Source organism: Nocardiopsis sp. NPDC055551, from assembly GCF_053619415.1.
The window spans coordinates 344,773-397,551 of record NZ_JBSHJJ010000005.1 but is presented as its reverse complement, the minus strand read 5'-3'; the positions used below and the strand labels follow the sequence as shown (position 1 = coordinate 397,551).

54 protein-coding genes (1 of these 54 only partly in view) are annotated in these 52,779 nt (G+C 69.2%); 18 read left to right on the top strand and 36 right to left on the bottom strand.

Annotated elements, in window-relative coordinates:
- Nucleotides 1–410 precede the first annotated feature (410 nt).
- The 6 genes from rdgB to ACWGSK_RS12170 all read right to left on the bottom strand — a co-directional run bounded on the left by rdgB (nucleotide 411) and on the right by ACWGSK_RS12170 (nucleotide 4,598).
- Nucleotides 411–1,016, bottom strand: a complete 606-nt coding sequence (rdgB, locus tag ACWGSK_RS12195; RefSeq protein ID WP_358515675.1) for an RdgB/HAM1 family non-canonical purine NTP pyrophosphatase — start codon at nucleotides 1,014–1,016, stop codon at nucleotides 411–413.
- Nucleotides 1,017–1,033: 17 nt separating this feature from the next.
- Nucleotides 1,034–1,759 (bottom strand): ribonuclease PH, encoded by a 726-nt coding sequence (gene rph, locus ACWGSK_RS12190; RefSeq protein WP_358515673.1) that lies wholly within the window; start codon nucleotides 1,757–1,759, stop codon nucleotides 1,034–1,036.
- A gap of 64 nt (nucleotides 1,760–1,823) precedes the next feature.
- The gene (locus tag ACWGSK_RS12185; RefSeq protein ID WP_358515670.1) at nucleotides 1,824–2,576 is read right to left on the bottom strand and encodes an MBL fold metallo-hydrolase; all 753 of its coding nucleotides are present in this window, start codon (nucleotides 2,574–2,576) and stop codon (nucleotides 1,824–1,826) included.
- Nucleotides 2,577–2,846: 270 nt separating this feature from the next.
- Nucleotides 2,847–3,794, bottom strand: coding sequence for a PLP-dependent cysteine synthase family protein (locus ACWGSK_RS12180; protein WP_358515667.1), 948 nt, complete (start codon nucleotides 3,792–3,794; stop codon nucleotides 2,847–2,849).
- 8 nt (nucleotides 3,795–3,802) lie between these two features.
- Complete coding sequence (locus ACWGSK_RS12175; protein WP_067608473.1) at nucleotides 3,803–4,081, bottom strand: MoaD/ThiS family protein; 279 nt, start codon at nucleotides 4,079–4,081, stop codon at nucleotides 3,803–3,805.
- Nucleotides 4,082–4,175: 94 nt separating this feature from the next.
- Nucleotides 4,176–4,598, bottom strand: coding sequence for a M67 family metallopeptidase (locus ACWGSK_RS12170; protein WP_358515664.1), 423 nt, complete (start codon nucleotides 4,596–4,598; stop codon nucleotides 4,176–4,178).
- Between the two features lie 107 nt (nucleotides 4,599–4,705).
- Here ACWGSK_RS12170 and ACWGSK_RS12165 point away from each other — a divergent pair, with 107 nt between their 5' ends.
- Both ACWGSK_RS12165 and ACWGSK_RS12160 read left to right on the top strand, forming a co-directional pair.
- A complete protein-coding gene (locus tag ACWGSK_RS12165; protein ID WP_358515661.1) occupies nucleotides 4,706–6,007 on the top strand; it encodes a nicotinate phosphoribosyltransferase in 1,302 nt (433 codons plus the stop codon).
- Between the two features lie 41 nt (nucleotides 6,008–6,048).
- Entirely contained in the window at nucleotides 6,049–6,621 is a 573-nt protein-coding gene (locus tag ACWGSK_RS12160; protein WP_358515658.1) for a nicotinamidase, read from the top strand.
- A gap of 75 nt (nucleotides 6,622–6,696) precedes the next feature.
- On the opposite strand, the gene ACWGSK_RS12155 is transcribed toward ACWGSK_RS12160, so the two are convergent.
- Complete coding sequence (locus ACWGSK_RS12155; protein ID WP_452455829.1) at nucleotides 6,697–7,704, bottom strand: tryptophan--tRNA ligase; 1,008 nt, start codon at nucleotides 7,702–7,704, stop codon at nucleotides 6,697–6,699.
- 80 nt (nucleotides 7,705–7,784) lie between these two features.
- Here ACWGSK_RS12155 and ACWGSK_RS12150 point away from each other — a divergent pair, with 80 nt between their 5' ends.
- Together ACWGSK_RS12150 and ACWGSK_RS12145 are read left to right on the top strand one after the other, a co-directional pair.
- Nucleotides 7,785–8,051 (top strand): hypothetical protein, encoded by a 267-nt coding sequence (locus tag ACWGSK_RS12150; RefSeq protein ID WP_358515652.1) that lies wholly within the window; start codon nucleotides 7,785–7,787, stop codon nucleotides 8,049–8,051.
- Nucleotides 8,048–8,380 (top strand): type II toxin-antitoxin system PemK/MazF family toxin, encoded by a 333-nt coding sequence (locus tag ACWGSK_RS12145; RefSeq protein WP_452455828.1) that lies wholly within the window; start codon nucleotides 8,048–8,050, stop codon nucleotides 8,378–8,380. The genes ACWGSK_RS12150 and ACWGSK_RS12145 overlap by 4 nt, the downstream gene beginning before the upstream one ends.
- 47 nt (nucleotides 8,381–8,427) lie before the next feature.
- Here ACWGSK_RS12145 and ACWGSK_RS12140 read toward each other — a convergent pair whose 3' ends face one another.
- From ACWGSK_RS12140 to ACWGSK_RS12110, 7 genes are all read right to left on the bottom strand, one after another.
- The gene (locus ACWGSK_RS12140; RefSeq protein ID WP_452455827.1) at nucleotides 8,428–9,453 is read right to left on the bottom strand and encodes a zinc metalloprotease; all 1,026 of its coding nucleotides are present in this window, start codon (nucleotides 9,451–9,453) and stop codon (nucleotides 8,428–8,430) included.
- Nucleotides 9,454–9,540: 87 nt separating this feature from the next.
- Nucleotides 9,541–11,265: a DEAD/DEAH box helicase gene (locus ACWGSK_RS12135; RefSeq protein ID WP_358515643.1), complete on the bottom strand. Its 1,725-nt coding sequence runs from the start codon at nucleotides 11,263–11,265 to the stop codon at nucleotides 9,541–9,543.
- A 189-nt stretch (nucleotides 11,266–11,454) separates the two neighbouring features.
- Nucleotides 11,455–11,730: a hypothetical protein gene (locus ACWGSK_RS12130; RefSeq protein ID WP_358515640.1), complete on the bottom strand. Its 276-nt coding sequence runs from the start codon at nucleotides 11,728–11,730 to the stop codon at nucleotides 11,455–11,457.
- Between the two features lie 13 nt (nucleotides 11,731–11,743).
- Nucleotides 11,744–12,538 (bottom strand): class E sortase, encoded by a 795-nt coding sequence (locus ACWGSK_RS12125; RefSeq protein WP_358515637.1) that lies wholly within the window; start codon nucleotides 12,536–12,538, stop codon nucleotides 11,744–11,746.
- A gap of 6 nt (nucleotides 12,539–12,544) precedes the next feature.
- Nucleotides 12,545–13,459: a heme ABC transporter ATP-binding protein gene (locus tag ACWGSK_RS12120; protein WP_452455826.1), complete on the bottom strand. Its 915-nt coding sequence runs from the start codon at nucleotides 13,457–13,459 to the stop codon at nucleotides 12,545–12,547.
- On the bottom strand, nucleotides 13,456–14,571 hold the full coding sequence (locus tag ACWGSK_RS12115; protein ID WP_452455825.1) for a FecCD family ABC transporter permease: 1,116 nt from the start codon (nucleotides 14,569–14,571) through the stop codon (nucleotides 13,456–13,458). Before ACWGSK_RS12115 ends, ACWGSK_RS12120 begins: the two co-directional genes overlap by 4 nt.
- Complete coding sequence (locus ACWGSK_RS12110) at nucleotides 14,568–15,671, bottom strand: heme/hemin ABC transporter substrate-binding protein (protein ID WP_452455835.1); 1,104 nt, start codon at nucleotides 15,669–15,671, stop codon at nucleotides 14,568–14,570. The genes ACWGSK_RS12115 and ACWGSK_RS12110 overlap by 4 nt, the downstream gene beginning before the upstream one ends.
- A 243-nt stretch (nucleotides 15,672–15,914) precedes the next feature.
- Here ACWGSK_RS12110 and ACWGSK_RS12105 point away from each other — a divergent pair, with 243 nt between their 5' ends.
- The gene (locus ACWGSK_RS12105) at nucleotides 15,915–17,312 is read left to right on the top strand and encodes a cell wall protein (protein ID WP_452455824.1); all 1,398 of its coding nucleotides are present in this window, start codon (nucleotides 15,915–15,917) and stop codon (nucleotides 17,310–17,312) included.
- A 224-nt stretch (nucleotides 17,313–17,536) separates the two neighbouring features.
- Nucleotides 17,537–19,462, top strand: coding sequence for an HtaA domain-containing protein (locus ACWGSK_RS12100; protein WP_452455823.1), 1,926 nt, complete (start codon nucleotides 17,537–17,539; stop codon nucleotides 19,460–19,462).
- Nucleotides 19,463–19,549: 87 nt separating this feature from the next.
- Here the strand turns inward: ACWGSK_RS12100 and ACWGSK_RS12095 are convergent, their stop codons facing one another.
- The 7 genes from ACWGSK_RS12095 to ACWGSK_RS12065 all read right to left on the bottom strand — a co-directional run bounded on the left by ACWGSK_RS12095 (nucleotide 19,550) and on the right by ACWGSK_RS12065 (nucleotide 26,573).
- On the bottom strand, nucleotides 19,550–19,792 hold the full coding sequence (locus tag ACWGSK_RS12095) for a DUF3039 domain-containing protein (RefSeq protein ID WP_358512140.1): 243 nt from the start codon (nucleotides 19,790–19,792) through the stop codon (nucleotides 19,550–19,552).
- A gap of 82 nt (nucleotides 19,793–19,874) precedes the next feature.
- Entirely contained in the window at nucleotides 19,875–20,456 is a 582-nt protein-coding gene (locus ACWGSK_RS12090; RefSeq protein WP_358512143.1) for a YqgE/AlgH family protein, read from the bottom strand.
- Between the two features lie 63 nt (nucleotides 20,457–20,519).
- Nucleotides 20,520–21,923: an NAD-dependent malic enzyme gene (locus tag ACWGSK_RS12085; RefSeq protein WP_358512146.1), complete on the bottom strand. Its 1,404-nt coding sequence runs from the start codon at nucleotides 21,921–21,923 to the stop codon at nucleotides 20,520–20,522.
- Between the two features lie 342 nt (nucleotides 21,924–22,265).
- Nucleotides 22,266–22,988 carry a cytidylate kinase-like family protein gene (locus ACWGSK_RS12080; protein WP_358512149.1) on the bottom strand — a complete coding sequence of 241 codons (723 nt, stop codon included), beginning with the start codon at nucleotides 22,986–22,988 and terminating at the stop codon, nucleotides 22,266–22,268.
- A 204-nt stretch (nucleotides 22,989–23,192) separates the two neighbouring features.
- Nucleotides 23,193–24,140, bottom strand: a complete 948-nt coding sequence (locus tag ACWGSK_RS12075) for a tetratricopeptide repeat protein (RefSeq protein WP_358512152.1) — start codon at nucleotides 24,138–24,140, stop codon at nucleotides 23,193–23,195.
- 109 nt (nucleotides 24,141–24,249) lie between these two features.
- Complete coding sequence (locus tag ACWGSK_RS12070) at nucleotides 24,250–25,980, bottom strand: acyl-CoA mutase large subunit family protein (RefSeq protein WP_358512155.1); 1,731 nt, start codon at nucleotides 25,978–25,980, stop codon at nucleotides 24,250–24,252.
- Between the two features lie 71 nt (nucleotides 25,981–26,051).
- The gene (locus ACWGSK_RS12065) at nucleotides 26,052–26,573 is read right to left on the bottom strand and encodes a MarR family transcriptional regulator (RefSeq protein ID WP_358512280.1); all 522 of its coding nucleotides are present in this window, start codon (nucleotides 26,571–26,573) and stop codon (nucleotides 26,052–26,054) included.
- A 252-nt stretch (nucleotides 26,574–26,825) separates the two neighbouring features.
- Between ACWGSK_RS12065 and ACWGSK_RS12060 the strand changes: the two genes are divergently transcribed.
- Together ACWGSK_RS12060 and ACWGSK_RS12055 are read left to right on the top strand one after the other, a co-directional pair.
- Nucleotides 26,826–28,496: a glycosyl hydrolase family 18 protein gene (locus ACWGSK_RS12060; protein WP_358512158.1), complete on the top strand. Its 1,671-nt coding sequence runs from the start codon at nucleotides 26,826–26,828 to the stop codon at nucleotides 28,494–28,496.
- Between the two features lie 237 nt (nucleotides 28,497–28,733).
- Nucleotides 28,734–29,573 (top strand): alpha/beta fold hydrolase, encoded by an 840-nt coding sequence (locus ACWGSK_RS12055; protein WP_358512161.1) that lies wholly within the window; start codon nucleotides 28,734–28,736, stop codon nucleotides 29,571–29,573.
- On the opposite strand, the gene meaB is transcribed toward ACWGSK_RS12055, so the two are convergent.
- Nucleotides 29,542–30,501: a methylmalonyl Co-A mutase-associated GTPase MeaB gene (meaB, locus tag ACWGSK_RS12050; protein WP_358512164.1), complete on the bottom strand. Its 960-nt coding sequence runs from the start codon at nucleotides 30,499–30,501 to the stop codon at nucleotides 29,542–29,544. The genes ACWGSK_RS12055 and meaB overlap by 32 nt on opposite strands.
- A 128-nt stretch (nucleotides 30,502–30,629) precedes the next feature.
- Nucleotides 30,630–31,817, bottom strand: coding sequence for an acetyl-CoA C-acetyltransferase (locus tag ACWGSK_RS12045; RefSeq protein WP_358512167.1), 1,188 nt, complete (start codon nucleotides 31,815–31,817; stop codon nucleotides 30,630–30,632).
- 85 nt (nucleotides 31,818–31,902) lie between these two features.
- Between ACWGSK_RS12045 and mce the strand changes: the two genes are divergently transcribed.
- Both mce and ACWGSK_RS12035 read left to right on the top strand, forming a co-directional pair.
- Nucleotides 31,903–32,361: a methylmalonyl-CoA epimerase gene (mce, locus tag ACWGSK_RS12040; RefSeq protein WP_358512170.1), complete on the top strand. Its 459-nt coding sequence runs from the start codon at nucleotides 31,903–31,905 to the stop codon at nucleotides 32,359–32,361.
- Between the two features lie 413 nt (nucleotides 32,362–32,774).
- Nucleotides 32,775–34,061, top strand: a complete 1,287-nt coding sequence (locus ACWGSK_RS12035; RefSeq protein ID WP_358512173.1) for a DivIVA domain-containing protein — start codon at nucleotides 32,775–32,777, stop codon at nucleotides 34,059–34,061.
- 94 nt (nucleotides 34,062–34,155) lie between these two features.
- Here ACWGSK_RS12035 and ACWGSK_RS12030 read toward each other — a convergent pair whose 3' ends face one another.
- The 4 genes from ACWGSK_RS12030 to ACWGSK_RS12015 form a co-directional block, all read right to left on the bottom strand.
- On the bottom strand, nucleotides 34,156–34,887 hold the full coding sequence (locus ACWGSK_RS12030; protein ID WP_358512176.1) for an alpha/beta hydrolase: 732 nt from the start codon (nucleotides 34,885–34,887) through the stop codon (nucleotides 34,156–34,158).
- 26 nt (nucleotides 34,888–34,913) lie between these two features.
- Nucleotides 34,914–35,237, bottom strand: a complete 324-nt coding sequence (locus tag ACWGSK_RS12025; protein WP_358512179.1) for an ATP/GTP-binding protein — start codon at nucleotides 35,235–35,237, stop codon at nucleotides 34,914–34,916.
- 94 nt (nucleotides 35,238–35,331) lie between these two features.
- Nucleotides 35,332–36,540, bottom strand: coding sequence for a 3-hydroxyacyl-CoA dehydrogenase (locus ACWGSK_RS12020; RefSeq protein ID WP_358512182.1), 1,209 nt, complete (start codon nucleotides 36,538–36,540; stop codon nucleotides 35,332–35,334).
- A 56-nt stretch (nucleotides 36,541–36,596) separates the two neighbouring features.
- Nucleotides 36,597–37,808 carry an MFS transporter gene (locus ACWGSK_RS12015; protein ID WP_358512184.1) on the bottom strand — a complete coding sequence of 404 codons (1,212 nt, stop codon included), beginning with the start codon at nucleotides 37,806–37,808 and terminating at the stop codon, nucleotides 36,597–36,599.
- Between the two features lie 94 nt (nucleotides 37,809–37,902).
- Between ACWGSK_RS12015 and nucS the strand changes: the two genes are divergently transcribed.
- From nucS to ACWGSK_RS11975, 8 genes are all read left to right on the top strand, one after another.
- Nucleotides 37,903–38,580: an endonuclease NucS gene (gene nucS, locus ACWGSK_RS12010; protein WP_358512187.1), complete on the top strand. Its 678-nt coding sequence runs from the start codon at nucleotides 37,903–37,905 to the stop codon at nucleotides 38,578–38,580.
- 117 nt (nucleotides 38,581–38,697) lie between these two features.
- Nucleotides 38,698–39,564, top strand: a complete 867-nt coding sequence (locus ACWGSK_RS12005) for an ABC transporter ATP-binding protein (protein ID WP_358512190.1) — start codon at nucleotides 38,698–38,700, stop codon at nucleotides 39,562–39,564.
- Nucleotides 39,561–40,427, top strand: a complete 867-nt coding sequence (locus ACWGSK_RS12000) for an ABC transporter permease (RefSeq protein WP_358512193.1) — start codon at nucleotides 39,561–39,563, stop codon at nucleotides 40,425–40,427. Before ACWGSK_RS12005 ends, ACWGSK_RS12000 begins: the two co-directional genes overlap by 4 nt.
- A 5-nt stretch (nucleotides 40,428–40,432) precedes the next feature.
- On the top strand, nucleotides 40,433–41,698 hold the full coding sequence (locus tag ACWGSK_RS11995; protein WP_358512283.1) for a sensor histidine kinase: 1,266 nt from the start codon (nucleotides 40,433–40,435) through the stop codon (nucleotides 41,696–41,698).
- A gap of 27 nt (nucleotides 41,699–41,725) precedes the next feature.
- A complete protein-coding gene (locus tag ACWGSK_RS11990; protein ID WP_358512285.1) occupies nucleotides 41,726–42,364 on the top strand; it encodes a response regulator transcription factor in 639 nt (212 codons plus the stop codon).
- A 66-nt stretch (nucleotides 42,365–42,430) separates the two neighbouring features.
- Nucleotides 42,431–43,099 carry a DUF1707 SHOCT-like domain-containing protein gene (locus tag ACWGSK_RS11985; RefSeq protein ID WP_067604713.1) on the top strand — a complete coding sequence of 223 codons (669 nt, stop codon included), beginning with the start codon at nucleotides 42,431–42,433 and terminating at the stop codon, nucleotides 43,097–43,099.
- 231 nt (nucleotides 43,100–43,330) lie between these two features.
- Nucleotides 43,331–44,845, top strand: coding sequence for a M20/M25/M40 family metallo-hydrolase (locus ACWGSK_RS11980; RefSeq protein WP_452455822.1), 1,515 nt, complete (start codon nucleotides 43,331–43,333; stop codon nucleotides 44,843–44,845).
- A gap of 312 nt (nucleotides 44,846–45,157) precedes the next feature.
- A complete protein-coding gene (locus tag ACWGSK_RS11975; RefSeq protein ID WP_358512201.1) occupies nucleotides 45,158–45,754 on the top strand; it encodes a cob(I)yrinic acid a,c-diamide adenosyltransferase in 597 nt (198 codons plus the stop codon).
- Here ACWGSK_RS11975 and ACWGSK_RS11970 read toward each other — a convergent pair.
- The 9 genes from ACWGSK_RS11970 to atpE form a co-directional block, all read right to left on the bottom strand.
- Nucleotides 45,751–46,050: an MTH1187 family thiamine-binding protein gene (locus ACWGSK_RS11970; protein ID WP_358512204.1), complete on the bottom strand. Its 300-nt coding sequence runs from the start codon at nucleotides 46,048–46,050 to the stop codon at nucleotides 45,751–45,753. The two genes, ACWGSK_RS11975 and ACWGSK_RS11970, sit on opposite strands and share 4 nt — an antisense overlap.
- Before the next feature lie 65 nt (nucleotides 46,051–46,115).
- Nucleotides 46,116–46,628 (bottom strand): DUF2550 domain-containing protein, encoded by a 513-nt coding sequence (locus ACWGSK_RS11965; protein ID WP_358512206.1) that lies wholly within the window; start codon nucleotides 46,626–46,628, stop codon nucleotides 46,116–46,118.
- A 22-nt stretch (nucleotides 46,629–46,650) separates the two neighbouring features.
- Nucleotides 46,651–47,040: a F0F1 ATP synthase subunit epsilon gene (locus ACWGSK_RS11960; RefSeq protein WP_358512208.1), complete on the bottom strand. Its 390-nt coding sequence runs from the start codon at nucleotides 47,038–47,040 to the stop codon at nucleotides 46,651–46,653.
- Nucleotides 47,041–47,164: 124 nt separating this feature from the next.
- Nucleotides 47,165–48,610, bottom strand: coding sequence for a F0F1 ATP synthase subunit beta (atpD, locus tag ACWGSK_RS11955; protein WP_452455821.1), 1,446 nt, complete (start codon nucleotides 48,608–48,610; stop codon nucleotides 47,165–47,167).
- A gap of 5 nt (nucleotides 48,611–48,615) precedes the next feature.
- Complete coding sequence (locus ACWGSK_RS11950; RefSeq protein WP_452455820.1) at nucleotides 48,616–49,539, bottom strand: F0F1 ATP synthase subunit gamma; 924 nt, start codon at nucleotides 49,537–49,539, stop codon at nucleotides 48,616–48,618.
- A gap of 3 nt (nucleotides 49,540–49,542) precedes the next feature.
- Complete coding sequence (gene atpA / locus ACWGSK_RS11945) at nucleotides 49,543–51,183, bottom strand: F0F1 ATP synthase subunit alpha (RefSeq protein ID WP_452455819.1); 1,641 nt, start codon at nucleotides 51,181–51,183, stop codon at nucleotides 49,543–49,545.
- A 74-nt stretch (nucleotides 51,184–51,257) separates the two neighbouring features.
- Nucleotides 51,258–52,079 (bottom strand): F0F1 ATP synthase subunit delta, encoded by an 822-nt coding sequence (locus ACWGSK_RS11940; protein WP_358512218.1) that lies wholly within the window; start codon nucleotides 52,077–52,079, stop codon nucleotides 51,258–51,260.
- A complete protein-coding gene (gene atpF, locus ACWGSK_RS11935; protein WP_358512288.1) occupies nucleotides 52,079–52,624 on the bottom strand; it encodes a F0F1 ATP synthase subunit B in 546 nt (181 codons plus the stop codon). Before atpF ends, ACWGSK_RS11940 begins: the two co-directional genes overlap by 1 nt.
- A gap of 55 nt (nucleotides 52,625–52,679) precedes the next feature.
- Nucleotides 52,680–52,779, bottom strand: the 3' end of a protein-coding gene (gene atpE, locus ACWGSK_RS11930; RefSeq protein WP_211714590.1) for an ATP synthase F0 subunit C. 128 nt of this gene lie beyond the right edge of the window; 100 of the gene's 228 nt are visible here — the last part of the coding sequence; its start codon lies beyond the right edge, outside the window; the stop codon is at nucleotides 52,680–52,682.

Sequence of the window (52,779 nt, the reverse complement as noted above, 5' to 3'; positions counted from 1 at the left end):
TCGAGTTTACATGCTCCGAGCACCGCTCGAACCAGGCTGCTTTGAAGAGGATGTCTGTGATCGCGGTCCGGTGCCGAGCGCGAACCAGAAGGTTCTGCGCTCTCCGTCCCGCAGCGACTCGCTGAGTCTAGGTAACTGTCTCGGTGACGTCAAATCGGCCCGGTCCGGTGGGGAGATCCCCGATGTGTCCGGGCCTTCCGACCTTGATGACGCTGTCGGCCCTGATGACGCCGTCGATCCTGGTGACACCGTACGTCGACGTCGGGTCCGGGGTCTTGGATCGGCTTGCTTGTCAGGCATGAACCATCCTGCCCCTGGTCCCGGACCGGCAAACCCCGGTGTCAAGATTTTTCCGTGCCCTGGGTTTGATCCGGGGTGGGACGGACCGAAACCGACCCGTCCCACCCCGGTCACACCAGTGCGGCCAGTTCTTCGGCCAAGGCGCGGAAGGCGATGCCCCGGTGGCTGATCGCGTTCTTCTCCTCGGCGGTCAGCTCCGCCGTGGTCCGATCGTGGCCCTCGGGGACGAAGACCGGGTCATAGCCGAACCCGTTCTCTCCTCGGGGTTCCCCGACCAGGTGTCCACTCAGAACACCTTCGGCCGACCGCTCGGTCCCGTCGGGCATCACCAGCACGGCCGCGCACACGAACCGGGCGCCTCGGCGCTCCCGCGGGGTATCGGCGAGCTGGTCCAGGACCAGTTCCAGGTTGGCCCGGTCCTGGTTCCGCGCACCGAAACGGCCGGACCATCGGGCGGAGAGGACACCCGGCATCCCCCGCAGTTCGTCCACGCTCAACCCGGAGTCGTCGGCCACCGCGGGCAGACCGGTGTGCGCCGCGATCGCCCTCGCCTTCAGTCGGGCGTTTCCGACGAAGGTCGCCTCGGTCTCGGGTACCTCGGGTGCGTCGGGGAACGCGTCCAGGGCGAGGACCTCGGCCTTCACGCCCGCCTCGGCGAGGATGGCGCGCATCTCCGGCACCTTCTTCGCGTTGCGCGTGGCCAACACGATCTTCACGGTCAACTCCTCCGGACCTACTCGGACAGGCTCTTCTTCTGGATCGCGGACAGCTCCCCGCAACCGTTGGTGGCGAGGTCGAGCAGCTTGTCGAGGAGTTCGCGGTCGAACGCCGCACCCTGTCCCTCCGCGGTGCCCTGCACCTCGATGAACTTGCCGTCACCGGTGATCACGACGTTCATGTCGGTGTCGGCGACGGAGTCCTCCAGGTAGTTCAGGTCCAGCCTGGGCTGCCCCTGCACCACGCCGACGCTCACCGCTGAGAGCGAGCCGATGAGCGGGTTGGTCTTGAGCTTGCGCTTCTTGCGCAGGTACTTCATCGCGTCGGCGAGGGCCACGTAGGCACCGGTGATCGCCGCGGTGCGGGTTCCACCGTCGGCTTGGAGCACGTCGCAGTCCAGGGTGATGGTGTGTTCGCCCATCGCCTTGAAGTCGACGACGGCGCGCAGGGAGCGGCCGATCAATCGCGAGATCTCGTGGGTACGTCCGCCGATCTTGCCGCGCACGGACTCCCGGGCACCACGGGTGTCGGTGGCGCGCGGAAGCATGGCGTACTCGGCGGTGACCCACCCCTCGCCGGTCCCCCTCCGCCAGCGGGGCACACCGTCCTCGACGGTGGCCGCGCAGAGCACACGGGTGTCTCCGAACTCGATGAGCGCGGAACCTTCCGCTTGGCGGAGCCAGTTGCGGGTGATGGTCACAGGGCGAAGTTGGGTCGGAACGCGTCCGTCAGGTCGAGCCATGGTCATGAGCGTATCTCCGGTCGGACCACCTCGTGGCTCGGCCGCCGCTCAGTCGCTCAGCCGCTCAGTCGCCGATCCGGTGGACCTGTCCGCCTCGGGCGAGTTCGATGTCGCCGGCGAAGGTGGAACGGGCCTCGGACATGGTGACGTCGTCGTCGTTCCAGGGCACCAGGTGGGTGAGCAGGAGTTTGCGGACCCCGGCCCGGTCGGCGTGGTCGCCGGCCTCGCTACCGGTCAAGTGCATGTCCTTGGGGTGTTCGAGGTGGTCGTGGAAGGCGGCCTCACAGAGGAAGAGGTCGACTCCGCGGGCCAGGTCGATCAGGGAATCGCACGAGCCGGTGTCCCCGGAGTAGGCGAGGGAGGCGCCCTCGTGTTCGAGCCGGATGCCGAAGGCGTCGACGGGGTGGTTGACCCTGTCCACGCGGGCGGTCATCGGGCCGATGCGGAACTCGCCGGGGGTCAGTTCGTGGAAGTCGAAGACCTCGGTCATGCCGGGGTCGGGGTCCAGCCCGTAGATCTGGGCGAGGCGGTCGGAGACCCCGACGGGTCCGTAGACGGGGATGCGCGGCTTGGCTCCGTCGGGCGAGTACATGCGGGCGACCCAGTAGGCGCACATGTCGGCGCAGTGGTCGGTGTGCAGGTGACTGAGGTACACGGCGTCGATGGAGTAGAGGTCCGTGTAGCGCTGGAGGGCGCCCAGGGCGCCGTTGCCAAGGTCCAGAAGCAGGCGGTATCCACCGGCCTCGACCAGGTAACAGGAGGCCGGGCTGTCCGGCCCGGGGAAACTCCCGGAGGACCCGATAATCGTGAGTCGCACGTCGTCGTCGCCTTCTCGGTCGGCCGCTCTGTCTCCGTGGCCCCTGAGTGGCTGTGCGCGGGGAGTGCGGGTGGCGGCTGGTTCTGCGGATGTGCCCTTGTTACGGGTGTACCCCAATGACCGCCCTGGTGGTACAAAATGTGTCCCGCATCTCAGGCGACCTCGGTCACGTGTGAATTTTTCACACCAATTGATCAGAGATGACCGTTTTGCCCGAATAAGACAGGAGACCGGCCGCAGCAGCGACCGGTCTCCGTCACGAAGCTCGGATCAGGCCCAGAGCTGGCCGTCCAGGCGCTCCTCCGCCTCTTCGAGGGTCCCCTCGTAGGCGCCGGTGGACAGATACTTCCATCCGGCGTCGGCGATGACGAACGCGATGTCGGCGGACCGCCCCTCCCTTTCGGCCTTGCGGGCCATCCCCAGGGCGGCGTGCAGGGCGCCGCCCGTGGAGACCCCCGCGAAGATGCCCTCCTTGGCCAGGAGTTCCCTGGTCCGCTTGAGCGCGGCATCGGAGGGGACGGAGAAACGGGTGGTGAGCACCGACTCGTCATAGAGCTCGGGGACGAACCCCTCGTCGATGTTGCGCAGCCCGTAGACGAGTTCGCCGTACCGGGGTTCGGCGGCGACGATCTGAATGTCGGGCTTGTGCTCGCGCAGGTAGCGCCCCACCCCCATGAGGGTTCCGGTCGTACCGAGCCCCGCCACGAAGTGGGTGATCTCCGGCAGGTCGGCCAGCAGTTCGGGCCCGGTCGTCTCGTAGTGGGCGCGAGCGTTGGCCGGGTTGCCGTACTGGTACAGCATCACCCAGTCGGGGTTGGCCGCGGCCATCTCCTTGGCGACGCGGACGGCCTCATTGGACCCGCCCGCGGCCTCGGAGAAGTGGACCTCGGCGCCCCACATGGCGAGCAACTGCTTGCGCTCGGCGGAGGTGTTCTCCGGCATGACGCAGACCATGCGGTAGCCGCGCAGTTTGGCGACCATGGCCAGCGAGATGCCGGTGTTCCCCGACGTCGGCTCCAGGATCGTGCACCCCGGGGAGAGCAACCCGTCCTTCTCGGCCTGCTCGATCATGAAGAACGCCGCGCGATCCTTGATCGAACCGGTGGGGTTGCGGTCCTCCAGCTTCGCCCACAGCCGCACCCTCGGCGAGGGCGAGAGTCGGGGCAGGCCGACGAGCGGCGTGCCGCCGAGGGAGTCGAGTAGGGAGTCGTAGCGCATGGCCGTCCTTAGCGGCTTCCGCCGGCGACGGCGGGCAGGACGGTCACGTTGTCGCCGTCGGAGAGCTTCGCTTCGAGCCCACCGACGAATCGGACGTCCTCGTCGTTGAGGTAGACGTTGATGAAGCGGCGCAGCTTGCCGTTCTCCACCAGACGCTCGGCGATGCCGGGGTGACGGCTGTCCAGGTCGGTGAACAGCTCGCCGAGGGTGGCGCCGGACCCCTCGACGACCTTGGCGTCGTCGGTCAGGTTGCGCAGGATGGTGGGGATGCGGACCTCGATGGCCATGAAGGTGACTCCGTTAGCGGTCGTAGTTGTGCGTTCATGTCCAACAGGAGACACTCCGCCCTCATTCCGGACGGAGCCCTGCCGGTGGCGGAGCCTACTGGCGGCCGTCGCCCTCGGTGATCTCCACCGGTTCCTCGGTGACCTCGCCGTCGACGATCCGGTAGGAGCGGAACTCGACGGTGTCGGGCTCACGGGTGGAGACGAGGACGTAGTGGGCCCCCGGCTCGGAGGCGTAGGCGATGTCGGTGCGCGAGGGGTAGGCCTCGGTCGCGGTGTGGGAGTGGTAGATCACGACGGGTTCCTCGTCGCGGTCGTCCATCCCACGCCAGACCTTGAGCTGCTCGATCGAGTCGAAACGGTAGAAGGTCGGTGACCGTTCGGCGTTGAGCATCTCGATGAACCGCTCCGGGCGGTCGGAGCCCTCGGGGCCGGCGACGACACCACACGCCTCGTCGGGGTGGTCGCGGCGGGCGTGTGCGACGATCTGGTCGTAGATCGAGCGGTCAATCCTCAGCATGGCTCCAGGGTACCCACCCATTCTTCTCTACCAACCGAGTGGGTATTGTTGCCCCGGCTGGTGGGGCGGCTGCGAAGCTCCAACCCTCAACGAATAGGCTCGCTCCTATGAGAGAGGACGGCAGCAGTGCGCTGCTCACCGACCACTATGAACTGACGATGCTCCAGGGCGCCCTGCACAGCGGCGCCGCCGCACGCAGGTCGGTGTTCGAGATGTTCGCCAGGCGCCTACCCGAAGGCCGTCGTTACGGCGTCGTGGCGGGCACCGGGCGCTTCCTGGACCTACTGGAACGCTTCCGCTTCGGCCGTGCGGAACTGGACTTCCTGTCCGACCACGGTGTCGTGGACGAGCCCACCCTGGAGTGGCTCGCCGACTACCGCTTCTCGGGCAACGTCTGGGGCTACGGCGAGGGAGAGGCCTACTTCCCCGGCTCCCCCATTCTCGTGGTGGAGTCCACGTTCGCCGAGGCCGTGATCCTGGAGACCCTCGCCCTGTCGGTCTACAACCACGACAGCGCGATCGCCTCGGCGGCCAGCCGCATGTCGGTCGCGGCCGGCGACCGCCCGCTCATCGAGATGGGGTCCCGCCGCACCCACGAACGCTCCGCCGTGGCCGCGGCCCGCGCCGCCTACGTGGCCGGGTTCGCGACCTCTTCCAACCTGGAGGCGGGACGCTCGTTCGGGGTACCGACCGGCGGCACCGCGGCGCACGCCTTCACCCTGCTGCACGACAGCGAACAGCACGCGTTCAAGGCCCAGCTGGAATCCATGGGCATGGGCACCACCCTGTTGGTGGACACCTATGACGTCGAACGCGCGGTGCGTCACGCCGTGGAGTTGGCCGGCAAGGAGCTCGGAGCCGTCCGGATCGACTCCGGTGACCTGGGCGCGACCGCGTCCCGGGTGCGCGCCCAACTCGACGGGCTCGGCGCCACCGACACCGAGATCGTGGTCACCGGCGACCTCGACGAGCACTCCATCCAGGCTCTGGCCGTGGCCCCGGTGGACGGCTATGGCGTGGGAACGTCCCTGGTCACGGGTTCCGGCGCCCCGACCGTCTCGCTGGTGTACAAACTGGTGGCACGGGCGCGCGGCCTGGCGGACGACGCCCCGCTGGAACCGGTCGCCAAGCGTTCGGTGGGCAAACCGAGCCGGGGCGGCCGCAAGTGGTCGGTGCGCCGATTGGACGACAAGGGCGTCGCGGTGTCCGAGGAGGTGTACCCGCACGACCCGGGCGAGGTCGTCGGTACCCGTCCGTTGTTGCGGCCGCTGGTCGTCGACGGGGAGATCGTGGGCCGGGAGACGGTCCACCAGGCCCGTGAACGCCACCGGGCGACCGTGGCGGAACTGCCGGAGCAGGCGCTGCGGATGTCCCGCGGCGACGCCTCGCTGCCGACGATCTTCCACTGAAGTCCCAGACCCGACCCGATCCTGGAAGAGAGGTGCCGGACATGACGAGGGCACTCATCGTGGTGGACGTACAGAACGACTTCTGTGAGGGCGGCAGCCTCGGTGTGAAGGGCGGAGCGCGTACCGCGGCCGCCGTCACCGAGCACTCCCGCGCCGGTGGCTACGACCACGTGGTGGCCACCCGTGACCACCACATCGACCCGGGGGCGCACTTCTCCGACACCCCCGACTTCGTGGACACCTGGCCGCCGCACTGCGTGGTCGGTACCCCCGGCGCGGAGTTCCACGCCGACTTCGACGCCTCGGTGGCGGAGGAGATCTTCGGCAAGGGCCAGTACACGGCGGCCTACAGCGGTTTCGAGGGGACCGCGCGAGATGGTGAGACGACCCTGGTCGCGTGGTTGCGCGAACGGAACGTGGACGAGGTGGACGTGGTGGGCATCGCCACCGACCACTGTGTGCGGGCCACCGCGCTGGACGCCCGGGAAGAGGGGTTCCGGACGCGGGTGCTGCTCGGTCTGACCGCGGGCGTGGCCGCGCCCACGGTCGAGTCGGCGCTGGAGCGGTTGCGCGCCGCCGGCGTGGAGCTGGAGGGCGAGCCGCTGGTCGGTTGAGCCCCTGCCCTGACGACGAAGCGGCCGTGACCGGAGAGGTCACGGCCGCTTCTTGACTCCGGCGCGGCGCTCGACCTAGGCGATGCCGATGGCGGAGCGGACGTCCTTCAGGACCCGGCGGGCGCGCTCACGGGCGCGGTCCAGGCCGGAGGCGAGGATGTCGTCGAGCTCGGTCTCGGAGGCCATGAGCTCCTCGTAGCGGTCGCGCTTGGGGCCGAGTTCGGTGTCGACCGCCTCGAACAGTTCCTTCTTGAGGTCGCCCCAGCCCATGCCGCCCGCTTCCAGACGCTTGCGCACGTCGGCGACCTTGTCGGCGTCGGCGAAGTGTGTGAGCAGCTGGAACGGGATCGAGGAATCCGGGTCCTTGGGGTCCTCCACCGGGGTGGAGTCGGTGGGGATCCGGTTGATGGCCTTGCGGAACTTCTTCTGCGACAGGAACAGCGGGATGTGGTTGTCGTAGGACTTGCTCATCTTGCGGCCGTCTGTGCCGGGCAGGATGCTCGCTTCGCTGTCGTCGATGACGCCCTTGGGGATCGGGAAGCTGTAGGAGTCCCCGAAGCGGTGGTTGAAGTACCCGGCGATGTCGGCGGTGTACTCGATGTGCTGCGATTGGTCGCGGCCGACGGGGACCTGGGTGCCCTCCATGACGAGGATGTCCGCGGCCATGAGGATGGGGTAGTTGTACAGCCCCATGTTGACGCCCGAGTCGAGGTCGGTGACGCCGGCCTCGGTGTTGCGGTCCCGAACGGCCTTGTAGGCGTGCGCGCGGTTCATGAGCCCCTTGGGGGTGAGGGTGCTCAGGATGGTGGTGAGCTCGAAGGTCTCGGGGATGGAGGACTGGCGGTAGAAGACCGTGCGCTCGGGGTCGAGCCCACAGGCCAGCCAGGTGGCAGCGCCCGACCGGATGCTGTGACGAAGCTCGTCCGCGTCCTTGATGATGTTGAGCGCGTGATAGTCGGCGATGAAGTAGAAGGTGTCGTAGCGCTCGGCGGCCGCGAGGGCGGGCTTGATCGCGCCGATGTAGTTGCCCAGGTGGAAGTCGCCGGTGGGCTTGATCCCGGTCAGGTACGTGTTGGCTGCCATGTCTCAAGCCTAGCGGCGCGCACCACCCGCTCCCCGCCCGACTTATGGCCAAGCCCCCATCCCTGAGGCATACTTTCAGTATGACTTCCATGGATACCACGATCAAGGTCCCACGATCCCTGAGAGAGCGCATCAGCAAGAGGGCGAGACACCGCCGGGTCACCATGGCTCGCGCGATCGAAGAGGCACTGGACGAGGCCGAGGAGTTGGAGTTCTGGTCCGACGTGCGCATGTACAACGAGAGCCTCACCAAGGAGGACCGGCGTGCCCGCCTCGATGACCGGACACTCCAGGACGACCTCTCAGACCCGGGGGACGACGAACTGACCGCAGAGGAAGCCTGGTGAAGCGAGGCGAGATCCACATGGCCGACCTGGGAGACCCGGTCGGCCACGAACAAGGGATGCGCCGTCCGGTTCTCCTGGTCAACGCTCAACTCTGGCTGGAGTCCCACCCACCCGTGGTCATGGCTGTCCCGTTGACCCGAACCCACCGGGGAAGTCGGACCCATGTGGAGATCGAGCCGGGTTCCTCGGGACTGAAAGCGATCAGCTACGCCAAGTGCGAGGACCTGCGCTCGATCTCTCCCGAACGGCTCGGACGACGGTTCGGTCGTGTCGACGATCTCGTCCTGTTCGAGGTGGAAACGGTCCTGCGCAGACTACTCGCCCTTTGAGGTGGCGATTCGTGGCGCCACGGGTGGTGTGACGCCACGAACCCGGGTCAGGCCTGTGGCGCGCCCTCGCGGAAGGCGGCCCAGTGCTCGGCCATGCGATCCGCCTGCCCCTTGGTGAAGTGGGTCATGCAGGCGTCGTCGCTGTAGTTCATGAAGTTGGTGACCGGGTCCTCGCCCTCGCGTTCGGGGCAGGTGTCCCGGCCCTCGGGGCAACCGGAGGCGGCCTCGCGTTCGTAGGGGGTGTCGTCGACGTAGTCGCCCGGGCTCTCGCAACCGTTCTGGAAGGTGTGGAACAACCCCAGCCAGTGACCGACCTCGTGGGTTCCGGTGTGCCCCTCGTTGAACTTCTCGCGGTCACCGCCGGGCAGGGTGTCGTGCGCGATCGCGACCCCGTCCTGGTCGGGGTTGTCGGCGTAGTCCTGCGGGAACGTGGAGAAGCCCAGCAGTCCGCTGCCCAGGTCCGCGGTGTAGATGTTCAGGGTCTCGGGGCCGCCCTGGCGCAGTTCGGCGCGGATCTCGTCGCGCTGCTCTCCGAAGTCGCGGAACCAGGTGTCGTTCTCGGTCCGCGTGACGTCGGCGAGCTCGAAGCGGAATCCGGTGTCGGTGCCCTCCGAGCCCTTCGCGTACTCGCCCTGGTACGCCCGGTTGAGCACGTCCACCTGGTCGTCGACGCGTTCGTCGGAGATCTCGCCGCTGCCGTCGCTCGCGGAGATCACGTGCATGACCACGGGCACGGTGTAGGGCGCGGCGGCCTCATGGTCGCGGATCCGTTCCATCGCCCGGCGGAGGCCTTCCTCGTACTCGGCGGCCTGTTCCGGGGTGACCTCCACACCGTCGGAGGGGCCGGCGTGCGGGTCGGCGACCCTGCGTTCGGCCTCCGCGACCGGTTCCGTGCCGGGTGGGCAATACGGTTCGTTCGCCACCGTGGCCGCCGAGACGTTCTCCGGAGCCGCCACCCCCTGGGTGGTCGGCTCCGGAGAAGTACTCGCCACCAGGCCGGTCAACGTGACCGCGCAAAGGGACAGTCCGGACCAGAGCGCGGCTGTGCCACCGCGAGAGCTTCGTCGAATCATCTCACGCACAGTAGCGACACAATCGCCCACAGTTTGCCTGCCTTGCGCGGCGTTGCGAAGTATTTGCCCGATTCGACTGGTCAGTGACTATTTCTGCCCGACGGCCCAGGCGCGCAGCTTGGCGATGCGTTCCTGGATCTGATCCGGGGTGGCCTGCGCGACGGGCGGCCCACCACAGGCGCGCCGCAGCTCGTTGTGGATGGCACCGTGCGGTTTTCCGGTCCGATGGTGCCAGGCCCCCACCAACCCACTGAGTTCGCGACGCAGGTCGGCCAGGATCTGGTGGGTGGGCCCCTTGGGCTCCTCCGGTTCCTGCCTGCCCTTGGCCTTGAGCTCACTCGCCTTCAGGTCCGCCTTGCGCTTGCGCAACAACTGGGAGACCTGGTCGGGGTCGAGCAGCCCGGGCAGCCCGAGGAAGTCCTCCTCCTCACTGGACCCCGCGGCGCCGCCCCCGTACTCCAGGCCGTCGTACAGCGCCCGGTCGAACTCGGCGGCGGACTCCATCGTCTCGAACGGGAGCTCCTCCCCCGCGTCCGGCGAGTCCTTCTTCTTGTTCGCCTCCCGGAGCAGGTCCTCCTCCGGGTACTCGTCGTCACCTGGTGTCTTGTCCAGGACGTGGTCGCGCTCGCGCTCCATCTCGCCCGCGTACTCCAACAGCGTGGGCACCGACGGCAGGAACACCGACGCCACCTCGCCACGCTTGCGGACCCGCACGAAACGCCCGATGGCCTGCGCGAAGAACAGCGGGGTGCTGGTGGAGGTGGCGTACACGCCCACCATCAGACGGGGCACGTCCACACCTTCGGAGACCATGCGCACCGCGACCATCCAACGATCGTCGCCGGCGGCGAACCGGGAGATCTTCTTGGAGGCCGTGGGGTCGTCGGAGAGCACCACGGTGGCGCCCTTGCCGGTGATCTGCCGCAGGATCCGTGAATAGGCGCGGGCGTTCTCGTGGTCGCTGGCGATGACCAGCGCGCCGGCGTCCGGGTGTGTCTTGCGCACCTCTGTCAGGCGCCGGTCGGCGGCCTGCAGGACCTTCTTGATCCAGTCGCCCTTGGGGTCGAGCGCGGCCCGCCAGGCCTGGGAGAGCGCGTCCTGGGTGAGCGGTTCGCCCAGGCGTGCGGCGAGTTCGTCACCGGCCTTGGTCCGCCAGCGCATCTCACCGGAGTAGGCCATGAAGATGACCGGGCGCACCACGCCGTCCTCCAGCGCGGGCGCGTACCCGTAGCTGTAGTCCCACGAGCAACGTCTGACCCCGGCACCGTCCTGGACGTAGTCCACGAACGGGATGGGGTTGATGTCGGAGCGGAACGGGGTGCCGGTCAGTGAGAGCCTTCGGGTGGCCGGGTCGAAGGCCTCCCGTGCCGCCTCGCCCCAGGACAGGGCGTCGCCGGCGTGGTGGACCTCGTCGAAGATCACCAGGGTCTTGCGCGCCTCGGTGCGGTTGCGGTGCAACATCGGGTGCGCGGCCACCTGCGCGTAGGTGACGGCCGCACCGAGGTACTGACGCCCCAGTGCGCCCTGCCCGTTCTTGAACTCGGGGTCGATGGGGATCCCGAACCGCGCCGCGGCCTCCGCCCACTGCTTCTTGAGGTGCTCGGTGGGGCAGACGATGGTGATCGAACGCACTGCGTGCCGTTGGAGGAGCTCACTGGCCAGGGTGAGGGCGAAGGTGGTCTTGCCCGCGCCGGGGGTGGCCACCGCGAGGAAGTCGCGCGGCTGCCTGCGGAAGTACTCCTCGAAGGCCTCCCTCTGCCAGGCCCGAAGGCCGCTCAGGCGATCCTCTTGCGAGGTCTGCGTCACCGTCATTCGTCTCGTCCCCCGTTGCTCACCTGCTAGAGGTTAGTGGTTGCCCGGTCCGGAAGATGGAGCCCCGGCAGTGGTGCCGCGCACAGCGGCCCACCATTCCACCACCTCACGACGGGCGGCACGGTGCCCGTGCACCGCGCCGCCCTGTTGTTCCTCTTCAGCGTCGAAACCGCTGTCTTTCCTCGTGTCCTAAACGCCGCCCTCTTCGGCTTCCGGGTCGGCCCCGGGATCGCCTCCCAGCTCATCACCGGTGGATTCGGCGTCCTCACCGGGCACGCCGGCGGGGGCCTCCTCACCTCCGATGTTCGACGTGTCCACCGCACCGTCGTTGAACGGCATGTGGGGGGAGATCGCCGGGAAGGCGAAGAACCACAGCAGCGCGGCGGCACCCGCGAGCAGGCCGACCATCATGATGAACTTCGACGCCCATGGTCCCGGCAGGACGCGCCAGATCAGGCCGTACATTCGTGAACCCTCCCTAGGCTTCCGGCGCCATGTGCGCGATGGACTCCGGCATGCCCTCGGACTTGGGCGTGGTCTCGGCCAGTTCCGCCCAGACGATGAGCCGGTGCGTGTTGTTGAGCTTGGGCGCGCAGGTGGTGAGGGTGAGCAGCGCACGTCCGGGTTCCTCTTCCGAGGCGTCCTCGAAGGGGTCGGGGGTGACCACCCAGAAGTCCTCGGGCAACACGGTCTCCTCTCGGAAGACCTCGTAGGTATAGAAGTTCTCGCCGTCCTCCAGGACCATGACGTCGCCCTCGTCGAGCAGGTCGAGGTCCCAGAACAGGCCGGGGGTGCGGTGGGCGGCCACGCCGTAGTTGCCCATCTCACCGGGTGCGCTGTCGAACTGGGTGTAGCGACCGGGACTGTAGCGGATGTCGTCGGGCTCGGTGCCGTTGACGACGACCCAGTCCAGGTCCAGGCTCGGAACGTACAGGCGGCTGTCGGCGCTGCCGGGCAGCGGCTCCGAGTCGGGCCCCTGCACGGTCTCCTCCGTGGCGGCCCAGGCCTCGTCGAGCCCGTCCGCCAGCCCCTGCTGTTCGCGGTCGGTCTCCCACTGGGAGCCGTACACCTCGTAACCGGCGTAGAACAGCATCAGCAGACCCGCGGTCAGCAGGATCTCGCCGAAGAACCGTACGAAACCGCGGACGACGTCACCGGGGGTGGTCTTCGGTTTGCGGGCGCGCCGCCTCCCGCCCCTGGAGGAGCGGGGGCGGTGCTCCTCGTTCTCGGGGTGGGGCTCATCGCGCGACTGCCGTTCAGTTGTGGACACCAATACGACCTACTCCTGTGGACGCTTTCGTGTGCACCCGGGTGACCGGAGTGGGACGACGAGCGGGACCCCCGTACGCGGATGCGGCAGTACTTCGACCTCGTGTCGGTACACGGCGCTGAGCAACGACGCGGTGAAGACGTCGGCGGGGGTGCCCTGCGCTGCGACCCGTCCTCCGGAGAGTACCGCCACACGATGGGCGTACGCGGCCGCAAGCCCCAAATCGTGCAGGACCACGATAACCGCCCCACCGTGGGACGCCAGTGTACGCGCGATCCCCAGAACGAGTTCCTGGTGGCGGATGTCGAGCGCCGCGGTGGGTTCGTCCAGCAGGAGCAGGGAGGTGTCCTGGGCCAATACGCGGGCGAGCATCACCCGGGCTCGTTCGCCGCCGGAGAGCGTGGGGAAACGTCGGTCGGCGAGCTGTTCGACACCGACCCGCGCCATGGCCTCGCGCACGAGTGCGGCGTCCTGATCGGGGGTGCTCAGCCCGGCCCAGGGCGCCCGCCCCATGGTGACGAGCTCGTGCACGGAGAACGGGAAGCCGACCGTGGCCTCCTGGGGCAGGACGGCGCGGCGCAGCGCGAGTTCGGGCGGGGTCCACTCCTCCAGCGGGCGGTCGAACAGGCGCACCGTGCCCGAGTCCCGCTCCCCCTTACCGGGTGCTCCGGTGACGTCCCCGGAAACGGCGCGCAACAGCGTGGACTTGCCGGCGCCGTTGGGGCCGACCAGCGCCAGCAGCTCCCCGGAACGGACGGTGACATCGACCCCGTCGAGCAGGACCCGCCCACCCCTGCGGACGGTGACGTCCCGCGCTCGGACCACGGGGGCGCCGGGTTCGAGGGGTTCGGGCCGATCGGGTGCCCGGGTGAGTCGGGCGACGGCTGACGCGAACCGGCGGCGCAGCGGGGACCCCGTGGTCATGACCAGCCTCCTTGCTTGGCGCGGGTGCGGTGCAGCAGGTAGAAGAAGAACGGTCCGCCCAGGGCCGCGGTGACCACGCCGAGTGGGATCTCGGCGGGGGCGGCCGCGGTTCGGGCGAGCAGGTCGGCGGCGAGCAGGAGCAGCCCGCCGCCCAGCGCAGAGGCGGGCAGCAGCACCCGGTGTCCGGGACCGGTGACCATCCGGATGATGTGGGGTACGACCAGTCCGACGAACGCGACGATCCCCGCGAAGGCGACCGCGGCGGAGGTCAGCAACGCCATCGCGGTGATGATCACCAAACGCATGCGTTCGACGTCCACGCCCAGATGACGGGCGGGCCCCTCGCCGAGGGACAACAGGTCGAGCTTGCGCGCGTAGAACGGGATGACGGACAGGCCCAGCAACAGGCACGGCGCGATCGCGGCGACCTTGGACCAGGTGGCGGTGGAGACGCTGCCCAGCTGCCAGAAGGTGATGGTCTGGATCTCGGCGTCCTGGGAGAAGTTGGTCATCAGCCCGATGGCCGCGCCGGCGATGGCGTTGACCGCGATACCGGTGAGCAGCAGGGTGACGACCTCGGTACGGCCGCCGGAGCGCGCGAACACGTACACGAACAACGTGGTGAGCAGGCCGAAGACGAACGCCGACGCGATGATCGTCCAGTGACCGAGCACGGTCAGCCCGGTGAAGATGACCACGATCGCGCCGACGGCCGCGCCGGAGGAGACGCCGATGACGCCGGGTTCGGCGAGGGGGTTGCCGAAGATGCCCTGCATCATGGCGCCGGCGCTGCCCAGGGCCGCACCGACCATGACGGCCAGGACCACGCGGGGCAGGCGCACGTCCCACAGGACGGTCTCGGCGATCTGGTCGGGCAGGCCGCCGACCCGCAGGCCCACCGCGTCCAGGAGGGAGGCCGCGACCTGGCCGGCGGGGATCGGGTAGGCGCCCACACCGGCGGCGATCACGGAGACGACGACGAGTCCGACGGACAGGCCCGTGATCAGCAGGGTGGCGCGCAGGCGTCGGCCGAGGGTCCCGGGGGTGGCCCCGCCGTCGTCCGCGGGGGCGTCGTCGGATCCGGTGGTGGGGCGTGGGGACAGGGCGGTCACTCGTCGCCCTCCGCACCCGAGGCGTCGCCGGTCTCGCCGGTGACCGCGGCGAGTTCCTCGGCCATGGTGGTGATGACCTGCGGGGTGCGGGGACCGAAGTTGAGCAGGACGCCGTCCTCGAAGTCGATGACGGCCTGGTTCCGTCCGGCCGGGGTCTGCGCGACGCCGGGAATCTCGGAAAGTCCGGCGACGCCGCCGACCGATTCCAGTCCCTTGGTCATGACCAGCAGGACGTCGGGGCGTGCCTCGATGAGCGCTTCGGTGGTGATGGGGGTGAAGGCCGTGGTCAGGCCCATCTCGACACCGGCGTCGCGGGCTCCGATCTCTTCGAGCAGGGCGTCGGCGCCCGAGCCGGGGCCGCCGAGCAGGTACACGCCGGCGGTGCCGCGCAGATAGAGGAAGGCGACGAGGGGATCGCCGCTGGTCTCCAGGGAACTCTCGCGCACCTGCGCCATCTGCTCCTGGGTGCGTTCGGCCAGGAGGGTGCCGGAGTCGGGGACGCCGAGGGCCCGTGCCACACGTTCGAAGCGGGGATACATCTCGTCGATGGACCAGGCCTCTTCGACGATGACGACGGGGATGCCGGAGTTCTGGACCTGTTCGATCACCTCGGGCGGGCCGGTCTGGGTGTCGGCGAGGATCACGGTGGGTCGGAGGGCCAGGACCGTCTCGGCCGAGACCTCGTGGCCCTCACTGATGACGGGCAGGTCGGCGGCCTCGTCGAAGGTGGCGGCCACGTCGCGGCCGACCACGTTGTCGCCCAGACCGAGCGTGAAGACGATCTCGGCGAGGCTTCCGGTGAGCGGGAGGATGCGTTCGGCGTCGGTCACCTCGACGTCCTCGTACTCCAGGGGGTCGGAGGAGGAGCGGTAGGGGTCGAGGACCACGGATTCGACGGTGACGGGGAGTTCGGGGGCCGCGACCTCGTCCAGGATCTGGAGGCGGTTCTCGGCCAGGTCCGGGATGCCGCCCGCGTCCCCTGACGCGTCCACGGGGGCGTCGGGGCCCGTGCAGGCGGTCAGGGCCAGGGTGCAGGCGATGGCGAGGGCGAGCGGGCCGAGACCACCGCGCGGGAGGGTTCGGGGGACGGCGTGGGGCATGGCGATCGCTTTCGGTTGAGCCGGGATGCCGGGCGGGGCCGCGGAGCGGGTCACGACAAGACCTTTTATATGACAGGTCGTCAGATCCTTGACAACCTCGTCGCTTCAGTGGTCAACTATTGCGGCGCCGGATCGAGTTAGGCAAGGCTCACTTCACCTAGGTAAGCATAACCTAAAATCGTTTCCCCCACCTCACGCGGAGGTCGGCCCCTCGTCCGACCCGCCCGACAACTAAGGCCCCTGATGCGAGCAGCGGTTCCCCTCCATGGGCTTGTCCCACCCCTGGCCACCGTCGCCGCGGCGACGCTTCTGGTCGCCGGCGCACCCTCGACGGTGCTCGCCGAACCCATCGACGAACCAGTCCACCCCCGAACCACCACCGTGAACCGAACCCAGGGACTCGACCCCGAGGGCGACAGCGTCACGGTCGCCGGCATCGGGCACACCCCCGGTTCCCGGATCGAGATCACCACGCGCGCCGTCCCCGCCGAGGCACGGGGCACCGACGAGGTCGACGAGACCGCCGTACTCGACGACGACAACACCGTCACCACCGACGTGGACGAGCGCGGCCTGTTCGGCGTCACCCTCGACACCGGTGTCGACTTCGCCGCCGAGGCGGGCCTGGACACCGAGGAGGATCCCTTCGAGATCGTCGTTCTCGACGCCGAGCCGTCCGAGCGGACGGACGAGGTGGATGGGACGGGTGAGTCGGTCGAGCCCACCGATGACGGTGTGGTCTCCGACCCCGGCGCGGGAATGAGCGCCCCGGTGCTTGCACCCGTCTCCCCCGCCGTACCAGCGGTCGTGGCCGCGGTTCCGGTCGTCTTCGCCGTGCCCGCCGCCGTTCCCGAGAACCGGCCGCAGAGCGCTTCCCGGAGCGCGCCGCAGGCGGCCCCGCACAACGCTCCCCAAGCCCTGCCCCGGACCCCGGGCGATCTGTCGCTCAGCGTCTCCAAGACCAGCGGGATCGACCCCGACGGGGAGACCGTGACCGTCACCGGCTCCGGCTACGACACCGCCAAGGGCATCTACGTGGCCCTGTGCGACACCGCCAACGCCGGTTCGAGCGTCGCGCCCGGGCCGTGCATCGGTGGGGTGGACATGGAAGGCGAGGGCGGTTCGTCCGCCTGGATCTCCAGCAACCCGCCGCCCTACGGAGAGGGCCTGGCCACCCCCTACACGGGTGGCGGGACCGACGGCGGCTTCACCGTGGAACTGGCCGTCAAGGCCAAGGACGACAACACCGACTGCACCGCGGCAGGCACCGAGTGCGCCGTGGTGACCCGAAACGACCACACCCGCTCCAGCGACCGCGGTCAGGACGAGTTCGTCCCGGTGACCTTCGCGGGGCAGGCGGGCGACGGCGGTGGCGGGTCCGGCGATGGTTCCGGCTCCGACGAGGGCGCGGGTTCCGGTTCTGGCGGGGGTGGCGCGAGCGGCGGCTCCGGTGCGGGCGGCGCGAGCGGCTCCGGATCCGGCTCCGGTTCCGGCGGCTCCGGTGGCGACGGGCCCCTGGCCCTGACCGGCGCCCCGTTGGCGGGGTTGCTGCTGACCGCCGTGGTGGCCTCTCTGGCCGGTGTCACCGCGCTGGTGGCGACCCGACGCCGGGCGGGTGGGACCGACCCGACCACCGCGTGATCTCGGGGGACGGTGGGGCTCTCACAACCGGGAGGCGGAGGCACCACCCCCACCTCGAACGCTGTGGACGACCGCCCCTCCTCCCTCCTCATGACCCGCTCTCCCTCGGCGGGTACCGCCGCGCCCGCTCAGCGCGCACCCGCCGCCCCCGCACCATCCCCGGTCCCGACGCGCGATCGAGACCGAATCACCTCTCCCTCGACACGATGGGAACCACCGATCACATGAGCACCAACACGAACCATGAGGGCGACGGCAGGGCCCGCCGGGCGCTGCGCTCCCTCACCGCCTACGTGGGCGCGGCCGCCCTCGGGGCCTCCCTCACCGTGGCGGCGGCCCCGGCCGCGATGGCCGACGAGGCGCCCGTCTCCCTGGACGGCGGTTCCGCCACCTGGGGTGTCAAGCAGTCCTTCCGCAACTACATCGGCAGCCCCATCGCCGATGGTGAGATCACCGCGTCCGACGGCGCGAGTGTCAACGACGACGGGACCTTCGACTTCCCGACCGTGGACGGCTCCGTCTCCAAGGAGGACGCCTCCGGTGAGGTGAGCTTCGGCGGCCGGGTGGTCTTCGCGGGCCACGACTACGGTCAGGGCGCGGTCCTGGAGGTCCATGTCGCCGACCCCCGCGTGGAGTTCGACGGCGACGGCTCCGCCACCGTGTACGCCGAGGTCACCAGCCGCGAATTCAACGGTGCGAACCCGAACCTGCCGCCCGGCGACCTGGTCGATTTCGGCGAGGTCCCCGTGACCGAGCTGACCGGCGCCGAACTGATCGTGGACGGCGACTCCCTCGCCCTCACCTCCGAGGCGGGCACCCTGCACGCCGACGCGGTCGAGGCCTTCGCCGGCTTCTATGGTGCGGGTGATCCGATGGACCCGCTGTCCTTCACCACCACCGCCGTGGAGGGCGGCGAGCCCGGTGAACCGGGTGAGCCCACCCACGACCCGAGGGTCACCGTCTCCAAGACCGAGGAACTGAACCCCGAGGGCGAGACCGTCACCGTCGACGGCACCGGTTTCCGTCCCGGCCAGGGCGTGTACGTCGCCCTGACCGCCGCCGAGCGGTCGGCGGACTCCTTCCCGGAGCACCACATCGGCGCGGTGTGGCTGCGTGGTGCCGACGCCCCCGGTGACGAGGGCACCTTCTCCACCGAGGTCGAGGTGTCCGGCGCCTACGACGCCGAGGAGACGACCTACGACTGCGTCGAGACCCGGTGCTACGTCGCGGTCTTCAACGACCACACCGACATCGGCAACCGCGACCAGGACGTGTGGACCCCGATCTCCTTCGCCACCGAGGACGATGGTGAGGGCGGCGACGACGGCGATGGTGACGGCGACGGCGGGAACGGCGAGGGCGAACTCCCCGAGGGCGACCTGACCGTTTTCAACGGCCGCGCCGACTGGGGCGTCAAGGAGTCCTTCCGCAACTACATCGAGGGCGACATCGCCGCCGGTGAGATCACCACGTCCGAAGGCGCCACCCGTGGCGAGGACGGGACCTTCTCGTTCACCGACGCCACCGGCCGGGCGAACCTGGACGACGTCACCGCCGAGATCGACCTCACCGGCACCGTGCTCTTCGAGGGCCACGTCTACGGTGACGCCGACCCGCTGCTGTACATGTCCGTCACCGACCCGCGCGTGGAGATCGACGGCGAGGCGGGCACCCTGTACGCCGACGTGGTCAGCAAGTCCCTGACCGACGCCGAACTCGTCACCTACGACGACGTCGCCCTGGCCGACCTGGACCTGTCCGGTGTCGACGCCGAGGTCGACGAGGGTGTGTTGAGCTGGGGCCCGATCCCGACCGCCCTCACCGCCGAAGGCGTCCCCGCGTTCGCCGACTTCTACGTCGAGGGTGAGCGACTGGACCCGATCTCGCTGGCCGTGAGCGTGGACGAGGACGTTCAGGTCCCCGGCGGCGGCGACGGCGACAACGGTGGTGGCGACGGCGGGCCGACCCCCGGCCCCGGTGACGGTGACGGTGAGGGCGGTGGCAAGCCCGGGCTCCCCAACACCGGTACCGCCCTGGCCGATCTGCTGACCGCGGCCGCGGCCGCGGTGGCGGCGGGCGGCGTGGCGATCGCGGTCTCGCGCCGACGCAACGGCGCGGACGGCGCCGGCACCGAGGACGGCGAACTCTAGCCCCCCGGTCCGTCTCGAACACGACGAAGGCCTTGGCTCACCCGCGGGGGTGGGTCAAGGCCTTACGGGTGCGACCGGAAGGGCCGTCTACTTCATCATGTCCTCGTACGCCTGCTTGCACTCCGGGCACACGGGGAACTTCTTCGGGTCGCGGTTGGGTACCCACACCTTGCCGCACAGGGCGATCACCGGGTCACCGGTCACCGCGCTCTGGGTGATCTTCTCCTTCTGCACGTAGTGCGCGAACCGCTCGCGATCACCATCGTCGTGCGAGATGTCCGGCCTGGTCTCGCTGTCCGGAAGAACCTTGTTCAGGACGTCCATCGACATCGTCCTCACACCTTTCAACGTCTGGACCCCACGGTATAGGGTGCCGCGGCCCGTCTCAGTCTCACCGGGGACAAGCTTGCGCTCAGTTCATGGTGGGGTCGTCCGGGTAGGTCGACAAAAGGGCCATCTCTCCGCCCTGCCGGCGCAGGACCCGTGACCACAACCCCTCGGGGGTGGCACCGAAAAGGTCGTCGGCGAACGCGTCGACCACGAACCAGGCGCCCTCCTCGATCTCCCCTTGGAGCTGCCCCGAACCCCAACCGGAGTAACCGGCGAAGACGCGCAGAGCCGCCAGGGAGGAGCCGAGCATCTCGGGCGGCCCGTCCAGGTCCACGACTCCCACGCCGTCCAGTCCCGTTCCGGGGGGTGGACCCACCAACGGGGACCAACCCGGGGGCTCGTCCTCGGGGACTGCGCTGCCCAGGGCGATACCCGAGTCGGTGCCCACCGGCCCGCCCGAGAACATCACCGCCGGGGAACTGGCGTAGGCGCCCCACGAGTTCACGACCTCGCCCACCGGAAGTTCCAGCGGACGGTTGAGGATCACCCCGAGGGTGCCGTCGGCGGCGTCGTCTACGACGAACACCACCGAACGGCGGAAGGAGTCCTCTTGAAGCAAGGGGGCGGCCACCAGTAGGCGCCCGGTCAGAGTCGACTGGTCCATGGTCCACCTTTACCCGAAAGGCGACCGGTCGGGCGCCCTATCAGGAGGGTTCGGCGAGACTGTTCAGGCCTTGGTCTCCTGGCCGCGCTGAGCGACCTCGCGGACCGCGTTGGCCACGTGGGTGGACAGCTCCGGGTGGAAGACGCTCGGGATGATGTAGTTCGGGCCCAGTTCGTCCTCGGTGACGACGTCGGCGAGGGCTTCGGCGGCGGCGACCATCATGTCCGAGGTGACGTTGTGGCTCTGGGCGTCCAGCAGACCGCGGAAGAAGCCGGGGAAGACCAGCACGTTGTTGATCTGGTTCGGGTAGTCGCTGCGTCCGGTGGCCACGACCGAGGCGTGCAGGTGCGCGATGTCGGGGTCGACCTCCGGGTCGGGGTTGGCCAGCGCGAAGATGATCGAGTCCTCGTTCATCTCGGCGATGTCCTCGCCGTCGAGCAGGTTCGGGGCGGAGACGCCGATGAACACGTCGGCTCCGGCGACGGCGCCCTTGAGGTCGCCGCTGTAGCCGCCCTGGTTGGTGTGTTCGGCGATCCAGCCCAGGTTCTGGTCCAGGTCCTCGCGTCCGGAGTGGACGGAGCCGTGCACGTCGTTGACGATGATGTCGCGCGCTCCGGCGTGCATGAGCAGCTTGAGGATGGCGGTACCGGCCGCGCCCGCGCCGGACATAACGACGCGGACCTCGGACAGCTTCTTGCCGACCACGCGCAGGGCGTTGCGCAGGGCGGCCAGGACGACGATGGCGGTGCCGTGCTGGTCATCGTGGAAGACGGGGATGTCCAGGAGTTCGCGCAGGCGGGCCTCGACCTCGAAGCAGCGAGGGGCGGAGATGTCCTCCAGGTTGATGCCGCCGAACCCGGGGGCGAGCAGCTGGACGGTTCGGACGATCTCGTCGACGTCCTGGGTGTCCAGGGCGATGGGCCATGCGTCGATGTCGGAGAAGCGTTTGAACAGGGCGGCCTTGCCCTCCATGACGGGCATGGCGGCCTCGGGGCCGATGTTGCCCAGGCCCAGGACGGCGGATCCGTCGGTGACCACGGCGACGCTGTTGCGCTTGATGGTCAGGCGACGGGCGTCTTCCTTGTTGGCGGCGATGGCCTGGGAGACGCGGGCGACTCCGGGGGTGTAGGCCATGGAGAGTTCGTCGCGGTTGCGCAGCGGCACCTTCGACTTCATCTCGATCTTGCCGCCGAGGTGCATGAGGAAGGTGCGGTCGCTGACCTTGTGGACGACGACCCCGTCGACGGCGCCGAGGGCGTCGACGATCGCCTGGGCGTGCTCGGTGTCGCGAGCGGCGCAGGTGACGTCGATGCGGATGCGCTCGTGCCCAGCGGCCGCCACGTCGAGGGCGGTGATCATGCCGCCGACCTGCTCCACCGCGTTGGTGAGGCTGCCGACCGCGCTACCTCCGGCGTCCAGTTCCAGTCGGACGGTGATGGAGTACGAAACGCTGGGAAGGGTGGCCACGTGTTGCTCCTTGGCTTTGGCTGGTGTCATCCGTCCGCGGGGCGCACCGGCGGCCCCTCCCGTGGACGTACGTACCGACCCCGGAACGGCTGTGGCCCTGCACGCCATGGATCCGCCCCGGTGGCTCTGGTCGGCTCTCGCGCGCCGATAACACGGGGGTTCGTTCTCCGTGCCGGCGACGCTTCCCGCCGTGGCATCCGTAGAGGGGTGCCTTCGAAAGCGGGGGCTCGGTTGACGGCCGGGGGCTGGCTGGAAACCCACAACCGAGTCGCTTCACCCTACCTGAGTCAAGGGGGGAACGTCAGCACAAGAGGACAATTAACGCTTGCGGAAAAAATCGCATTAATTCCTATCTCCGGCGCGGTCTTCGGCCGCCCGAACCACCATGTCCGCACAGGCGTCGGTGGAGAGCACGGCGGAATCGACCACCAAGTGGTAGTGGCCCGGATCGGCCGGATCGACCCGGTAGAACCGGCGCACGTAGGCGGCGCGAGCGCGGTCGTTGTCGCTCAGCAGTTTCGCGGTGGGCGGGGTGGGGCCCCACCCCTTGCCACCGAACTCCTCCCGGTTCCCGAGTTCCCACAGACGGCGGGCTCGGCGCAGGCGGGCCTCACGGCTTCCGTCCAGCCGTACGTGCAGGGCGCCCGGGTGGTCGGCCAGGATCACCGCGGCGGCACGACCGAGGACGACCCCGCCGGCGCGGGCCACGTCCTTGATGACCCGTTCGGTCTGTTCGACGAACTCGTGGTCGTAGAGGAGACGACCCTCGTCGTCCATGGTGCCGAAATAGGCGGTTTCGACGCTGCCGAGGGTGACGGTGGGCAGCCGGGCCGCGCTGGCGAGGAGTCGCTCGAAGCCGCCCGGAGCACGGTCGTCGCGTTGGAGGGCCTCGTCGAGCGAGCAGCCGATCTGTTCGGCGACGGCGCTGGGGACCGCGCGGTCGAGGAAGGGGACGCCCAGCCGGGCGGCGATGGCCGGGCCGATGACGCTGCCGCCGGCGCCGAAGGTGGCCGAGATCGTCACGACGGGGGCTCCGCCGGGATGCGGGGTGCGGTCGGTCGTCATGGTCCACCTGCCCGGTCGTGCTGTGGACCGTGTCTCCGCGGCCCGCCGTGTAGTTCTTTTACCCGGCGAGGGGGCGACCATCCCACCCGTCTTCGCTACGGCAAATACCGCATGATTTGCCACGATCGGGCACGAACGGGTGGAGTTCTCCGGCCGGTGACCGTCCCAAGAAATCTCGGAGAACGGGCACCGGCCGGTATCCGATCAGAACAGGGCGGAGGTGAGCTTGCGGCGGGCCGCGCCCACGCGCGGGTCCCCGGCCGGCAGTAGGTCGAACAGGGACAGCAGGTGTTCGCGGGCCTTGTTCCGGTCCTCATCGGCGGTGCGCTTGATCGTGTCGATGAGGCGGTCGAAGGCGTCGTCGAACTTGCCGCCGTACATGAAGACGTCGGACACGACGATCTGGGCGTCGACGTCGTTCGGGCGGTCGACCGCGGCCTGCAGCGCGGCCTCGGGGTCCACGTCCTGGAGTCGGCCGATCAGGCGCACCTGCGCCAGCTTGGCCTTGACCTCGGCGTTCTTGGGGTCGGCGGCCAGCGCCTTCTCGAAGACCGCGGCGGCCGCGTCGAAGTCACCGCGTTCCAGGGCGGCCTGCGCCTCGACGTCGACCGGGTCGGCCTCGGGTTCGGGGGCGCCCTGGTCCTCGGGCATCGCGGAGGGGTCGCCGTCCACCGTGCCGGGGTGCCCCGGCGGGAGCATGCCCTGCTGGGCCAGGGCGCCGAAGACCTGGGTGAGCCCCTCACGGAGCTGCTCCTCGGTCGCCGGGCCCTGCATCAGGGGCATGACCTGACCCTGGACGGCGATGATGATGCTCGGCGCGCCCTGCACGCGCAACGCCTGCACCAGCTGAGGACTGGCCTCGCTGTCGATCTTGCCCAGGATCCAGTTGCCGCCGGAGCCCCTGGAGAGGTTGTCCAGGGCGTCCTCGACCTGCTTGGACTGCTCGGACCAGCCCGCGAGGACCGCGAGGACGACCGGCGCCGACAGAGAGCTCTCCAGCACCTGCTGGAAGGTGGCCTCATCGACGTTGACGGCGAAGGGGTTGGTACGACCGGCCGACTCGTCGGCGCGCTGCTTGGCCTCACGTTCCAAGGCCGCCTTGCGCGCCCCGAGGTCGACCGCACTGTTCGGTGAAAAGTCCGAAGGCTGCATACTCCCTATCCTGCCCCATCCCGAGGCGGTACGAGGACTCCGTACCGCCTCGGGCCCCAGAACGGTCAGGGGTTCGCGGACGGGAAGCGGCGGCGCTCGCCGACGCCGCTCAGAACTGCGGGTCCTCGGTGTAGGTACCGAACTCCTCGCCCATGGTCGCGCAGATCTCGCCGAGGGTCGCCTCGGACCGGGCCGCGTCCATGATGAGCGGGATGAGGTTGCCCTCGTCGGCCCGCACACCCTCCAGGAGTCGGGCCAGGGCACGGTCGACGACGGCCTGGTCGCGCGCGCCCTTGCGGTCGGTGAGGACGCGCTTTTGCTCGTGCTCCACCTCGTGGCTGATCTTGAGGATGTCGAGTTCCCCGGAGACCGTGTTGGTGTGGCAGTTGACGCCGACGATGCGCTTGTCGCCCTTCTCCAGGGCCTGCTGGTACTGGTAGGCGGACTCGGCGATCTCGGCGCCGAAGTAACCGTTGTCGATCCCGGCGAGGATGCCGGAGGTCATCGGGCCGATGGCGTGTTCGACGTCGTCACCGCCGCCCATGTGGCGGATGTGCGCGAAGATGCGCTCGGCCTCGGCCTCGATCTCGTCGGTGAGGGCCTCCACGTACCAGGAGCCGCCGAGCGGGTCGGCGACGTTGACCACGCCGGTCTCCTCCATGAGGACCTGTTGGGTGCGCAGGGCGATCTCGGCGGACTGTTCGGTGGGCAGGGCCAGCGTCTCGTCGAGCGCGTTGGTGTGCAGCGAGTTGGTTCCGCCCAGGACCGCCGAAAGGGCCTCCACGGCGGTGCGCACCACGTTGTTGTAGGGCTGCTGCGCGGTGAGGGACACCCCGGCGGTCTGGGTGTGGAACCGCAACCACTGGGCCTTCTCGCTCTTGGCGCCGTAGACGTCGCGGATCCAGCGGGCCCAGATGCGGCGGGCGGCGCGGAACTTGGCGATCTCCTCGAAGAAGTCGATGTGGGCGTCGAAGAAGAACGACAGGCCGGGGGCGAACCGATCGATGTCCAGCCCGCGGGAGAGACCGAGTTCGACGTAGCCGAAGCCGTCCGCGAGCGTGTAGGCGAGCTCTTGGGCGGCCGTGGCGCCGGCCTCACGGATGTGGTAGCCCGAGACCGACAGCGGTTTGAAGGCGGGGATGTGCTCCGCGCAGTACTCCATCAGGTCGCCGATGAGGCGCAGGTGGGGTTCGGGCGGGTACAGCCACTCCTTCTGGGCGATGTACTCCTTGAAGATGTCGGTCTGCAGCGTGCCGTTGAGGGTGCCGATGTCGACTCCCTGGCGTTCGGCCGCCACCAGGTACATGCAGAACGCCGGAATGGCGGGGCCGCTGATGGTCATGGACGTGGTGGTCTCGCCGAGGGGGATGCCGTCGAAGAGCAGGTCCATGTCGGCGACCGAGTCGATGGCCACACCGCAGTGACCGACCTCGCCCAGCGCCTGCGGGGAGTCGGAGTCGTAGCCCATGAGCGTGGGCATGTCAAAGGCCACGGACAGTCCACCGCCGCCGGAGGCGAGGATCATCTTGTAGCGCTCGTTGGTCTGGGTGGCGTTGCCGAAGCCGGCGAACTGGCGGATGGTCCAGGCGCGGCCGCGGTAGCCGGTGGGATAGAGCCCTCGGGTGTAGGGGTACTCCCCGGGCCAGCCGACGCGTTCGAAACCGGGGACCTCGGCACCGGGTCGCGGGCCGTAGACGGGTTCGAGCGGCTTCCCGGACAGGGAGGTGAAGTCGGCGTCGCGTTTGCGGGCGGTGTCGTACCTGCGCTGCCAGCGCTCGCGCCCGGCCTCGATGTCCCGGGCCTCGCCGCCGTTGGTGAGGTCTCCTGTGCTGTTCGCCATACCCAAATAGTAGGACGTCCAACTAAGTATGTACAGAAGAGCGAGCGACGGCGCGAACGGCGTTCGGCCGCTCAGGCGCCTCGCGCTTCCTCCGCCACCGGGGCGGGGAAGTCACCGAAGTCGACACGGAGCCGCACGAACATCTCGTGCATACGCCACAGCTCCTCCTCGGAGTAGCAGCCCACACCGAAGTCCATGCCCAGGAGTGCCCGGGTGGCCCCCTCGGTGACCTCGCGGCCCGTCTCGGTGATCTCCGCCAGCACCCCTCGACCATCGCTGGGGTTGGGCCTGCGCAGCACGAAGCCCTGTCCCTCCAAGCGGTCGATGGTGTTGGTGACACTGGTCGGGTGCACCATGAGGCGCTCGCCGATCTTGCCCAGGGGCAGCGATCCGGAGGCGCTGAAGGTGAGCAGGACCAGCGCCTCGTAGCGCGCGAAGGTCAGGCCGAACGGCTTGAGGGTGCCGTCCAGCTCACCGATGAGGATCTGTTGCGCGCGCATGAGCGAGGTGACCGCCGCCATCGCGGGCGAGGCGCCCCATCTCTGGCTCCAGTTGTCGTGCGCGCGTTCGATCGGGTCGAACGGAAGGTTCAAAGGGTTTCCCACGCCGTCACTCTAGGCGGTGCGCTCGGCACCGGGTCCCGCCGCGAAGCGGGTACGGATCCGACCGTCCTCGAAAATCCCACCGGCGACCTGCGACTTCGCGGATCGTCCCAAGAAACCCGTCGCGCGGGCGTTGACGCCGCCCGGAATTATTAGTTAAGTTTCCTAAAAATTAATCCCCCCACGTCAGTACGGCCCCGCCCCCACACTCGGCCGCTGACAAGCCCCCCAGGAGACCCCGACGTGAGCGCACGACGACTCAGGAACACACTCGCGGTTCCCGCCGCGGCGGTTCTCGCGGTACCGCTCGCACTGGCCTCGTCCCCCGCGGCCGCGCAGGAGGCCGACGCCTCCGACCTCACCGTGACCTACGTGGAGTCGGCCCGCTGGAACACCGGCTACACCGGCGAGATCACCGTCCACAACGCCTCCGACACCGACCTCGTCGACTGGACCCTCGAATTCGACCTCCCCGAGGGCAGCGCGGTCCACGAACTGTGGAACGCCTCCCTCACGGGTTCCTCGGGGGAGGGCTACACCGTCACTCCCCCGCACTGGGGCGCGGTCGTCCCCGCCGGCGGCACCTACGGCTTCGCGTTCAACGGCGTCCACTCCGATGGCGCCACCCACCTGTCGGACTGCACGATCAACGGCGCGAACTGCGCGGGCACCCCCTCCCCCGGCCCCGGGCACGACGCGATGAACGTCGCCTACTTCACCCAGTGGGGCCCGCGGGAACGCGACTACCACGTCCGTGACCTGGTGGAATCGGGCAGCGCCGACAAGCTGACCCACATCAACTACGCGTTCGGCAACGTGAGCACCGACGGCGAGTGCTTCATGACCGACGAGCCCGAGGAGGGCGACGCCCTCGCCGACTACGGCCGGGTGGTCCCCGCCTCGGAGAGCGTCGACGGTGCCGCGGACGGTCCCGGCCAGCCCCTGCGCGGCAACTTCAACCAGCTGCGCAAGCTCAAGGAGCTGTATCCGGAGCTGGCCGTCGACATCTCCCTGGGCGGCTGGAACTGGTCCAAGAACTTCTCCGACGCGGTGTCGACCCCCGAGTCCCGTGAGCGTCTGGTGAGCTCCTGCGTGGACCTGTACCTGCGCGGGAACCTCCCCGAGATCGACGGCACCGGTGGCGAGGGCGTCGCCTACGGGATCTTCGACGGCATCGACCTGGACTGGGAGTGGCCCGGATCCGACGGCCACCCCGACAACGTGGTGCGACCCGAGGACCGGGAGAACTTCACCGCCCTGGTCCGCGAGTTCCGCGAACAGCTCGACGAGTTGGGCGAGGAGACCGGCCGGCACTTCGAACTGAGTTCGTTCATGCCCGCGGGCGCCTGGCGACTGGACACCGGCTACGAGCTGGACGAGGTCATGACCGACTTCGACTTCGTCACCGTGCAGGGCTACGACTACCACGGCACCTGGGAGACGGTCACCAATCACCAGTCCAACCTGGCGCCCGACCCGAACGACCCCGGTGACGTGATCTCCGCCGAGACCAACCTCCAGGCGTACCTGGAGCGCGGGGTCGACCCCGCCAAGATCGTTCTGGGCGTGCCGTTCTACGGCCAGGGGTGGACGGGCGTGGAGCCCGGGCCGAACGACGACGGGCTGTTCCAGTCCGCTGAAGGGCCCGCCCCCGGCACCTACGCGGACGGCACCGAGGACTGGAAGGCCCTCAAGGATCTGAGCGGCTTCGAGGTACACCGCGACGACGATCTCGGTACCGCGTGGCTCTACGACGGCGAGACCTTCTGGACCTACGACGACGAGGTCGCCATGACGCAGAAGACCGACTGGGCCCTGGACAACGACCTGGGCGGCGTCATGATCTGGTCCATCGACGGCGACGACGCCGACGGAAGCCTCATCACCGCGATCGACGCGGCGTTGGGCGGATAGGCGAGAAGACTCCCGTTCGGCCGGGAGCCGAACGGGTCGTGACGGCGTCGGTGCTCTGATCCGGGGAGCACCGCCGCCCGGCCGGGGTGGACCGACGTGCGACGGTCCGCCCCGGCCCCTTCACGGGAACCTCTCCGGACGGAAAACTCGCCGGGTGGGCGATGAGTTCGGCGGGGAACAACGGTCCATACGGGTGAGGTCGTCCGCGGCGACGACCCTGACCGAAGGGACCCGGAGATGACCGGCACGCACACACTGAAGACCCCGGACGGAGTCCTCTACCACGAGGTCCAAGGCGAGGGGCCCCTCTTGGTCCTGACCGGGGCGCCCATGGGGGCCGACATGTTCGGGCCGTTGGCGGAGGCGCTCGCCACCACCCACACCGTGCTCACCCACGATCCGAGGGGCATCGGTCGTAGCGTGCTCGACGACCCCGACCAGGATTCCACCCCCGAGGCGCGCGCGGACGACCTCGTCGCGCTCTTGGACCATCTGGGTGTCGCCGAGGCCGACTTCCTCGGTTCCAGCGGCGGCGCCGTGACCACCCTGGCGCTGGCCGAGCGCCACCCCGACCGCGCCCGCGTCATCGTGGCACACGAGCCCCCGCTGCTCGGACTGCTGCCGGAGGCGGAGGAACAGTTCGCGATCACCGAGGAGATCATCGCGACCTACCATCGGGACGGCGCGGGGGCGGCGTGGCGCCGGTTCATGGCCAACGCGGGCTTCCCCACGTCCGAGGAGGACGCGGCGGGGCCCGACGCGAACCCCGCCGGGGAAGAGGACGATCCGAACGACCGCCGGTTCTACGTCCACGAACTCCGGGGCACCGTCCACCACCGGGTCGACCCCGCGCGGATCACCGCCGGGTCCGCACGGGTGGTCCCCGCGTTGGGGGCGGCCTCGGGTGGTCTGATCACCGACCGGACCACCCGGGCCTTGGCGGAATTGCTCGGCACCGTCCCCGTGGTGTTCCCAGGGGACCACGGGGGGTTCGTGGAGGACCCGAACGGGTTCGCCGGTGTCCTGCGCGAGGTCCTCGCCCCGGTCACGGAAGCGGGTCGGCGCCCAACTCCTTGAGCAGCAGGTCGGCGGCGGTGTAGGGGTCGCGATCTCCCACGGCCACCTCATGGGCCAGGGTGTCCAGGCCGCCGTCGGCCCCCACCCCGCCCAGGCGTGCGCGCAGCAACTCCAGCACGATGGCCTCGACCTCGCCCCGCGCGCGGGCACGGCGTCGTTCGGCCAGCTCACCGGAGGACTCCAGGTGGGCGAAGTGCTGTTCGACGCGCTCCCACAGCTCACCCACGCCCTCGTCCTGGGAGGCCACCGTCATGACGATCGGCGGCTTCCACTCGTGGTCGGTGCGGTCCTTCATCGCGATCATCTGACGCAGTTCGCGCAGGGTCGACCTGGCGCCGTCCCGGTCGGCCTTGTTGATCGCGAACACGTCGCCGACCTCTAGCACCCCGGCCTTGGCGGCCTGGACCGCGTCGCCCATCCCTGGGGCGCTCAACACCACGGTGGTGTCCGCCTGGCTCGCGATGTCGACCTCCGACTGGCCCACTCCCACGGTCTCCACGAGGATGACGTCGAACCCGGCCGCGTCCAGCACCCGCAGCGCGTGCGGCGTCGCCCACGACAGCCCGCCCAGATGGCCCCGGTTGGCCATGGAACGGATGTACACCTCGGGGTCGGCGGAGTGCTCCTGCATCCGCACCCGGTCACCCAACAGAGCTCCGCCGGTGAAGGGCGAGGAGGGGTCCACCGCCAGGACCGCGACCGACCTGCCCTGGGCCCTCGCGGCGCGCACCACGGCGTTGGTGGTGGTGGACTTGCCCACCCCCGGCGACCCGGTGAAGCCGACCACATGGGCCCGACCGGTGTGGGGCGCCAACCCCGCCATGATGGGACGCAGTCCCTCGGCGCCGTTCTCCACCAGGGTGATCGCGCGGGCCAGGGCCCTGCGGTCACCACCGCGGACCCGTTCGACCAGCTGGGGGGCGTTCATGTGACTCCTCGGGAAGTACCGCGCGGGGCGGAGGCTCATGGCCTTCCGCCCCGCGGTGGACAGGTGCGCCGTGCGACCGTTCGGGGGTGGCCCTGGCCGCACAGATTCGTTCGGACGTCGTTCGGGAGTTACTCGGCGGGCACCGAGAACAGCAGGGCGTCGCCCTGGCCACCGCCGCCGCACAGGGCCGCGGCACCCAGGCCACCGCCGCGCCGGCGCAGCTCGTGCACCAGGTGCAGGGCGATACGGGCACCGGAGGCGCCGATCGGGTGACCGATCGCGATGGCGCCGCCGTTGACGTTGACGATGTCCTCGGAGACGCCGAGGTCCTCGGTGGACTTCAGGCCCACCGCGGCGAACGCCTCGTTGATCTCGATGAGGTCCAGGTCCTCCACCTTCTTGCCCGCCTTGCCCAGGGCGTGCTTGATGGCGTTGGAGGGCTGGGAGTGCAGGGAGTTGTCGGGGCCGGCCACGTTTCCGTGCGCACCGATCTCGGCGAGGATCGGGGCGCCGAGCTCCTCGGCCTTGGCCCGGCTCATCACGACCACCACGGCGGCGCCGTCGGAGATCTGCGAGGAGGAACCGGCGGTGATGGTGCCCTCGCGGTCGAAGGCCGGACGCAACCTGCCCAGGCTCTCGGCCGTGGTGTCCGCGCGAACGCCCTCGTCATGCGAGAAGACGACCGGGTCGCCCTTTCGCTGCGGGATCTCGACGGGGACGATCTCCTCGTCGAACAGGCCCTTCTCGGCCGCGGCGGCGGCGCGTTGGTGCGAGCGGGCGGCGAAGGCGTCCTGCTCGGGGCGCTCGATGCCGAGCTTGCCGTTGTGGCGCTCGGTGGAGGCGCCCATGGAGTCGCCCTCGAAGGAGTCGGTGAGGCCGTCGTGCGCGGTGGCGTCCAGGACCTCGATGGAGCCGTACTTGTAGCCCTTACGGGACTTGGGCAGCAGGTGCGGGGCGTTGGTCATGGACTCCATGCCGCCGGCGACCACGACGTCGAACTCGCCCGCGCCGATGAGCTGGTCGGCGAGGGCGATCGCGTCCAGACCCGACAGGCAGACCTTGTTGATGGTCACCGAGGGGACGTCCATGGGGATGCCGCCCTTGACGGCGGCCTGACGGGACGGGATCTGGCCGGCGCCGGCCTGCAACACCTGTCCCATGACCACGTATCCGACCTGTTCACCGCTGATGCCGGCGCGCTCCAGGGCGGCCTTGATCGCGAAGCCGCCCAGGTCTGCGGCGGAGAACCCGGCGAGGGAGCCGAGGAGTCTGCCGGTGGGGGTCCGTGCCCCACCGACGATGACGGAACCGGGCATCTTAACTGGCCTCCAAGTGATGGGTGACGCACCTGGTCTGCAACGATACCCACACGGATCACATCGACGTTCGAGAGGTTCACCCGTGAGCGACGCACCCGTTCCCACCGGCCCGTTCTCCGGGCTGACCCGTCTGGACCACGTGGGTATCGCCTGCAAGGACCTGGACGCCTCCATTGATTTCTACCGGCGCACGTACGGCTTCGAGGTCGAGCACGAGGAGGTGAACGAGGAGCAGGGTGTACGCGAGGCGATGCTGCGGGTCAACGGCACCGACGACGGCGGCGCCACCTACCTCCAACTGCTGGAGCCGACCCGCGACGACTCCCCCGTCGCCAAGTTCCTGGAGCGCAACGGCGAGGGCGTGCACCACCTCGCGTTCGGCACCGCCGACGTGGCCGCGAGCGCGGCGGGGATCGGTGAGCGCGGGGTACGGGTCCTGGACGCCGAACCGCGCGCCGGCACCGCCGGTTCACGGATCGTTTTCCTTCACCCGAAGGACTGCGGTGGCGTTCTGACCGAATTGGTGCAAGGCTCGCACTGAGGGAACGCCCCATGATCGACCGGGCCGACGAAGTCACGGTGACGTCCCGAACGCATCACGTATTGACTTCCGCGAGAGCGGCCGACCTTGGACCCCACCGGAAGTTACACCAAACCCCCTTCCCCGGTGTTGCACGCTTGATAAAGTCGGCTAGCTGCCGGATGTACTTTTCTTCCGGCGTTGGTCCATGTCTTGCAGTCCGGTCGTGAACCGGGGCGGCCATAACCACCAACGACACCGACCGGATCGGCCCTCGTATCCGGGCGGAGTCGACCATCGCACCCATCCGCCCACACCCTCGGCGCACGTACCTCGGACTCACACCGTCCCGGGGGCACCGCAGTTCCCTCCTGCCGTCCCCGGCAGTACGCAAGTACAAGTAGCCGTCTCGCACCCGTTCAGGATTCCGCCACATGTCGTCAAACAACATCGACACCCAGCTCAACAACATCTTCGACGAAGACAACGCTCCGCCCGAGTTCGACGTGGTGTTGCGTGGCTTTGACCGCAACCAGGTGCAGGACTACCTCGACGGGCTCCGCCAAGAGGTCAAGGAGGCCAACGGCGCGGCCGAGAAGTACAAGGCCGAGCTGAACTCCAAGCAGCGCCAGCTCCAGGAGCGCGAGCGTCCCACCTACTCCGGTCTGGGCTCGCGCATCGAGGAGCTGCTCCGTCTGGCCGAGGAACAGGCCAACGAGCTCGTCCAGGGCGCCCAGATCGACGCCAACGACATTCGTTCGGCCGCCAAGATCGAGGCCGCGGAGATGCGCGCCGCCGCGGAGTCCGAGGCCACCGAGGTCCGCACGCTCGCCCAGCGCGAGGCCGACGAACAGCGCCAGTCCGCCGAGTCCGAGGCGGAGGAGATCAGCACCACGGCCCGCCGTGAGGCCGACGAGCTGGCCTCCACCACCGAGCGCGAGGTCCAGAAGAAGCGCTCCGCCGTCGACCACGAGATCGCCGAGAAGCGCGCCACCTTCGAGGGCGAGATCGCCAAGCTGCGCACCACCACCGAGCGTGAGTGCGCCCAGGCCCGCGCCGCGGCCAAGCGCGAGCGCGACGAGACGATCCAGTCCGCCAAGAGCCAGGCCGAGGAGCTGCGCAAGAACGCCGAGCGCGCCTACGCCGAGTCCGAGGCCCGCCGTACCGAGACCGAGGACCAGTTCGAGCTGCAGCTGGCCGACCGTCGTGCCGAGGCCGAGCGTCAGGACGCCGAGCGTCTGGCCGCCGCCCAGGCCGCCACCCAGCAGATGGTCAGCGAGGCCGAGGAGCGCGCCCGTAGCGCCGAGGAGCGCGCCACCAAGGCCAGCCAGCAGGCCGAGCACACCCGCCGCGAGGCCGAGAACCACGCCAAGACGCTGGTCGGCAACGCCAAGAAGAACGCCGGCCAGATCGACGCCGACGCCAAGGCCAAGGCCGAGCACCAGGTCTCCGACTCCAAGGCGGAGGCCAACCGCATCATGGCCATCGCCAAGAAGGAGGTCGAGGAGCTCAACCGCCAGCGCGACAGCATCCAGTCGCACCTGCAGCAGCTGCGTCAGCTGCTCGGTGGCGGTGGCGCCGCTCCGGCGCCGGCCGCTCCGGCCGCCGCCGCGCCCGCGGCCATCCAGCAGGAGCCCGCTCCGGCGGCTCCGGCCGAGGAGGCCAAGCAGCCGGCTCACTCCGGTAAGGGCGCCGACGACGAGGACTGGTGGCAGGAGTAGTCACGACCTTCGTGGCCGTGACCGTCTGACACGGTGAAGGGCCCGGGTCCCCCGCGGGGGTTCCGGGCCCTTCGTCATGTGTGGAGGCGCGAGGCTACACGGTGTCCTTCTCCCAGGGGCCATCCCACTCGGTGGGCAGCGGAGACGCCTCGGGGTTGACCCGTTGGACGATCTCGTCGAGGACTCGGCGCACATAGGGTTCACCGACCCACAGGTGCTTGGCTCCGTCCACCCCGATGATCTCCGCCCGGGTTAGCGGGGCGAAGCGTTCACGTGCCTCGTCGGGCTTGAGGTAGTCGTCGTGTTCGGGGACCAGCGCCACCACCGGCTTACCGGACTCGGCCCACACCGCCATGTCCGACTCGTCGGCCCGGTGCAGGGGTGGGGACAGCAGGATGGCGCCCTTCACCTGGGGGTCGCAGCCCCACTTGAGCGCGAGTTCGGTACCGAAGGACCAGCCCAGGAGCCAGGGTCGGGGGAGTTCCTCGAACTCGGTGAACTCGATCGCGGCGAGCACGTCGTGCTTCTCGGTCTCTCCCTCGCCGAACTCGCCCTGGCTGGTGCCGTGCCGGGAGGTGGTGCCCCGGGTGTTGAACCGAAGGACCGCGATGTTGGCCAACGCCGGCAGCCGGAAGGACGCCTTGCGCAGCACGTGGCTGTCCATCATGCCCTCGGCGGTGGGCAGCGGGTGCAGGCACACGATGGTGGCGGCCGGCTTCCCACCCTCGGGCATCGCCAGTTCCCCGACCAGTTCGAGGCCGTCGGCGGTGTGCAGGGTGATGGGGCGCCGATCGGCGGGCAGCACCGTGGTGGCTCGGATCTCCATGGCTCCTTCTTCGGTGGGGTCCGGAATCAGTATCGGGGGGCCCTGGGTGAGCGGTGGGAGCGCCGTTCCCAACAGGAGGAGTGCCAGTGACGCCGATCGCCGCCGTCGCCGTAGGGGCGCCAGGCGACCACGTGCGGCATACCGGTGGGGATCTCCTGGGCGCAACCGGGACAACGGTAGACCTTGGTGGCGGCCGATCCGGGTATGCGACGGGTGACGTACTCACCGTCCGGTCCGGTCTCGCGGCGTTGCCCCCCGGAGATACGCAGCATGAGGGCGTCCTCGTCGGGGGGACCGGCCGCCGACTTGCGGCCGGACTTACGGCGGGGGCTGTTTCGGCGCGGGCTCACCGTTCAAGGGTAGAAGAGAGACGACAGTGGCCGCCATCACACCCTGGGGTGCGATGACGGCCGAGGTGAGGCGGAGGCGCTGAGTGGACACCGCTCAGTGGCAGGCGCAGCCGCCGTGGCCCTCGGACTCCTCCACGTCGGGCAGGCGATCCATGAGCAGCGGGGCGGGCACCGCGATGGTGGTGAGGCTGTACTCGCCCATCGACACCAGGGTGGTGATGACAGACTCGGCGCCGCGGTCCTCCAGGAGTTCGGTCGGACCCTTCGGGTAGCCGCAGCCGAACCGCAGGGCGGTGTCGACGTCCTTGGCGGAGGCGTAACCGTCGCCGATCATGCGCATGGCGTCGTCGATCTGCGCCGCGATAAGCATCTCGCCGATGTCGAGGGTCTCCTCCTCGCGGACCATCTGGGCGAGACGACCGGTGCGCTGCGGCTCGGGGGCGTCGTCCTTGCCCTTGTAGAAGCCCTGTCCGGTCTTGCGGCCGAGGCGGCCGGCGGCGACCATGCGGCGCAGCAGCGGGGAGGCGGAGTAGCGCGGGTCGTGGAACTCATCCCACAGCACGTCCATGACGGCCAGGCACACGTCCAGGCCGACCAGGTCGGCGAGGGTGAGCGGGCCCATCGGCAGGCCGGCGGCCTTCTTGACGGACTCGTCGATCTCCTCACGGGTGGCGATCCGCCGCTCGTAGAGGCGGATGCCGTCGTTGATGTAGGGCACCAGCAGGGCGTTGGCCACGAAACCGCCGCGGTCGCCGACCGTGATCGGGGTCTTGCCGACGCGCTTGGCGACCTCGGTGACGACGTCGACGGTCTCGTCGGCGGTGGAGACGGTGGTGATGACCTCGGCCAGCTTCATGACCGGGGCCGGGTTGAAGAAGTGCAGACCGACGACCTTCTCGGGGCGGTCGGTCAGCGCGGCGATCTCGGTGACCGACAACGAGGACGTGTTGGTCGCCAGGATCGTGCCGGGAGCGCAGATCCGGTCGAGGTCGCCGAACACGTCGCGCTTGATGTCCATGCGCTCGGGGACGGCCTCGACGACGAAGTCCACGTCGGCCAGGTCCTCGCGGGACGCGCTGAACGTGAAGCGCGCGTCGATCTCGGAGCGTTCCTCCTCGGTGAGTTTGCCCTTTTCGACCGCGCGAGAGAGGGACTTGTCCACGTGACCTCGGCCGCGGTCGAGGGCGGCCTGGTCGATCTCGACCCCGACGACATTGAAGCCCGCACGGGCGAACACCTCAGCGATGCCCGCACCCATCGTGCCCAGTCCAACGACGCCGACCTTCTTGAATTCCTGCACCATGGGCCCCACTTTAGACGCCTCGAACCACGAGACCGCGCACCGGTACCCCTTCCGTCCTACTCGTTGGTAGTCGGCCCGGGGGACGATCGGCGACCGGCCGGAACGACCGCGATCGCCGCCGCGGCGAACACCGCGCCCACCGCGAACACCCACGGCAGCCCGGCCACCGTGATGACCACCGCCATGAGCAGTGGGGTCAGCGTGGTGCTGATCGCCTGCAACCAGTTCTGCACGGCGAGCGCCCGACCGGCCCACGCGGTTCCGGCGATCTCCGCCACGGAGGTGAAGGTCAGCCCGTTGTGCCACATGGTCAGGACCAGGCAGACCAGCACCAAGGGCACCGCGCTCCACGACCAGGCCGGTGGCAGGAACGTGAGCAGGAGCAGGACGAGGGCGCCGGACGCGGCGAGGGCTCGGACGGGTCGCATGCGTTCACCGGTGCGGTCGGAGACCGCGCCCAGGACCAGACGGCCGACCGCGCCCGGCACCTGCGCGGCGGCGACCACCACTCCGGCGGCGGGCGCGCCCCACCCTTGTTCCTGCACGAGGTAGAGGACGGCGTAGGTCATCAACGTGACCTGGGGAACGCCCAGGAGCATGCTCACTCCGTGCACGCGCCAGATCGTCCACTTCCGGTAGGGCGAACGAGACGGTCCGTCCGCGGCCTCCCGCTCGCCTTCCGGTGTGCTTCGCGATCGTTCGGTCCGGGGCGGTTCCGTGGGCATGGCCAGGACCAGGGGGACCGCCGCCAGGGCGAGCAACGCCGGCAGGGTCATGGCCCCCACGAATCCCCAGGCCTCGGCGGCGCCGGGCAGTACCAGCGCGGATATCCCGACCCCCACGGGCAACCCCGATTGTCGGATGCCCATCGCCAGTCCGCGTTCCCCGGCGGTGAACCAGGTGAGGACCAGACGGCCGCTGGCGGCGTTGACGGGACCGCCTACCGCGCCGAGGAGCAGGAAGACCGCCGCCACCGACCACAGACCGGGCGCGATCCACAACAGTCCGAGGGTGCCCGCGGTCAGGGTCAGGCTGAGCGCCATGGTGCCGCGCTCCCCCACTCGGTCGATGACCACGCCCCAGACCAGCAGGGTGAGCAGCAGCCCGAAGGACGGCAGTCCGGCCAGCACACCGGCCTGGGCGGTACTCACCCCGAAGTCCTCGCGCAGCCGCGGTAGGACCACCGGGATCCCGAAGATCGCCGAGACGCTCGCCACCTGCGCGACCATGCTGATGGACAGGACGACCCAACGATTGCGCACGAGCATCCGGACAGCCTAGGGGTGAGGAGGTCTTCGGTCTCGTCCCGGAACGCCTCGAACCGTCCTCAAGGGCCCACCGGAAGCGGTAACGTGACGTCCCGTGCGTCTTGTCATCGCGCGGTGCAGCGTCGACTATGCCGGCCGGCTCACCGCCCACCTGCCCATGGCTCCCCGCCTGATCCTCATCAAGGCGGACGGGAGCGTGTCCATCCACGCCGACGATCGGGCGTTCAAGCCGCTGAACTGGATGAACCCGCCGTGCAAACTGCGGGAGGAGACCGTCGAGGACGGCCCGGACGTGTGGACGGTCACGCACGACAAGTCCGGGGAGAAGCTCGTGCTGACGATGGAGGAGATCATGCACGACTCCTCCCACGAACTCGGCAAGGATCCCGGCCTGCAAAAGGACGGGGTCGAAGCGCACCTTCAGGAGCTGCTGGCCGAGCACATCACCACGCTCGGCGAGGGTTACACGCTCATCCGCCGCGAGTACCCCACCGCGATCGGTCCGGTGGACATCCTGTGCCGCGACGGGGAGAGCAAGACCGTGGCGGTGGAACTGAAACGACGCGGCGACATCGACGGCGTCGAACAGCTCACCCGCTACCTGGAGCTGCTCAACCGCGACCCGTCCCTGGCCCCGGTCACCGGTGTGTTCGCCGCCCAGGAGATCAAGCCCCAGGCCAAGGTCCTGGCCGAGGACCGCGGCATCTCGTGCGTGGTTCTGGACTACGACGAACTCCGCGGCATCGAGCCCGACACCCTCCGCCTGTTCTGATCCCCCGCCCCTGAGAGGGCACTTTCCAGACCCCGGGCCCGTGTCCTCCCATCGGAGGACACGGGCCCGTCCTCGTAGCGGATACCACCGCCTTCCGGCTCTCGGGAGGATCGGTGTATGAGCGATACGGTCATCGAGGTCACCGACCTCCGTAAGCGTTACGGCGACACCGAAGCCGTCGCCGGCGTCGACCTGGACATCGAGCGCGGTGAGATCTTCGCGCTGCTGGGCCCCAACGGCGCGGGCAAGTCCACCACCGTCGAGATCCTGGAGGGGTTCCGCGGACGTGACGGCGGGGAGGTCCGGGTACTGGGTGAGGACCCCGGCCTGGCGGGGCGCGCCTGGCGCTCCCGGGTCGGCGTCGTCTGGCAGAAGGAGACCCTCGTCCCGAAGCTGCCGGTGCGCGACGTCGTGCGGCACTTCGCCGCCTACTACCCCCTGGCCGACGACCCCGACGAGGTGATCGAGCGGGTGGGGTTGGCCCACAAGTCCCGCGAACTCGCCGAGTCCCTGTCCGGTGGGCAACTGCGCCGCCTGGACGTGGCCCTGGGCATCGTCGGCCGCCCCGAACTCCTCTTCCTGGACGAACCCACCACCGGCTTCGATCCCCGGGCCCGGCGGGAGTTCTGGGGACTGATCCGGGCCCTGGCCGCCGGCGGAACCACCATCGTGCTCACCACCCACTACCTGGAGGAGGCCGAGGCACTGGCCGACCGGGTGTGCGTGATGGCGCGTGGCCGGGTCCGGGCGATCGACACCCCCGCGGCCCTCGACGGGCGGGCCTCTCGCCAGGCCACCGTGCACTGGCGTGAGGAGGGCGAACGCCGGGAGGTCCGCACCGATGAGCCCACCCGGGTGGTCGCGGGACTGGCCGGCCGTTTCGTCGGTGAGATCCCGGAACTGAGCGTGCGCCGTCCCACCCTGGAGGAGGTCTACCTCGGCATGATCAAGGACGACCACGTGACAGAGGAGGTCTCGGGATGAGCGCCCGGACGACCGATCCGACCACCACGACCGCGACCGCCCTTCCCTCACCACCTTCCCGGGGACGCCCGCCCGGCGCGCTGCGCCTGGGTCTGTCCCGGGGATGGGTGGAGATCCGCACCTTCTCCCGCGAGTGGGAGGGGGTCCTGTTCACCTTCGCCCTGCCCACGGTCATCCTCACCCTGTTCGCGACCGTCATGGGCGGGTTCTTCGACATGGGGATGCCCGCCGTCGACTACTTCCTGCCCGGCCTCATCGCCATGGGCCTGATGTCGGTCAGCTTCCAGACCCTGGGCGTCTCGATCGCCACCGAACGGGAGTACGGCATGCTGCGGCGGTTGCGCGGCACCCCGATGCCGCCCAGCGCCTACTTCGTCGGCAAGACCATCCTGGTGCTGTTCCTCGCCCTGGGACAGGTGGTCCTTCTCCTGGGGGTGGCCCGCCTGTTCTTCGACGCCACACTGCCCACCACCGTGCAGGCGTGGGCGATCATGGCGTGGGTGTTCGTCCTGGGCACCATCGCCTGCTCGCTGCTCGGTATGGCGGTGAGCTCGCTGGCCCGCACCCCGCAGGCGGCGTCGGCCGTGGTGACCTTCCCCTTCCTCATCCTGCAGTTCGTCTCGGGCATCTTCGTGCCGGTGATGGCCCTGCCGGAATGGCTGCTGAACCTCGCGTCCCTCTTCCCGTTGCTGTGGATGGCCCAGGGCATGCGCGCCGCGTTCTTCCCCGAGGCCATGGCCGCGCTCGAACCTTCGGGGGCCTGGGACCTGCCCATGGTCGCCCTGGCACTGGGGATCTGGTGTGTGGTGGGCTTGGCCGTGACACTGACGACGTTTCGCTGGAAGACGCGCAAGGACGGGTGAACGTGATGACGGATCCGGGCGCGGAGGAGGCCGAGGGCACCGCCGACCCGGGGTCCGGCTCCCGGCGCCGCAAGACCCGCCCCTCGGTCGAGTGGCACGCGTGGGATCTGGGTCGCTGGTGGCATCTCACCTTCACCGTCGCGATGCTCGCCATGGTCGCGCTCGCGCTGATCAGCGGGCCGGAGCGGTGGCGATGGGCGACGGCGGCGCTGATGGCCACGGTCCCGGTGGTGTACTTCGTGTTCGCCCGCCCCGTGCTCAGCGTCGACAGCGACCTGCCCGGAAACCGGCGGTCCCTGGGTCTGATGCTGCTGTTCCTGCTTCCGGCCCTGCCCGCGGTCATCCTCAACCCCACGCTGTTGATCTCGCTGGTCGCGATCGCCCCGGCGTTGTTCATGACCGTGGGCAGCGCCTACGCCGTGCCCACCCTGGCGGTGCTGTTGCTGTGTCCCTCCCTGTTGGAGGGGCTGCTGGGCCGCAAGGACTGGGAGTTCGTCGGAATCACCTTGCTGGTCAACGGGGCGATCCTGGGGTACGCCCTGTGGTTCAGTGGCTGGATCGAACGCATCATCTTCCAGAGCGCCGAGCGTTTCATCCTCATCGAACAGCTGAGCCAAAGCCGCGAGGAGGCCGCCCGGCTGTCCGAGCAGGCGGGGGCGATGACCGAACGCGAACGGTTGGCCCGGGAGCTGCACGACACCCTCGCCCAGGGGTTCACCAGCATCATCACCCTCACCCAGGCGGTGGAGTCGGAGCTGGACACCGACCCCGCGACCGCCCGCCGGCACCTGGCCTTGATGCGCGAGACCGCCGCCGAGAACCTGGCCGAGGCACGCGCGATGGTCGCCGCCCGGCGGTCGGTCACGGTGGAGGGCGACGACCTGGACGGAGCGCTCACCCGGATCGGGGAACGCCTCGGCCGCGAACTGGGCATCGAGGTGACCGCGACGGTCATGGGCTCCCCCGAGGAGCTCTCCAACGACCTGCGGGTGTGTCTGCTGCGCACCGCCCAGGAGGCACTGGCCAACGTCCGCAAGCACGCCGAGGCCGACAGCGCCCGGGTCACGCTCACCTACACCGACGTCGGTGTCTCCTTGACGGTGGCCGACGACGGCGCCGGCTTCGACGTCTCCCTTCCCTGCGACGGCAACGGGTTGGCGAACATGCGTCACCGGGCCGGGTCGGTCGGCGGGATCCTGGACCTGGACAGTGCGCCCGGTCGGGGCACCACCGTCCGTCTCACCATTCCCCGCGACGAAGCGGAGGAGTGACCCGTGTCGCAGAGAGAAGGCCGCACCATGATCCGCGTCCTCCTGGTGGACGACCATCCCGTGGTCCGTGAGGGCATCCGCGGCATGCTCAGCGCCGAACCCGACCTGGAGATCGTGGGCGAGGCCGGTTCGGGCCCCGAGGCGGTGGTCCGGGCCGCCGCCCTGGAACCCGACGTGGTCCTGATGGACCTGCGCATGCCCGGCGGTGACGGGGCGCAGGCCACCGAACGGATCCGCGCCGACCACCCCGCCGTCCACGTGCTGGTGCTCACCACCTATGACACCGACACCGACATCCTGCGCGCGGTGGAGGCCGGCGCCACCGGCTACCTGCTCAAGGACACCCCGCGCGCGGAGTTGGCCGACTCGGTTCGTTCGGCGGCCCGAGGCGAGACGGTGCTCAGTGGGCGTCTGGCCGGAAAACTGTTCTCCCGCGTGCGGCGCGATCCCGAACCGGAGAAACCGGCGGCGCTGTCGCCTCGCGAGGTGGAGGTGCTCCGTCTGGCGGCGGACGGGCACACCAACGCGGCGATCGGTCGGGCCCTGCGCATCAGCGCCACCACGGTCAAAACCCACTTGATGCGCGCGTACGAGAAACTGGGGGTGGGCGACCGGACCGCGGCGGTCTCCCAGGCGCTACGTCGCGGGTTGCTCCCCGACAAGTGAGATCTCAGGGCCTTCTCAGGGGATTCCCCGGATGCCGCGTCCGCGGACCCTCGGAACAATAGAACTATGGTGGACACGATGAGCGAACTCACCCCCCACGAGGACCACAACGCACGGATGCGGGCGTCGGACGCCGACCGTGACGCCGTCGCACACCGTCTCCGGGATGCCCTGGCCGAGGGCCGCCTGGACCCCGACGAGCACGGGGAGCGTCTGGACGCGGTCTATCGCGCCAAGACCCTCGGCGAGCTCGTCCCCCTCACCCGAGACCTGCCGGACACCGGCGCCGCGCCCATGCCGGCCCCCACCGACTTCCGTTCACCCCGTCCCGTCTACGGCGCGGGCCGGATCGTGGACATGCCGCCCAGCAGCCGGACCTCCCTGGTACTGATGGGCGGCGCCGACCGTTCCGGGAACTGGGTCCTGCCGGGCACGTTCACCGCGGTGGCGGTGATGGGCGGTATCGAACTCGACCTGCGCGAGGCCAGGTTCACCCAGCGCGAGACGACCATCTGGATCGGCACGGCGATGGGCGGTATCGGGATCATCGTCCCCGACGATGTCCAGGTGCGCGTGCACGGCCTGCCGATCATGGGCGGCTTCGGGATCGAGGGGAACACCCCCAGCGTGGTGGACCCGGGCGCCCCGATCGTGCACATCCGCGGGATCGCGGTGATGGGCGGCGTGGGCGTCGAGTACCGGGCGCGCAAGCACCAGAACGAGAACGAGCGGTAGCCGACCGACCGCACCCCGCCCCCGTGGTCGAGACATTCCGGTCGATTTCGGCCGTCCATCCAACCACAGTGCCCACCCGTGTGTAAGGTCTGTGGCTGATTGTGGCAATGTGGCGCACCCACCCTTGCCGCCGCCCCCTGGCGGTGCGAGGCTTCAGCGGTACCCCGCCCACCCACGAGTCCATCCCCCATTCCACGGTTCGATGGACCCCCGCATACGGGAGGAAGCATCGTGCGTCCGAACCATCCCGGGCAGCCGCCCGCGGCCCCCTCAGCCCGACGGCGCAGAGCCACCACCGCGGGTGTGGCCGCCCTGTGCCTCACCGCGGGCACCCTGGCGAGCGGCCCGGCCCACGCCGACGAGCTGCCCCTGTCGGAGGCCGTGACCGCCGAGGCGATCCAGGCCCACCTGACCAACCTCGACACCATCGCCGAGTACAACGGCGGAAACCGGGCCAGCGCCACCCCCGGCTACGACGTCGCGGCCCTGTACATCGAGGACCAGCTCGAACGCGCCGGATACGAGCCCTACCGCCACGAGTACGACTACGAGTCCTGGCGGGAGAACACCCCCGCGGTGCTCGCCCGGACCGCCCCGGACGAGCGCGCCTACGAGCTCGACGAGGACTACGTCACCATGAGCTACTCCAGCGCCGGTGACGTGACGGCCCCCGCCGTCGCGGTCAACACCGACAGCGAGGAGAGCGGCTGCTCCCCCGACGACTTCGCCGACTTCCCCGAGGGCGCGATCGCCATCACCCTCCGCGGCACATGCCCGTTCGGTGACAAGGTGCAGAACTCCGCCGACGCCGGTGCCTCGGCCGCCGTGGTCGTCAACAACGAGGACGAGGTCTTCCTCGGCACCGTCGGCGAGACCTCCGGCATCCCGGCCATCGGTGTCTCCGGCCTGGTCGGCGCGGACCTGCTCGCCACCTCGGACCTGGAACTCCAGGTCACCGTGGACTCGGAGGTCACCCAGGAGAGCTCCTACAGCGTCCTGGCCGAGACCCCCGGCGGCAAGGACGACAACGTGGTGGTCGTCGGCGGCCACCTGGACAGCGTCGAAGAGGGCCCGGGCATCAACGACAACGGCAGCGGCGTCGCCTTCGTCCTGGAGACCGCCCTGCGCCTGGCCGAGAAGGAGGACCCGAACAACAAGGTCCGTTTCGCCTTCTGGGGCACCGAGGAGTCCGGCCTGGTCGGCTCCAACGAGTACGTGGCGGGCCTGTCCGAGCAGGAGGTCGAAGACATCGCCCTCTACCTGAACTTCGACATGATCGGCTCGCACAACTACGGCCGGTTCGTCCTGGACGGCCGCATGGACCTGCCCGAGTCCGGTGGCGCCCCCGCCGGCTCCGGTGCCATCGCCAAGGTCTTCGAGGACTACTTCGAGGACCAGGGCCAGGTCAGCGAGCCCGGCGTGCTGAGCGGGCGCAGCGACTACTCGGCCTTCATGCTGGCGGGGGTCCCCTCCGGTGGTCTGTTCTCCGGCGCCGACGGCATCAAGACCGAGGAGCAGGTCGAGTGGTACGGCGGTGACGAGGGCGAGATGTTCGACCCGTACTACCACACGCCGGACGACACGATGGAGAACGTCAACTGGGACTCGGTGGCCGAACTGTCGGCCGCGGGCGCGCACGGCGTGGAGTTCCTCGCCGAGAGCACGCTGCCGGTGAACGGTGTGCTGCCCTTCAGCGCCCCGGCCCCGGTGGACCTGCCGCGTCTGGGCGACGCCTGGGTGCGCTAGCGGTGTTCGGCTCCACCGACCGGCTCTGACAGGTGAAAGGGCGGGTGGCGTGAACCCCCCGGTTCCACGCCACCCGCCCTCAGCGGTGTCTCCCCCCGCGCCATCCGCCCGGACGGTCCCCCTCTGTCCCGTCCGGGGGCATCATGCGCGAACACCGCCGGAAACTACTGTCCGTAGCTCCCTGATTCCTCAAGGTATCAGCGAAACGCGCCATCATCACCCCCCGATATCGAACAGTTATCCTCAGTGAGGATTTCGTGCTCACGGGACCGGCGAGGTCCCGGTGACGGGCGCTCCCCTAGGCTGAGGCCCATGACCAAACGGGACACGGACAAGCCGGTCGTACTGTCGAAGATCTACACCCGGACCGGAGACGCCGGAAGCACGGCGCTCGGCGACATGAGCAGGACCTCCAAGAACGACACCCGACTCGTCGGATACGCCGACGCCGAGGAGGCCAACGCCGCCATCGGGGTCGCGTTGGCCATGGGCGAACTGCCCGAAGACGTACGGACGCTACTGGTCCGGGTGCAGAACGAGCTCTTCGACCTGGGCGCGGACCTGTCCACGCCCATCGTCGCCGACCCCGAGTACCCGCCGCTGCGCGTCCTCCCCGAGTACGTGGAGCGCCTGGAGGAGGCCTGCGACACCTACAACGCGGACCTGCCCACACTGCGCAGCTTCATCCTGCCCGGCGGCTCCCCCACCGTGGCATTGGTGCACACCGCGCGCATCGTGGTGCGACGGGCCGAACGTTCGGTGTGGGCCGCGATCGAGGAGCACGGCGACAGCGTCAACCCGCTCACCGCCCAGTACCTCAACCGACTCTCGGACCTGCTGTTCATCCTCGGCCGCCACGTGGCCGAGGAGGGCGACGAAGTCCTCTGGAAGCCCGGTGGGGAGCGTTAGCGCTCCAACTCGCGCTCGACGGCGGCGACCTTACCGCGCAGGCCGTCGGTGACGCCGTCCCGGACATCGACCTTGAGCGTCACGCTCACCCGGGACGCGCCCTCACCGGCGGCCGCCACCGCGCGCTTGACCACGTCCATGACCTCGTCCCACTCACCCTCGACGGTGGTGAACATCGCGGAGGTCTCGTTGGGCAGCCCGCTCTCGCGTACGACCCTGACCGCGCGCGCCACCGCGGGCGCGACGGACTCACCTGTACCGAGCGGGGAAACCGAGAAAGCAACGATGGTACTCATGCGGCCATGGAAACACAGAGGCCCCGCCGGTGTGAACCAGGCGGGGCAGGACATCGCCGGAAGGCTCAGGCCTCCCAGTGGGTCCCCGGGGGCATCGACTCGATCCACGACAGGAAACCGGTGAGCTGACGCTCCCCCATGGCCACCTCGTAGACCGCCTTCTCCGGGTCGGCGCCGTCCGCGGCGATCCAGCCGATCTCCAGGACCGTCACATCGGCCGGCAGTGAGGCGTCCACCCGTTCCGCGCCGGAACCCTCGTTCCCCGCCATCCGGGGACGACGCCCCACAACGACGAGACCGCGGCGCGACAGTCGAACTGTCGGCCGCGGTCGGAGCGAGAGGACGGGGTACCAGCCGAAGCCACCGGTGCCGTACCGGCCGAAACCGACACGCCAGGTGCCCCGGCGCCCCTTGCCCCCGCATACGCGCAGATAACACTCGATGGCGCCCCCACTGCGCACCAGGACGAAACGTCGCAGGGCACCGGCGAGGACCACCACCACGATGAGGGCGACGAGGATGAGGAGCACCCACCACAGGGACTCCGACCACGGTGTTCCCGGCAGCTGCTCCACCACTCGTCACGCCTCTTTCGCTTCGCTAGGCGACTTCCTCGCCGGCGGCGCGCAGACGGCTGCGGGCACGCCCGGCGGCGAGACTGTCGCCCTCCTCGGTCGCACTCGTCAGAGCCTGACGCGCACGGTCCACATCGATGTCCTCGGCGAGCTCGGCGGTCTCGGCGAGGATGGAGACCCGACCCTCACCCGACACCGAGACGTACCCGCCGTGGGCGGCGGCCTTGACCTCACCGGTCTCTCGGGCCCCCAGCACGCGAACGACCGCGTCCTGGGCGAGCAGCGACAGCACCGGCACGTGGCCGGGCATGACGCCGATCTCGCCCTCGACGGTCTTCGCGATGACCATGTCGCCCTCGCCTGCCCAAACCTCACGGTCGGGAGAGACGATCTCGACGAAAAGCTTCTTCGACACTGTCACAAACTCCTCGGCTAGCGGGTGGGTTCGGCGGGGCCGAGTACGAATCGATACTCGGCCCCGCCTGGCTGGCCCCGCCCGTCGCCCCCGGGCTCACGGCCGGGGGCACTGACGCGCAGTCCTAGCCTTCCTGAAGCTTCTTGGCCTTCTCCACGACCATGTCGATGTTGCCGACGTCGAGGAAGGCCTGCTCGGGAAGGTGGTCGTACTCGCCGTCGCACAGACCCTTGAAGGAGGCGATGGTCTCCTCCAGGGGCACGAACACGCCCGGGGTACCGGTGAACTTCTCCGCCACGAACATGTTCTGGGAGAGGAAGCGCTCCAGGCGGCGAGCACGGTTGACGATGATCTTGTCCTCTTCGGACAGCTCGTCCATACCGAGGATGGCGATCTGGTCCTGCAGGTCGTTGTTGCGCTGCAGGATCTCCTTGACCCGCTGGGCGACGTCGTAGTGCTCCTGACCCACGTACTGCGGGTCCAGGATGCGCGAGGACGAGGCCAGCGGGTCCACCGCCGGGTAGATGCCCTTCTGCGAGATCGGCCGGGAGAGCTCGGTCGTCGCGTCCAGGTGGGCGAAGGTCGTCGCCGGAGCCGGGTCGGTGTAGTCGTCCGCGGGGACGTAGATCGCCTGCATCGAGGTGATCGAGTGACCACGCGTCGAAGTGATCCGCTCCTGGAGCTGACCCATCTCGTCCGCCAGGTTGGGCTGGTAACCCACGGCCGAGGGCATACGGCCCAGCAGCGTGGAGACCTCCATACCCGCCTGGGTGAAACGGAAGATGTTGTCGATGAAGAGCAGCACGTCCTGGCCCTGGACGTCACGGAAGTACTCCGCCATCGTCAGAGCCGAGAGCGCCACGCGCAGACGGGTGCCCGGGGGCTCGTCCATCTGGCCGAAGACGAGCGCGGTGTCCGGGAGGACGCCCATCTCGTCCATCTCCAGGAAGAGGTCCGTACCCTCACGGGTGCGCTCACCGACACCGGCGAACACGGACACACCACCGAAGTTACGGGCGATACGGGTGATCATCTCCTGGATGAGCACCGTCTTGCCCACACCCGCGCCACCGAAGAGGCCGATCTTCCCACCGCGAACGTACGGGGTGAGGAGGTCGATCACCTTGATGCCCGTGACCATCATCTCGGTCTTGGACTCAAGCTGGTCGAAGGAGGGGGCCTTGCGGTGGATCGGCCAGCGCTCGGTCACGCCGAGCTCGGCCGTGGGCACGTCCATGGACTCGCCCAGGGTGTTGAACACGTGGCCCTTGACGATGTCGCCGACGGGCACGCTGATGGGCGCGCCGGTGTCGCGGACCTCGGCGCCACGGACCATGCCGTCCTGCGGGGCGAGGGAGATGGCGCGCACCAGGTTGTCACCCAGGTGCTGGGCGACCTCCAGGGTGACGACCTTCTCCTTGCCGCCGATGCTCACATCGGTGTGCAGAGCGTTATAGATGCCGGGCAGGGAGCCGACGGGGAACTCCACGTCGACGACCGGGCCGGTGACCCGGGCGATCCGACCGGTGGCGGTGCCGGCGCCGGTCGTCTCTTCAACTGTCGTTGACACTTCTCTTACTCACTTCCCGCGCTGGACCCAGAGAGTGCATCGGCACCGCCGACAATCTCACTGATCTCATTGGTGATCTCGGCCTGACGGGCCTGGTTGGCCAGGCTGGTCAGGTTCTTGACGAGTTCTTCCGCGTTGTCGGTAGCGGCCTTCATGGCCGCGCGACGGGACGCCTGCTGGGAGGCGGCCGACTCGAGGAGGGAAGCGTAGATCCGGTTGACCACGTACTGCGGCAGCAGCTGGTCCAGGACCTCCTCGGCCGAGGGCTCGAACTCGTAGAGCGGCAGCGCCTCGCCACCGTGGCTCTCCTCGAGTTCCTCCGCCTCGACCTCCTCCACCTCCAGCGGAAGAGCGCGAACCGCCCCGGCCCGCTGGGTCAGCATCGACACGAACTCCGTGGAGACCACGTGGATCTCGTCGACACCCCCCTCTGCGGTGTCCAGGGAGAACCTCTCCATGAGAGCGGAGCCGATCTCCTGGGCGTGCGCGTAGGTCGGACGCTCGGTGATGCCTTCTTCCCAAGACCGCTCGACCTCACGGTCACGGAACTTGTAGAAGGCCGCACCCTTGCGACCCACCATGTAGGTGAGAACCTCCTTGCCCTGCTCCCGAAGAAGCTGGGTGAGGGACTCGGCCTCCTTGATGACGTTGGTCGAGAAGGCGCCGGCCAGACCCTTGTCGCTGGTAATGACCAGGACGGCGGCACGGGTGGGGTTCTCGGCCTCGGTCAGCAGCGGGTGATCGGTCACCCGGCTGGCGAGGGCGGACACCGCCCGCGTGATCTCCCGTGCGTAGGGGCCTGCAGCCTCGGCCGCGCGCTGCGCCTTGGTGATGCGCGTGGCGGCGATCAGCTCCATCGCACGGGTGATCTTCGCCGTCGCCTTCGTCGCACGGATCCTCCGGCGATAGACGCGAAGCTGTGCACCCATGGGTTACTTCCCGCCCTTGGCGACCTTGATGGTCTCCTGGCCGACCTTCTCCTCGGAGAGCGCCTCGGCCTCGGCCTCGGTGCCCAGGAGGCCGCCCGCAGAGGTCTGGAAGCCCTGCTTGAACTTCTCGATGGCGGCCTGGAGGGTCTTCTGGCTGTCGTCCTCGAACTTGCCGGTGTCCCGGATGGTGTCGAGAACGGCCTTGTGCTCGCGGTCCAGGTAGGACAGGAAGTCCTCCTCGAAGCGGCGAACGTCCTCGACCGGGACCTCGTCGATCAGGCCGGTGTTACCCATCCAGATCGAGACGACCGTCTTCTCCATGGAGAAGGGCGAGTACTGACCCTGCTTGAGGAGCTCCATCATCCGGGCACCACGCTCCAGCTGCTGCTTGGAGACGGCGTCCAGGTCCGAACCGAAGGCGGAGAACGCCTCCAGCTCGCGGTACTGGGCCAGGCTCAGACGCAGGGTACCGGAGACCTTCTTGGTCGCCTTGGTCTGCGCGGCGCCACCGACACGGGAGACGGAGACACCGACGTCGATCGCCGGACGCTGGCCCTGGTTGAACAGGTCCGAGTTCAGGAAGACCTGACCGTCGGTGATCGAGATGACGTTGGTGGGGATGTACGCCGAGACGTCGCCCGCCTTGGTCTCGATGATCGGGAGGGCCGTCATCGAACCGGCGCCCAGCTCGTCGGAGAGCTTCGCGCAGCGCTCCAGCAGCCGGGAGTGGAGGTAGAAGACGTCACCCGGGTAGGCCTCACGGCCCGGCGGGCGGCGCAGCAGGAGGGAGACCGCACGGTAGGCCTCGGCCTGCTTGGTCAGGTCGTCGAAGACGATGAGGACGTGCTTGCCCTCGTACATCCAGTGCTGGCCCAGGGCCGAGCCGGTGTACGGGGAGAGGTACTTGAAGCCGGCCGGGTCGGACGCCGGGGAGGCGACGATGGTGGTGTACTCCATCGCGCCGGCCTCTTCGAGGGCGCCGCGCACGCTGGCGATGGTCGAGCCCTTCTGGCCGACCGCGACGTAGATGCAGCGCACCTGCTTCGAGGGGTCGCCGGTCTCCCAGTTCGCCTTCTGGTTGATGATCGCGTCGATACCGATCGCGGTCTTACCGGTCTGTCGGTCACCGATGACCAGCTGGCGCTGGCCACGGCCGACCGGGGTCATGGTGTCGATCGACTTGATACCGGTCTGGAGCGGCTCGCCGACCGGCTGGCGCTCCATCACGGTCGCGGCCTGAAGCTCAAGCTCGCGAGTCTGGGTCGTCTCGATCTCGCCCTTGCCGTCGATGGGGGCGCCCAGGGGGTCCACCACGCGGCCGAGGAAGTTGTCACCCACCGGGACCGAGAGGAGCTTGCCGGTGCGACGCACCTTCTGCCCCTCTTCGATACCGGTGAAGTCGCCCAGCACGACGACACCGATCTCACCGATCTCAAGGTTCTGGGCCATGCCCAGGGTGCCGTCCTCGAATTCCAGCAGCTCGTTCGCCATCGCCGAGGGAAGGCCACCGACGCGGGCGATGCCGTCACCGGAGTAGGTGACGGTTCCGACCTCTTCCGCGCGGGTGGTGTCAGGCTCGTACGACTGGACGAAGCGCTGTAGCGCGTCCCGGATCTCATCCGGCCGGATCGTCAGCTCCGCCATCTCTACGTTGTCCTTGCTCTCAAATGGCGCCGGGCCGGCGCCGTGCGTGCTTGCCTTGCGTATATTCGCGTGTGTCAGCCGGCCAGACGGCGCTGAACCTCAGCGATGCGCCCGGCGATGGTGCCGTCGATGACCTCGTCGCCGACCTGGATGGAAAGTCCACCCACGATCTCGGGGGCGACCTCGGTGTTCAGGTGGATCTCACGGCCGTACTTGCGCCGCAGAAGCGTCCGGAGACGGTCCTGGTGAGCCTCGCTCAGCGGGACGGCGCTGCGCACCACCGCGATGTAGCGCTGGGCGCGCTCGGCGACCAGCTGCCCGAAGTTGTCGAGCGCCTGTTCCAGGGTACGTGCCCGAGGACGGGTGACCGCTTCGTCGACCAGAGCCAGCGTCGCGGAGTTCACCTTGCCCGAGAGCAGGTTCTCGATCAGGGTGTGCAGGTGCGAGGCGGCCACGCCCTCACGGGTGAGGGCCGCACGCAGCTCCGGCTCGGCGACGACGATCCGCTCGAACCGGAACAGCTCGTCCTCAAGCTCGTCCAGACGGGTGCCCTCCACGGAGGCGACGGTCGCGTAGACCGCCAGGCGCTCCAGAGCGTCCACCATGTCGCGGGGGCCGGCCCACGGCTGGGACACGACGTCGTTGACCACGATGACCGTGGACGGCGACACCTTGCCCTCAAGGATCTGACCGATCAGGCCGGTCTTCTTCTCCACCGGGTTGGCCTGGTCCGCGAGCCAGCGGCGCAGGGAGTGCTCGTTGCCGAGCAGGGCGACGACCTCGAAGAGCTCGCCACCGAGGGAGACCGCGTGCTGGGCGGCGTCCGCCGACGCCAGGACGTTCTCGTCCAGGCGTCGGGTCGCCTCAGCCAGGGAGTTACGGCTGATACCACGCATCAGCGCACCCCGGCTTGCTTCGCGCTCTCGTCCTGCTGCTCCAGGTCCGCGAGGAACCGGTCCACCACGCGGGTCTGCGCCGCGCCATCGCTGAGCGACTCCCCGACGATGCGGGTCGCGAGCTCAGTGGACAGGGCACCGATCTCACCGCGGAGCTGGGCCATGGCCTGCTGCCGGTCGGCTTCGATCTGGGCCTTGCCGGCCTCGATGATCCGCTGGGCCTCGACCTGGGCCTCTTCGCGAGCCTCGGCGATGATCGCCGCGCGCTGCTCCTTGGCCTTCTCGAGTTCCTGCGCGTACTCGCGGTGCGACTCTTCGAGCTTCTCGCGGTACTGCTGGCGGATCTCCTCGGCCTCGGCCTCGGCGCGCTTGGCCCGCTCGATGCCCCCCTCGATGGCGTCGTGACGCTCGTCGAGGACCGTCATCACCTTGGGGACCGCCTTGCGGGCCACAAAGAAGTAGACCACGGCGAGCGCGATCGCACCGAAGGTGAACTTCACCCAGTCGATCCGCAGAATGTTGTACTCGGCTGCCAACTCCACCAACATGGTCAGCCCTCCTTCGCGTCAGTTGCCATCAGAAAACGGTTGGCAAAACGCCTTAGGCGCCGGGGGCGGCGAAGGCGAGAACGAAGCCCAGGATGGCGAGGGCCTCGACCAGCGCGAAGCCGAGGTAGATGTTGGTCTGCAGCGGGCCGCGG

Excerpts from the sequence above, each read along its gene's own strand:
- rph (WP_358515673.1), bottom strand. The coding sequence starts at position 1,759 with ATGGCTCGACCTGACGGACGCGTTCCGACCCAACTTCGCCCTGTGACC.
- ACWGSK_RS12180 (WP_358515667.1), bottom strand. The coding sequence starts at position 3,794 with ATGCGCTACGACTCCCTACTCGACTCCCTCGGCGGCACGCCGCTCGTC.
- ACWGSK_RS12175 (WP_067608473.1), bottom strand. The coding sequence starts at position 4,081 with ATGGCCATCGAGGTCCGCATCCCCACCATCCTGCGCAACCTGACCGAC.
- ACWGSK_RS12170 (WP_358515664.1), bottom strand. The coding sequence starts at position 4,598 with ATGCTGAGGATTGACCGCTCGATCTACGACCAGATCGTCGCACACGCC.
- ACWGSK_RS12165 (WP_358515661.1), top strand. The coding sequence starts at position 4,706 with ATGAGAGAGGACGGCAGCAGTGCGCTGCTCACCGACCACTATGAACTG.
- ACWGSK_RS12160 (WP_358515658.1), top strand. The coding sequence starts at position 6,049 with ATGACGAGGGCACTCATCGTGGTGGACGTACAGAACGACTTCTGTGAG.
- ACWGSK_RS12155 (WP_452455829.1), bottom strand. The coding sequence starts at position 7,704 with ATGGCAGCCAACACGTACCTGACCGGGATCAAGCCCACCGGCGACTTC.
- ACWGSK_RS12150 (WP_358515652.1), top strand. The coding sequence starts at position 7,785 with ATGACTTCCATGGATACCACGATCAAGGTCCCACGATCCCTGAGAGAG.
- ACWGSK_RS12140 (WP_452455827.1), bottom strand. The coding sequence starts at position 9,453 with ATGATTCGACGAAGCTCTCGCGGTGGCACAGCCGCGCTCTGGTCCGGA.
- ACWGSK_RS12135 (WP_358515643.1), bottom strand. The coding sequence starts at position 11,265 with ATGACGGTGACGCAGACCTCGCAAGAGGATCGCCTGAGCGGCCTTCGG.
- ACWGSK_RS12130 (WP_358515640.1), bottom strand. The coding sequence starts at position 11,730 with ATGTACGGCCTGATCTGGCGCGTCCTGCCGGGACCATGGGCGTCGAAG.
- ACWGSK_RS12120 (WP_452455826.1), bottom strand. The coding sequence starts at position 13,459 with ATGACCACGGGGTCCCCGCTGCGCCGCCGGTTCGCGTCAGCCGTCGCC.
- ACWGSK_RS12110 (WP_452455835.1), bottom strand. The coding sequence starts at position 15,671 with ATGCCCCACGCCGTCCCCCGAACCCTCCCGCGCGGTGGTCTCGGCCCG.
- ACWGSK_RS12105 (WP_452455824.1), top strand. The coding sequence starts at position 15,915 with ATGCGAGCAGCGGTTCCCCTCCATGGGCTTGTCCCACCCCTGGCCACC.
- ACWGSK_RS12100 (WP_452455823.1), top strand. The coding sequence starts at position 17,537 with ATGAGCACCAACACGAACCATGAGGGCGACGGCAGGGCCCGCCGGGCG.
- ACWGSK_RS12095 (WP_358512140.1), bottom strand. The coding sequence starts at position 19,792 with ATGTCGATGGACGTCCTGAACAAGGTTCTTCCGGACAGCGAGACCAGG.
- ACWGSK_RS12090 (WP_358512143.1), bottom strand. The coding sequence starts at position 20,456 with ATGGACCAGTCGACTCTGACCGGGCGCCTACTGGTGGCCGCCCCCTTG.
- ACWGSK_RS12080 (WP_358512149.1), bottom strand. The coding sequence starts at position 22,988 with ATGACGACCGACCGCACCCCGCATCCCGGCGGAGCCCCCGTCGTGACG.
- ACWGSK_RS12075 (WP_358512152.1), bottom strand. The coding sequence starts at position 24,140 with ATGCAGCCTTCGGACTTTTCACCGAACAGTGCGGTCGACCTCGGGGCG.
- ACWGSK_RS12070 (WP_358512155.1), bottom strand. The coding sequence starts at position 25,980 with ATGGCGAACAGCACAGGAGACCTCACCAACGGCGGCGAGGCCCGGGAC.
- ACWGSK_RS12055 (WP_358512161.1), top strand. The coding sequence starts at position 28,734 with ATGACCGGCACGCACACACTGAAGACCCCGGACGGAGTCCTCTACCAC.
- meaB (WP_358512164.1), bottom strand. The coding sequence starts at position 30,501 with ATGAACGCCCCCCAGCTGGTCGAACGGGTCCGCGGTGGTGACCGCAGG.
- ACWGSK_RS12045 (WP_358512167.1), bottom strand. The coding sequence starts at position 31,817 with ATGCCCGGTTCCGTCATCGTCGGTGGGGCACGGACCCCCACCGGCAGA.
- ACWGSK_RS12035 (WP_358512173.1), top strand. The coding sequence starts at position 32,775 with ATGTCGTCAAACAACATCGACACCCAGCTCAACAACATCTTCGACGAA.
- ACWGSK_RS12030 (WP_358512176.1), bottom strand. The coding sequence starts at position 34,887 with ATGGAGATCCGAGCCACCACGGTGCTGCCCGCCGATCGGCGCCCCATC.
- ACWGSK_RS12020 (WP_358512182.1), bottom strand. The coding sequence starts at position 36,540 with ATGGTGCAGGAATTCAAGAAGGTCGGCGTCGTTGGACTGGGCACGATG.
- ACWGSK_RS12015 (WP_358512184.1), bottom strand. The coding sequence starts at position 37,808 with ATGCTCGTGCGCAATCGTTGGGTCGTCCTGTCCATCAGCATGGTCGCG.
- ACWGSK_RS12005 (WP_358512190.1), top strand. The coding sequence starts at position 38,698 with ATGAGCGATACGGTCATCGAGGTCACCGACCTCCGTAAGCGTTACGGC.
- ACWGSK_RS12000 (WP_358512193.1), top strand. The coding sequence starts at position 39,561 with ATGAGCGCCCGGACGACCGATCCGACCACCACGACCGCGACCGCCCTT.
- ACWGSK_RS11995 (WP_358512283.1), top strand. The coding sequence starts at position 40,433 with ATGACGGATCCGGGCGCGGAGGAGGCCGAGGGCACCGCCGACCCGGGG.
- ACWGSK_RS11990 (WP_358512285.1), top strand. The coding sequence starts at position 41,726 with ATGATCCGCGTCCTCCTGGTGGACGACCATCCCGTGGTCCGTGAGGGC.
- ACWGSK_RS11985 (WP_067604713.1), top strand. The coding sequence starts at position 42,431 with ATGGTGGACACGATGAGCGAACTCACCCCCCACGAGGACCACAACGCA.
- ACWGSK_RS11975 (WP_358512201.1), top strand. The coding sequence starts at position 45,158 with ATGACCAAACGGGACACGGACAAGCCGGTCGTACTGTCGAAGATCTAC.
- ACWGSK_RS11970 (WP_358512204.1), bottom strand. The coding sequence starts at position 46,050 with ATGAGTACCATCGTTGCTTTCTCGGTTTCCCCGCTCGGTACAGGTGAG.
- ACWGSK_RS11950 (WP_452455820.1), bottom strand. The coding sequence starts at position 49,539 with ATGGGTGCACAGCTTCGCGTCTATCGCCGGAGGATCCGTGCGACGAAG.
- atpA (WP_452455819.1), bottom strand. The coding sequence starts at position 51,183 with ATGGCGGAGCTGACGATCCGGCCGGATGAGATCCGGGACGCGCTACAG.
- ACWGSK_RS11940 (WP_358512218.1), bottom strand. The coding sequence starts at position 52,079 with ATGCGTGGTATCAGCCGTAACTCCCTGGCTGAGGCGACCCGACGCCTG.